At 48.9% G+C, this 57671-nt stretch carries 54 protein-coding genes (1 of these 54 running past the window's edge); 39 read left to right on the top strand and 15 right to left on the bottom strand.

Features of this window, described 5'->3' with window-relative positions; translation table 11 throughout:
- The 5 genes in view from NFR28_RS00970 to NFR28_RS00950 are tightly spaced (at most 48 nt apart) and all read left to right on the top strand, a layout consistent with a single transcriptional unit that may run on beyond the window.
- Window positions 1–259, top strand: partial view of a potassium-transporting ATPase subunit KdpA gene (locus NFR28_RS00970; RefSeq protein ID WP_251177970.1) — the 3' end only. 1574 nt of this gene lie to the left of the window's left edge; 259 of the gene's 1833 nt are visible here — the last part of the coding sequence; its start codon lies beyond the left edge, outside the window; it ends in the stop codon at window positions 257–259.
- 16 nt (window positions 260–275) lie between these two features.
- Window positions 276–2408, top strand: a complete 2133-nt coding sequence (gene kdpB / locus NFR28_RS00965) for a potassium-transporting ATPase subunit KdpB (protein WP_251177969.1) — start codon at window positions 276–278, stop codon at window positions 2406–2408.
- Between the two features lie 23 nt (window positions 2409–2431).
- Window positions 2432–3079, top strand: coding sequence for a potassium-transporting ATPase subunit C (locus tag NFR28_RS00960; protein ID WP_251177968.1), 648 nt, complete (start codon window positions 2432–2434; stop codon window positions 3077–3079).
- 48 nt (window positions 3080–3127) lie between these two features.
- Window positions 3128–5881 (top strand): sensor histidine kinase, encoded by a 2754-nt coding sequence (locus NFR28_RS00955; protein WP_251177967.1) that lies wholly within the window; start codon window positions 3128–3130, stop codon window positions 5879–5881.
- Window positions 5874–6599, top strand: coding sequence for a response regulator (locus NFR28_RS00950; RefSeq protein WP_251177966.1), 726 nt, complete (start codon window positions 5874–5876; stop codon window positions 6597–6599). The genes NFR28_RS00955 and NFR28_RS00950 overlap by 8 nt, the downstream gene beginning before the upstream one ends.
- Here the strand turns inward: NFR28_RS00950 and NFR28_RS00945 are convergent.
- Window positions 6596–7855, bottom strand: a complete 1260-nt coding sequence (locus NFR28_RS00945) for a hypothetical protein (RefSeq protein ID WP_251177965.1) — start codon at window positions 7853–7855, stop codon at window positions 6596–6598. The genes NFR28_RS00950 and NFR28_RS00945 overlap by 4 nt on opposite strands.
- 300 nt (window positions 7856–8155) lie before the next feature.
- Between NFR28_RS00945 and NFR28_RS00940 the strand changes: the two genes are divergently transcribed.
- The gene (locus NFR28_RS00940; protein ID WP_251177964.1) at window positions 8156–8800 is read left to right on the top strand and encodes a cytochrome c3 family protein; all 645 of its coding nucleotides are present in this window, start codon (window positions 8156–8158) and stop codon (window positions 8798–8800) included.
- 80 nt (window positions 8801–8880) lie between these two features.
- A complete protein-coding gene (locus NFR28_RS00935) occupies window positions 8881–10200 on the top strand; it encodes an FAD-dependent oxidoreductase (protein ID WP_251177963.1) in 1320 nt (439 codons plus the stop codon).
- Window positions 10201–10478: 278 nt separating this feature from the next.
- On the opposite strand, the gene ubiE is transcribed toward NFR28_RS00935, so the two are convergent.
- Window positions 10479–11231 (bottom strand): bifunctional demethylmenaquinone methyltransferase/2-methoxy-6-polyprenyl-1,4-benzoquinol methylase UbiE, encoded by a 753-nt coding sequence (gene ubiE / locus NFR28_RS00930; protein ID WP_251177962.1) that lies wholly within the window; start codon window positions 11229–11231, stop codon window positions 10479–10481.
- Window positions 11232–11450: 219 nt separating this feature from the next.
- On the opposite strand from ubiE, the gene NFR28_RS00925 reads away from it, so the two are divergent.
- Together NFR28_RS00925 and NFR28_RS00920 are read left to right on the top strand one after the other, a co-directional pair.
- Window positions 11451–11882, top strand: a complete 432-nt coding sequence (locus NFR28_RS00925; RefSeq protein ID WP_251177961.1) for a universal stress protein — start codon at window positions 11451–11453, stop codon at window positions 11880–11882.
- A gap of 10 nt (window positions 11883–11892) precedes the next feature.
- Window positions 11893–12189, top strand: a complete 297-nt coding sequence (locus NFR28_RS00920; protein ID WP_251177960.1) for a hypothetical protein — start codon at window positions 11893–11895, stop codon at window positions 12187–12189.
- On the opposite strand, the gene NFR28_RS00915 is transcribed toward NFR28_RS00920, so the two are convergent.
- The 3 genes from NFR28_RS00915 to NFR28_RS00905 are packed head-to-tail and all read right to left on the bottom strand — an operon-like array spanning window position 12186 to window position 14229.
- Entirely contained in the window at window positions 12186–13058 is an 873-nt protein-coding gene (locus tag NFR28_RS00915) for a TrmH family RNA methyltransferase (RefSeq protein WP_251177959.1), read from the bottom strand. The genes NFR28_RS00920 and NFR28_RS00915 overlap by 4 nt on opposite strands.
- 8 nt (window positions 13059–13066) lie before the next feature.
- On the bottom strand, window positions 13067–13717 hold the full coding sequence (locus NFR28_RS00910) for a cysteine hydrolase family protein (protein ID WP_251177958.1): 651 nt from the start codon (window positions 13715–13717) through the stop codon (window positions 13067–13069).
- A 38-nt stretch (window positions 13718–13755) separates the two neighbouring features.
- On the bottom strand, window positions 13756–14229 hold the full coding sequence (locus NFR28_RS00905) for a hypothetical protein (protein WP_251177957.1): 474 nt from the start codon (window positions 14227–14229) through the stop codon (window positions 13756–13758).
- Between the two features lie 82 nt (window positions 14230–14311).
- Between NFR28_RS00905 and mazG the strand changes: the two genes are divergently transcribed.
- Window positions 14312–15232 (top strand): nucleoside triphosphate pyrophosphohydrolase, encoded by a 921-nt coding sequence (gene mazG, locus NFR28_RS00900; protein WP_251177956.1) that lies wholly within the window; start codon window positions 14312–14314, stop codon window positions 15230–15232.
- A 78-nt stretch (window positions 15233–15310) separates the two neighbouring features.
- Here mazG and NFR28_RS00895 read toward each other — a convergent pair whose 3' ends face one another.
- Window positions 15311–15754 carry a GatB/YqeY domain-containing protein gene (locus NFR28_RS00895; RefSeq protein ID WP_251177955.1) on the bottom strand — a complete coding sequence of 148 codons (444 nt, stop codon included), beginning with the start codon at window positions 15752–15754 and terminating at the stop codon, window positions 15311–15313.
- 181 nt (window positions 15755–15935) lie between these two features.
- Here NFR28_RS00895 and NFR28_RS00890 point away from each other — a divergent pair, with 181 nt between their 5' ends.
- The 8 genes from NFR28_RS00890 (at window position 15936) to purB (ending at window position 24474) form a co-directional block, all read left to right on the top strand.
- On the top strand, window positions 15936–16427 hold the full coding sequence (locus NFR28_RS00890) for a PH domain-containing protein (protein ID WP_251177954.1): 492 nt from the start codon (window positions 15936–15938) through the stop codon (window positions 16425–16427).
- A 2-nt stretch (window positions 16428–16429) separates the two neighbouring features.
- A complete protein-coding gene (locus NFR28_RS00885; protein ID WP_251177953.1) occupies window positions 16430–18283 on the top strand; it encodes a PH domain-containing protein in 1854 nt (617 codons plus the stop codon).
- A 4-nt stretch (window positions 18284–18287) separates the two neighbouring features.
- Window positions 18288–19052, top strand: a complete 765-nt coding sequence (gene trhA, locus NFR28_RS00880; protein ID WP_251177952.1) for a PAQR family membrane homeostasis protein TrhA — start codon at window positions 18288–18290, stop codon at window positions 19050–19052.
- Window positions 19053–19079: 27 nt separating this feature from the next.
- Window positions 19080–20363, top strand: a complete 1284-nt coding sequence (locus NFR28_RS00875; RefSeq protein ID WP_251177951.1) for a hemolysin family protein — start codon at window positions 19080–19082, stop codon at window positions 20361–20363.
- A 295-nt stretch (window positions 20364–20658) separates the two neighbouring features.
- Window positions 20659–21477, top strand: coding sequence for a CMP-2-keto-3-deoxyoctulosonic acid synthetase (locus NFR28_RS00870; protein WP_251177950.1), 819 nt, complete (start codon window positions 20659–20661; stop codon window positions 21475–21477).
- A gap of 276 nt (window positions 21478–21753) precedes the next feature.
- Window positions 21754–22413, top strand: a complete 660-nt coding sequence (locus tag NFR28_RS00865; RefSeq protein WP_251177949.1) for a potassium channel family protein — start codon at window positions 21754–21756, stop codon at window positions 22411–22413.
- A 12-nt stretch (window positions 22414–22425) separates the two neighbouring features.
- Window positions 22426–23097, top strand: a complete 672-nt coding sequence (locus NFR28_RS00860; RefSeq protein ID WP_251177948.1) for a potassium channel family protein — start codon at window positions 22426–22428, stop codon at window positions 23095–23097.
- 33 nt (window positions 23098–23130) lie between these two features.
- Window positions 23131–24474 carry an adenylosuccinate lyase gene (purB, locus tag NFR28_RS00855; protein ID WP_251177947.1) on the top strand — a complete coding sequence of 448 codons (1344 nt, stop codon included), beginning with the start codon at window positions 23131–23133 and terminating at the stop codon, window positions 24472–24474.
- Between the two features lie 15 nt (window positions 24475–24489).
- Here the strand turns inward: purB and NFR28_RS00850 are convergent, their stop codons facing one another.
- Window positions 24490–25893 carry a Tat pathway signal protein gene (locus NFR28_RS00850; protein WP_251177946.1) on the bottom strand — a complete coding sequence of 468 codons (1404 nt, stop codon included), beginning with the start codon at window positions 25891–25893 and terminating at the stop codon, window positions 24490–24492.
- Between the two features lie 121 nt (window positions 25894–26014).
- On the opposite strand from NFR28_RS00850, the gene NFR28_RS00845 reads away from it, so the two are divergent.
- From NFR28_RS00845 to NFR28_RS00825, 5 genes are all read left to right on the top strand, one after another.
- A complete protein-coding gene (locus NFR28_RS00845) occupies window positions 26015–26725 on the top strand; it encodes a response regulator transcription factor (protein ID WP_251177945.1) in 711 nt (236 codons plus the stop codon).
- A 29-nt stretch (window positions 26726–26754) separates the two neighbouring features.
- The gene (locus tag NFR28_RS00840; RefSeq protein WP_420840391.1) at window positions 26755–28311 is read left to right on the top strand and encodes a sensor histidine kinase; all 1557 of its coding nucleotides are present in this window, start codon (window positions 26755–26757) and stop codon (window positions 28309–28311) included.
- A gap of 108 nt (window positions 28312–28419) precedes the next feature.
- Window positions 28420–29298, top strand: a complete 879-nt coding sequence (locus NFR28_RS00835) for a phosphoribosylaminoimidazolesuccinocarboxamide synthase (RefSeq protein WP_251177944.1) — start codon at window positions 28420–28422, stop codon at window positions 29296–29298.
- 21 nt (window positions 29299–29319) lie between these two features.
- Window positions 29320–29997, top strand: coding sequence for a hypothetical protein (locus NFR28_RS00830; RefSeq protein ID WP_251177943.1), 678 nt, complete (start codon window positions 29320–29322; stop codon window positions 29995–29997).
- A 28-nt stretch (window positions 29998–30025) separates the two neighbouring features.
- Window positions 30026–33766 (top strand): phosphoribosylformylglycinamidine synthase, encoded by a 3741-nt coding sequence (locus NFR28_RS00825; protein ID WP_251177942.1) that lies wholly within the window; start codon window positions 30026–30028, stop codon window positions 33764–33766.
- 10 nt (window positions 33767–33776) lie between these two features.
- Here NFR28_RS00825 and NFR28_RS00820 read toward each other — a convergent pair whose 3' ends face one another.
- From NFR28_RS00820 to NFR28_RS00800, 5 genes are all read right to left on the bottom strand, one after another.
- Window positions 33777–34949 (bottom strand): Mbeg1-like protein, encoded by a 1173-nt coding sequence (locus NFR28_RS00820; protein ID WP_251177941.1) that lies wholly within the window; start codon window positions 34947–34949, stop codon window positions 33777–33779.
- 14 nt (window positions 34950–34963) lie between these two features.
- Window positions 34964–35464: an Asp23/Gls24 family envelope stress response protein gene (locus tag NFR28_RS00815; RefSeq protein ID WP_251177940.1), complete on the bottom strand. Its 501-nt coding sequence runs from the start codon at window positions 35462–35464 to the stop codon at window positions 34964–34966.
- Window positions 35465–35500: 36 nt separating this feature from the next.
- Window positions 35501–35731 (bottom strand): DUF2273 domain-containing protein, encoded by a 231-nt coding sequence (locus tag NFR28_RS00810; protein WP_251177939.1) that lies wholly within the window; start codon window positions 35729–35731, stop codon window positions 35501–35503.
- Window positions 35728–36420, bottom strand: coding sequence for an alkaline shock response membrane anchor protein AmaP (gene amaP, locus NFR28_RS00805; protein ID WP_251177938.1), 693 nt, complete (start codon window positions 36418–36420; stop codon window positions 35728–35730). The genes NFR28_RS00810 and amaP overlap by 4 nt, the downstream gene beginning before the upstream one ends.
- A 233-nt stretch (window positions 36421–36653) precedes the next feature.
- Window positions 36654–37052 (bottom strand): molybdenum cofactor biosynthesis protein MoaE, encoded by a 399-nt coding sequence (locus NFR28_RS00800; protein WP_251177937.1) that lies wholly within the window; start codon window positions 37050–37052, stop codon window positions 36654–36656.
- Window positions 37053–37219: 167 nt separating this feature from the next.
- Between NFR28_RS00800 and lysA the strand changes: the two genes are divergently transcribed.
- The 8 genes from lysA to NFR28_RS00760 all read left to right on the top strand — a co-directional run bounded on the left by lysA (window position 37220) and on the right by NFR28_RS00760 (window position 45532).
- Entirely contained in the window at window positions 37220–38575 is a 1356-nt protein-coding gene (gene lysA / locus NFR28_RS00795; RefSeq protein WP_251177936.1) for a diaminopimelate decarboxylase, read from the top strand.
- Between the two features lie 86 nt (window positions 38576–38661).
- Window positions 38662–39945, top strand: a complete 1284-nt coding sequence (locus tag NFR28_RS00790) for a homoserine dehydrogenase (RefSeq protein ID WP_251177935.1) — start codon at window positions 38662–38664, stop codon at window positions 39943–39945.
- A 207-nt stretch (window positions 39946–40152) separates the two neighbouring features.
- A complete protein-coding gene (locus NFR28_RS00785) occupies window positions 40153–40554 on the top strand; it encodes a hypothetical protein (protein ID WP_251177934.1) in 402 nt (133 codons plus the stop codon).
- 9 nt (window positions 40555–40563) lie between these two features.
- On the top strand, window positions 40564–41004 hold the full coding sequence (locus tag NFR28_RS00780; RefSeq protein ID WP_251177933.1) for a MarR family winged helix-turn-helix transcriptional regulator: 441 nt from the start codon (window positions 40564–40566) through the stop codon (window positions 41002–41004).
- A 3-nt stretch (window positions 41005–41007) separates the two neighbouring features.
- Window positions 41008–41841 carry a DUF5685 family protein gene (locus NFR28_RS00775; RefSeq protein ID WP_251177932.1) on the top strand — a complete coding sequence of 278 codons (834 nt, stop codon included), beginning with the start codon at window positions 41008–41010 and terminating at the stop codon, window positions 41839–41841.
- Window positions 41834–42643, top strand: coding sequence for a DnaJ domain-containing protein (locus NFR28_RS00770; protein ID WP_251177931.1), 810 nt, complete (start codon window positions 41834–41836; stop codon window positions 42641–42643). The genes NFR28_RS00775 and NFR28_RS00770 overlap by 8 nt, the downstream gene beginning before the upstream one ends.
- A gap of 51 nt (window positions 42644–42694) precedes the next feature.
- Complete coding sequence (gene dnaK, locus NFR28_RS00765) at window positions 42695–44482, top strand: molecular chaperone DnaK (protein WP_251177930.1); 1788 nt, start codon at window positions 42695–42697, stop codon at window positions 44480–44482.
- 15 nt (window positions 44483–44497) lie between these two features.
- Window positions 44498–45532 carry a glycosyltransferase family 2 protein gene (locus tag NFR28_RS00760; RefSeq protein ID WP_251177929.1) on the top strand — a complete coding sequence of 345 codons (1035 nt, stop codon included), beginning with the start codon at window positions 44498–44500 and terminating at the stop codon, window positions 45530–45532.
- Between the two features lie 10 nt (window positions 45533–45542).
- Here NFR28_RS00760 and NFR28_RS00755 read toward each other — a convergent pair whose 3' ends face one another.
- Complete coding sequence (locus tag NFR28_RS00755) at window positions 45543–46805, bottom strand: glycosyltransferase (protein WP_251177928.1); 1263 nt, start codon at window positions 46803–46805, stop codon at window positions 45543–45545.
- 71 nt (window positions 46806–46876) lie between these two features.
- On the opposite strand from NFR28_RS00755, the gene pyrE reads away from it, so the two are divergent.
- Window positions 46877–47560, top strand: a complete 684-nt coding sequence (pyrE, locus tag NFR28_RS00750; protein WP_251177927.1) for an orotate phosphoribosyltransferase — start codon at window positions 46877–46879, stop codon at window positions 47558–47560.
- Window positions 47561–47565: 5 nt separating this feature from the next.
- Window positions 47566–48252: an HAD family hydrolase gene (locus tag NFR28_RS00745; protein WP_251177926.1), complete on the top strand. Its 687-nt coding sequence runs from the start codon at window positions 47566–47568 to the stop codon at window positions 48250–48252.
- On the opposite strand, the gene NFR28_RS00740 is transcribed toward NFR28_RS00745, so the two are convergent.
- On the bottom strand, window positions 48227–49516 hold the full coding sequence (locus tag NFR28_RS00740; protein ID WP_251177925.1) for a dicarboxylate/amino acid:cation symporter: 1290 nt from the start codon (window positions 49514–49516) through the stop codon (window positions 48227–48229). The genes NFR28_RS00745 and NFR28_RS00740 overlap by 26 nt on opposite strands.
- A gap of 243 nt (window positions 49517–49759) precedes the next feature.
- Here NFR28_RS00740 and NFR28_RS00735 point away from each other — a divergent pair, with 243 nt between their 5' ends.
- Window positions 49760–51016: a hypothetical protein gene (locus NFR28_RS00735; protein ID WP_251177924.1), complete on the top strand. Its 1257-nt coding sequence runs from the start codon at window positions 49760–49762 to the stop codon at window positions 51014–51016.
- On the opposite strand, the gene metA is transcribed toward NFR28_RS00735, so the two are convergent.
- Complete coding sequence (metA, locus tag NFR28_RS00730; RefSeq protein ID WP_338025890.1) at window positions 51013–52146, bottom strand: homoserine O-acetyltransferase MetA; 1134 nt, start codon at window positions 52144–52146, stop codon at window positions 51013–51015. The two genes, NFR28_RS00735 and metA, sit on opposite strands and share 4 nt — an antisense overlap.
- Window positions 52147–52393: 247 nt before the next feature.
- Between metA and NFR28_RS00725 the strand changes: the two genes are divergently transcribed.
- From NFR28_RS00725 to NFR28_RS00705, 5 genes are all read left to right on the top strand, one after another.
- Window positions 52394–53677 (top strand): O-acetylhomoserine aminocarboxypropyltransferase/cysteine synthase family protein, encoded by a 1284-nt coding sequence (locus tag NFR28_RS00725; RefSeq protein ID WP_251177923.1) that lies wholly within the window; start codon window positions 52394–52396, stop codon window positions 53675–53677.
- A gap of 237 nt (window positions 53678–53914) precedes the next feature.
- Window positions 53915–54349 (top strand): 50S ribosomal protein L13, encoded by a 435-nt coding sequence (gene rplM / locus NFR28_RS00720; RefSeq protein ID WP_120359946.1) that lies wholly within the window; start codon window positions 53915–53917, stop codon window positions 54347–54349.
- Between the two features lie 2 nt (window positions 54350–54351).
- On the top strand, window positions 54352–54744 hold the full coding sequence (rpsI, locus tag NFR28_RS00715) for a 30S ribosomal protein S9 (RefSeq protein ID WP_120359945.1): 393 nt from the start codon (window positions 54352–54354) through the stop codon (window positions 54742–54744).
- Between the two features lie 327 nt (window positions 54745–55071).
- A complete protein-coding gene (locus NFR28_RS00710; protein WP_251177922.1) occupies window positions 55072–55818 on the top strand; it encodes a hypothetical protein in 747 nt (248 codons plus the stop codon).
- Window positions 55819–55893: 75 nt separating this feature from the next.
- A complete protein-coding gene (locus NFR28_RS00705) occupies window positions 55894–57531 on the top strand; it encodes an N-acetylmuramoyl-L-alanine amidase family protein (RefSeq protein ID WP_251177921.1) in 1638 nt (545 codons plus the stop codon).
- The last annotated feature ends 140 nt before the right edge of the window (window positions 57532–57671 follow it).

Below are 57671 nucleotides of genomic sequence, written 5' to 3'. Positions count from 1 at the left end.
GGTTAACACGGAATTTTTGAACACACTGTTGGCGTTTGTCATGCTGGCAAGCCGCTTTATCCCGCTTGCTTGCGTGCTTTTGCTGGCGGGAAGCTTGGCAAAGCGTGCGCACGTGGCAACAAGTGCTGGCACGATGGCAACCGATAGTGTGCTCTTTGGTGCATTGTTGCTGCTGATCATTATTGTCGTTGGTGCTTTGGCGCTCTTCCCCGCGCTAGCGTTAGGTCCTGTTGCAGGTCAGCTGCAGATGTTAGGTTAGATTTGGTGGTATCAAGATGATGTCGAAACAAACAATCTCTGCGCCTGCAGCTCCTGAAGTGGCACCGCGCAGTGCAACATGGGACGCAATTCGTCAGTCGTTTGTTAAGCTCAATCCGCGTTTGCAAACGGCTAACCCGGTCATGTTTATGGTGTATCTGTCTGCCATTATGACCACTATCTTGCTTGTTTGTGCGTTGGTTGGCATAACGGGAACAAATCCAATCTTTGTCGCAAGTGTGTGCGTGGTGCTGTGGTTAAGTGTTCTCTTTGCAAACTTCGCCGAAGCTTTAGCACAAGGGCGCGGTAAAGCTCAGGCGGATTCGCTGCGTGCTGCAAAGCGAGACGTGGTGGCGCATAAAATCACGCAGGCTGACATGGCGCGCGGCATGCACGAGGAAGATCCTGTACGATTTTTTATGGAACAAGCGCAAGAAATTGACTCGTCTACGCTTAAGAAAAAGGACATCTTCTTTGTGGCTGCGGGCGAACAAATACCTGCTGATGGTGAAGTTTTGAAAGGTGCTGCATCAGTTGATGAGAGTGCTATCACCGGCGAGTCGGCACCTGTTATTCGCGAATCAGGTGGAGATCGTTCATCGGTTACCGGTGGCACAACGCTGCTTTCTGATTGGCTGGTTGTTGAGGTTAGCGCTGAAGCGGGCAACAGTTTTCTTGATCAAATGATTGCCATGGTTGAGAGTGCTGCGCGCAAAAAGACTCCTAACGAGGCTGCGTTAGAGGTCTTGCTTGTTGCCTTGACGTTGGTATTTTTGACAGTTGCCATGGCGCTTTATGCGTTTAGCTCTTTCAGCGTGGCAGGAGAGGGTACTCATGCAAATCCTCTGACTCTGACCTCGTTGGTTGCACTGTTTGTATGCTTGGCGCCTACGACCATTGGCGCGTTGCTTTCCGCTATCGGCATTGCTGGTATGAGCCGCTTGAACAAGGCAAACGTGCTGGCAATGAGCGGTAGAGCTGTTGAGGCGGCGGGCGACGTTGATGTGTTGCTTCTTGATAAAACGGGCACCATTACTCTTGGTAACCGCCAAGCCGTTGCTTTTATTGCCGTTGATGGTGCAACCGAGCGTGATGTTGCTGAGGCCGCCCAGCTTTCAAGTCTTACTGATGAGACGCCGGAAGGCCGCAGCGTTGTGGCACTTGCACAAGAGCTCTATGGCTTAGGTGATAAAACGGTTGAAAACGATGGCACCATGGAGTTTATTCCCTTTTCCGCTACGACGCGCATGAGTGGCGTGAACTATCACGATCACGAGATTCGCAAAGGTGCAGCTGATGCAGTATGCGCTTACGTTGAAGCAGCGGGCGGTGTGTATTCGGCAGCTTGCAAGCGCGCGGTTGAAGATATCTCACGTGCAGGTGGAACACCGCTTTTGGTTGCTCGTGATGGTGAAATCATTGGTGTGATTGACCTGCGTGACGTTATCAAGCAAGGCATCAAAGAGAACTTCACCGACCTTCGTCGTATGGGTATCAAGACCGTTATGGTCACCGGTGATAACCCCATGACAGCAGCGGCTATAGCTGCGCAAGCTGGTGTGGATGACTTCATTGCTGAAGCAACGCCCGCTACTAAACTTGCTGCTATTGAGCGCTATCAGCGTGAAGGCCATATGGTTGCTATGACTGGTGATGGCACCAACGATGCCCCTGCGCTTGCCCAAGCTGATGTGGCTGTTGCCATGAATAGCGGCACGCAAGCTGCCAAAGAGGCTGGCAACATGGTGGATCTTGATTCTGACCCCACCAAGCTCATTGAGGTAGTGCGCATTGGCAAGCAACTTCTTATGACGCGCGGGGCCTTAACCACGTTTTCTATTGCCAATGATATGGCAAAATACTTCGCTATTATTCCGGCGCTGTTTGTCCCGCTCTTTCCTGAGATTGAGCTGCTCAACGTCATGCATCTCACCAATCCGCAAACAGCAATTCTGGCGGCAGTTATCTATAACGCGTTTATTATCGTTGCGCTTATTCCGCTTGCATTGCGCGGAGTGAAATATCGCGAAGTTCCTGCTTCAAAGCTCTTGTCGCGCAACTTGGCAGTATATGGCGTAGGTGGTTTGGTTTTGCCATTTGTGTGCATCAAGCTTCTTGATATGCTGCTTGCCGCAGTGGGTCTGTTTTAGATGTGAGAAAGGTTCTGGTTCAAATGCGTGAAGTTAATGTTGCCGTCATTTCTCGCAAGGCAAAAGTATGGGGTCGTGCCGTGGCTTTCTTCGTCATTATGACGATTGTAGTGGGCGGGGTGTACCTGGGAATATCTACGCTTATAGCGCAAGTTGCTCTGCCCTCACAAGCAAATGGAAGTGTGATTGAGGGATCAGATGGCAAGTTATATTCCACTATGATTGGTCAACCGTTCTCTGATGAGCGACATATGTGGGGTCGTCCGATGAATCCCGAAGTATTAACTGATGCTGATGGTCAGCCCATAACGGATGCTCAGGGCAATGAAATGCTTTGGTCGGCTCCTGATTCGCTTTCTGTAGCAAGTGATGAATTTGCTTCGGTGGTAGCTGCCCGCGTGGATGCTGTGCGAGCAGCGCATCCGGAACACGGCGATGAGCCTGTGCCAAGTGATTTGGTGACATGCTCGGGAAGCGGTTACGATCCTGAGATTTCTTTGGCTGCTGCGCGCTATCAAATTGAGCGCTTGGCTCGCACTACCGGACTAAGCGAACAAGAGATTAATGACATTGTGGCAACGTGCACCCAACGTCCTGTTTTCGGTTTGTTTGGAACACCGCGCGTCAACGTGGTGAAGGTCAATTTGATGCTGGACGGTGTGATATTATGACCGCAATTCTAAGAATTTCTAGCCACCCATAAGAGAAGCGGAGATGCCTTGACTGAGCCTATTGTGTCGCCAGGAGCTGAAGTTTCAGGTGAGAATGGCGCACCGCGTCGAGGCATTTTGCGCGTCTTTTTTGGATACGCAGCAGGTGTGGGCAAGACCTACGGGATGCTTGAAGCAGCACGCGCGGCGCGTGAGCGCGGAGTAGATGTTGTTGTTGGCTATCTTGAGCCGCACACTCGCGCTGATACCATGGCACTTGCCACGGGGCTTGAGCAGATTCCCACCAAGCGGGTTCGCCATCGTTCCCTTGAGCTTCATGAGTTGGATGTGGATGCCATTTTGAAACGGCATCCACAAGTAGTGCTTGTTGATGAGCTTGCACATACCAACGCGCCAGGAAGTAGGCATAAAAAGCGCTATCAAGATGTTGAAGAATTGCTGCGTGCAGGCATTAATGTCTATACCACCGTGAATGTGCAGCACCTTGAGGGGCTCAATGATAAAGTTGCTGCAATAACACATGTGCGCGTACATGAGCGTATCCCTGATTTTGTATTTGATCAGGCTGACGAGGTGGAGCTTGTTGATATTGAGCCCGATGATCTGATTGACCGTTTGCGTGCGGGCAAGATTTATACGCCCGAGCGTGCAGATACTGCGCTTGATCACTTCTTCACCAAGCAAAATCTTTCTGCCTTGCGCGAGATATCAATTAGGCGCATGGCGGATCGTATGGCGCATCAAAGTCAAGATCATACGCTTTCACCAACGGCATCTGCAGGAGAATGCGTGCTGGTCTATGTTACCGCAGACGAGGGATCGTTTAAGGTTATACGCGCTGCTGCTAATCTAGCGCAGTCGCTCTATGCCACTTTTATTGCGGTGGCTTTTGAGTATGCAGATGACGAAGATGGTCCAGATGCAAAAGAGCGGCATCGCTTGACTGAGCATCTCAATATGGCTGAAGAGCTTGGGGCGCAAGTAGTCATGCTGCAAGGCGACGACATTGCTCAGCAGCTTATTCAATACGCTCAAATTTGTGGCGCCACCCAATTAGTGGTGGGTAGCGCTGTTGGGCTTCGCCGTTTGCCTGGGGCCTTTTTACAGCGCATTTTTGGAGATGCAGGTAATTTGTCCGAGCGCCTGATCAATGGTGTGAACAACACCGTTGTTACCGTGGTGCCAATGCGAGATTTTCCGGCGCAATTTAGTACGCGCTTAGCGTCTTCGCTCTTTAAACCGACGTTGGCTGATTTTGGTCGCGCCCTTGCAGCGGTTGCGCTTTCTACTCTTGGCGGATTTCTTGTCTTTGAAGTAGGTGTGTCAGGTTATGTGATGCCTATGCTTTACACGTTGGTGGCGTTGCTTTTTGCCACGCGTGCGCAAGGTGTTTTTTATACGATTGTCGTGTCTTTGGGAAGCTTGTTGGCGTACAACTTTTTCTTTATTCAGCCGCGACTTTCGTTTGCTTCGTATGGTTTGAGCAATTCGTTCATTTTTGCCATGATGTTTGCCTCCATTTTGGTGGCTTCGTTGTTGACGTTGCGCATGAAGCGCCAAAATGCCCAGATTGCGCGACGAGTGTATCGCACCGAGGTACTTTTAGGAAGCAACCGAGAGCTGACAAACGCAGCTAATGAGGCTGATTGTTTTCGCGTGATGGCAAGTCAGGTAATTAAGCTGACAAACTGTCCGGTAGTAGTCTATGAAGCAGACAATACGGGGCGTGTGGGAGATCCGCAGGTCTATGATGTGGCAGGTACTGAAAGCGATGGGGAAGCATCTATCCTCGTTTCGCCAGATGAGCGTGCGGTTGCCGGTTGGGTTGCTACCAATAATGAGCCGGCGGGGCGCACAACTGACACGCTACCTCATGCGCGGTGCTGGTATATTCCTGTGCGTGGCAAAGAGCGATTCGGTGGCGTTGTGGGTGTGGTTATGGACGCCGACACCGAAATGGGCTCATTTGAGCGCAACTTGCTGCTTATGCTTGCTGACGAATGCGGTCAAGCGCTTGAGCGCTTGTCTTTTGTGCGAGAGCGTCGCGAAATGGCAGTGCGCGTTGAAAAGGAGTCACTGCGTTCTAATTTATTGCGTACAATCTCGCATGATTTGCGTACGCCATTAACTTCCATTTCGGGTGATGCGGACATGCTGCTTAACGATGATGGTGCATTGACAAAAGCACAAAAGCGCCAGCTATTAAGCGACATGCATGAAGATGCAACATGGCTTGTGACGATGGTAGAAAACCTGCTCTCGGTGACGCGCATTGATGAGGGCAGTGTGCGTATTGAGCAGCAGCCTGAGCTTGCTAGCGAGATTATTGCTGAGGCGCTTTCGCATGTAAGCAGGCATGCGTCAAAGCATACCATTCGCGTTGAAGTCTCTGATGATTTGTTAATGGCAATGATGGATGCGCGTTTGATGATGCAGGTGCTGATCAACTTGGTGAACAACGCAGTTGCCTATACTCCTGAGGGAAGTACAATTGTTGTGGCGGCAACCCAAGTTGATGATCCCACGCGAGCGCCGCGCGTGCGTTTTTCAGTTACTGATGACGGGCCAGGGTTAGGTGCTACATCACCTGCAACAAGCCATGCAATTGGCGATGTTAGACGCGGCATGGGGCTTGGACTTCCTTTGTGCCAATCAATTGTTCGTGCGCATGGCTCTCAGCTGATCAGCCAGGACGTAAAGCCGCATGGTTGCTCTTTTTGGTTTGATCTACCTGCAGTCATAGTGGATCAAGCCGTAATGCAAGATGTACTCAATGATGCAGAGGAGCGCAAAGATGACTAATGCATCAACGGGATATGTGTTAGTAGTAGAAGATGATGCGGCTATTCGCAACCTCGTAACTACCGCATTGAAATTGCATGATCTTGCCTATGACGTGGCAGAGAATGGCTCGCAAGCGCTCCTTAAAGCAGTGTCTCGTACTCCCGATGTGATCGTGCTGGATTTGGGGCTTCCTGATATGGATGGGGTAGAGATAATAAGAAACGTACGCTCGTGGTCAGAGGTGCCCATCATTGTAGTTTCGGCTCGACAAGAAGATACTGACAAGGTGGGAGCTCTTGATGCGGGCGCTGATGACTATTTGACCAAGCCCTTTTCTGTTGACGAATTCTTGGCGCGCATTCGTGTAGCTTTGCGTAGGTCAACTGCGGCAAAAGGAGTTGGTTCATTGGCTTGTGCTGATGAAGCGCCGCGCTATAGGAATGGTGGTTTGACTATAGATTATGCCGCCGGCTGTGTTTGCGTAGACGATAAAGAGATTCATCTTACGCCCATTGAATTTAAACTGCTTTGCTTGCTTGCACGCAACACGGGTAAGGTACTTACGCACACCTACATATTAAAAGAGGTTTGGGGGCAAGCGCTTGCGTCAGATTTGCCATCGCTTCGCGTATTCATGACAACACTGCGCAAAAAAATTGAACCCGATCCAGCACATCCTATCTACATTCAAACTCACGTGGGGGTAGGGTATCGTATGTTGCGCGTGGAGGCTTAGCTGTCGGGGTTGGTGTTAATCCGCGGATCGAATAATCGTGGATTAACGGTGCTCAACAGGGCAATCGTATTTGGTCCCACGCGAAAAACTTGCGCTTGATTTGCCATATCAGGGCAATCGAGCACTAAAAATCCTTGCCTAACCAGGCCCAACAAATCGGTGCGCGCGCTGGAGTATGAGACGCGGCAGTTCTGCGCAGCTTGCTCAATGGTGATGGTGAAAAAGGGATTGTCAATCATTTTGCTAACAATTGCCTTTTGGCGCTCGTTGAGTAGAGGAGAGGCTTCTATTCTCTCGCAAGCTGTGGTGATGTTGGCTTGGGTAGCAGCAATCTTGCGTTGAAGAAGGCGAAGTTCATTTGCGTAAATTAAGACATTGCAATAGGTGAACTCTGTTGCATCAAACCCTTCGTCGCAGTCATGCGGATTGAGCGTATGTTCGTGGCTTGGAATGTCCAGGTTGTAGGCTTTATGCTGCCACTTGGAAAGAGCAGTAAAGATGGCCATGTTCGCCAAGAGCCCAAGATTGCGTCGTTCGTAATAAACCCTTCTCAGCAAAAGTGCAGTTGAGGCGTTGAAGTGTTCATAAGGGCGAAAGCCTGCAAAGAAATAAATGGCCTGCAACTCAGCAATAATGGGGTTGAGTGTCTGGTCATTGAGAATATCGCAAATGGTCTGCTTGGTGATTTCAGGCGTGTAGTAGTCTTGGTTGAGATATTTATCGCGCGCTTTTTCAATTTGAGGAAGCATGATAGAGCTTGCTTCGCTGGGAGTGTCAGCTTGAAATGCGCTGTTGAGTTGATCGAGATACTGAGGCGTGATGGGTTCATCAAGAACAGTTGGCGCTCTAAAAAATGTCTTAATGAGTGTATTGAGTGCTTGATCCTCAGCAGTGCTCGGCGTTCGTTGGGTGAGGTAGCCGGTAAGTCCTTCGTGAAAATCTACTTTATAGCCATCAATGGCTAGTGCGGTTACAAATTCGTTGAGGATGATGCTCAGTTTTCGAGATTCATGTAATGCTTGGTAGGTTTGATATTCAATCGTCTGTGAGCTGCCCTGCGTTTTCAAAAGGACAAGTGCCTGCTCCATGTCATGAGGGGGAGTTATCCAGGTCATTTTGCCGTCTGATTGCGACACAAAGGGACGGAAGGGTAAAAGCACGCCTGCGTGTCGACGAAGAGCGGTAAGCGTCTTCCAAATTTGCTCTTTTGTAGCACCTTTTGGTAGTGCGAATTGGTCAAGATCGTCCCAACTCACATACCTTTGGTTGGCTGTCTCCCAAAGCTCACGGAATTCGTTCGTTAAAACGAAAGGGAGTTCTTTCTGCTCGTCCGTAGTCCCTCCTCTAACGGCCGAATAGGACTCAAAACCCCGTTGTTGCAAAAGAGTTCGATAGCGGGGATTATAGGAGCATTTGTCTTAGTCTACGAGAGAAAAGGCGTCCGTTTTCAAAAATTGAGACTCTGTTGACGATCGCTTTTGTACTTTTGTATAAATTCGCCATCTCGGGTTTTCGAGATTGAATCGTCAAGATGATTCAGAGGGGAAAGGAGAAGGATGGTGAACAAGGTTTCTCGTACAAAGATGTCTTGCATCATTGTCGCGACAGTTGTTCTTGTGGCATGCCTAGCCTTTGTTGGTTGTGCCCCGCAAGAGCGCAGCTTGTCTGAAACGGGTGACAATGCGTCTGCGAACGCTTCGAAGCAAGATGATCAGGGAGACGACGCTTCGCAAGGTGTTGCTTTTACCTGGAGCGCTGAGAGCGACTGCGCAATGTGCCACGACAAAGAGGCAGCAAGCCAACAAGATTCAGCGTGTACTGCTTCGCAGCATGCAGATCTTGCATGTGCAACGTGCCACGCCGACGAGGCTGGTTTGGTTGCCGCTCATGAGGGTGCTCAGATGGGAAGCGACAAAGCCGCTTCTGCGCTCGTGACTACAAGCGTTGACGACGCAGTATGTCAGTCATGCCATGATCAGGCAGAGCTTGCAACGAAGACTGCCGAATGCACCGTTTTGACCGACAGCGAAGGTACAGTTGTTAATCCGCATGCGTTGCCAGAAAACGAAGACCATGCTGCAACTGAGTGCATTAGCTGCCACAAGATGCATTCAACTACCGCAGTTGATAAAACAGCAACGCGTTATTGCAAGTCTTGTCATCACACGGATGTCTATTCGTGCTACACCTGCCACGCATAAAAGCGTGCACAAATCTTGGCTACCACGACAAGGGAAAGTCGTTTGATAGCAGATATTCACCCAAGGAAGGGAGTGGAGAGATGGAGAAGGAATTTTCACGTCGTAGCTTTTTAGCAGGAGCTGGCCTGCTGGGCGCAACTATGGGCTTTGGCCTGGTAGGTTGCTCATCAGCTGACTCTGCTGCACCAGAAGGCGATTCATTGGCAACTACCGGTGAAGACGCTGCTGGTGGTATTGAGTGGGCACGTGAAGCAGACGTAGTTGTGCTTGGTTATGGCGCAGCTGGTGCTGCTACCGCTATTGAGGCTGCTGACAATGGCGCATCAGTTCTCATTGTTGAGAAAGAGGCTTTGCCGGGCGGTTCTATGGCTCGTTGCGGTGGCGCTATCATGGGTGCTGGCACGCGTGTTCAAAAAGAGCTTGGCTACGAAGATGCTGCCGATGATATGTATGATTGGATTATGACTTGCACCGATGGTGCTTGCCCGGACTACATTGCTCGTGCTTACGCTGATCGCTGCGGCGCCAATGTTGACTGGCTGGAGGACTTGAGCAAAGAGCACACCGATCAAGACCTCTTTGAGTATGCTCGCGCTGCAGGCGGCTCGGGTGCAACAAGCGGTTCTTCGGGCGGCGCTGGCTGCTTGGACGCTACTGGTTGCGACTATGAGAAGTTCGGTATTTCTAAAGCAACTGCACTTCCGCGTACTCACTGGGCAAAGGCAATGCCTGACAACACGGCAAACTCTGGTCCTGAGTTGTTCTTGCCGCTCTATGAAGCAATTAACGCTCGCGCTGAGCAGATCGAATCAATTTTTGACACCGCGTTTGTTCGCTTCGTTATGGATGACGAAGGTGCCGTCATTGGCGTTGAGGTAGAAGGCGCAAATGGCACTGAGTACATCAAGGCAAACAAGGGCGTTATGCTCTCTACAGGCGGATTCTGCGCTGGCGAAGAGATGCAGAAGAAGTTCGTTCCTGAGGCAGTGGGCAAGAAGTGCTACATGTCTGACGCTTGCGTAGGCGAGGGCATTAAGGCTGCTATGGCAATTGGTGCTGACTTGACGCAGATGTCTTACTACTATCCGATCGCAAAGGCTCAGCAGTATCACTACAACGTTCAGTACAACGATGTGTTCTATAGCTGGGATATGGACGACGAGGGCTACATGGAAGTTCCTGAGGACAACATGGCTGAGACCCACGGCGGCGTAGTTATCAACGACAAAGCACAAGTACTTGACGTATGGGGCGACGTTATCCCTGGTCTGTACGCTGCAGGCAACGATGTTGGAAGCAACATCTTCGGCAAGCCGGGCAACTATCCGGGATGCGGTTGCTATGTTTCATTCGCAGTATGCTTCGGCCGTATTGCTGGTGAAGAAATGGCAAAAGCATAAGCATAAGCAGCAAAGACGCTTTGTGCAAAATTTGCATTCCTCGATATTGAGCGCGTCCGCATAGTTCACCCCTCCCTCTAACTATTGCAGCAAAGCGCTCAACGGTGGGCATCCCCTGAAAGCAAGCGGTAAACGCAACGCTTTCAGGGGATTTTTGTCCTATAACACGAACTTGTGTCAAAACTCCGCTCTGAACTTGTGTTCTGCATGGATCGTAAGCGTATCAATATGGGCATCCGCTTGGCAGGATGGTCGCGTGGGGGTGATATGGGGTGGCGCTAGTTGATGGCTTCGGGCTTTTTCGCCACATGGACAGCCGCAATACCTCCGGTGTAGTTTTTCCAGGTGACGTCGACAAAACCAGCTTGTTCCATGAGTTTTGCTAAGCCTTCCTGGTCAGGGAACGCCTTGATGGAGCTTGAGAGATAGACAAAGCCTTTTTTGTCCTTCGTGATAAGACCACCCCAAAAGGGAATAAGGTGGTTCAGATAGAAATGATACAACCCACGCCACACCTTGTTGGGCGGCGTTGAGAACTCCAAACAGACGAGTGATCCGCCGGGCTTGAGTACGCGATACATTTCCGATAGTGCTTGCTCGCGCTGCGGCATATTGCGAATACCATACGCAACTGTAACGGTGTCGTATGAGTTGTTTTCATAAGGGATATCTTGGGCATCAACAACCTCAAAATGAACCGGCACTGATCCGGCTGCTCCTGCAGCGTAATGGGCTTTCGCTACTTCGAGCATCTCGGGAACAAGGTCAGTGCATTGGATGTGCGCGGGATGTTTGGTTTTGGCAACTGCAAAAGTAATCTCACCCGTTCCACCTGCAATATCCAATACATCATCATTATTGCTGATAGGAGCTTGTTTCATCATGCCCGCAACCCAGAGTTTATATGCACCAAAACTTGAGATAGCATTAAATTTTTCATACCTATTGGCAATGTGAGAAAAGATATCTTTTACTCGTTTTGATGAAAGCTCAGCTGGTGCTTCGTTGCCAGTAGCGGTGTCGATGCTCACGCGTGCTCCTTATGATGTGCTTGTTGGTTTAATGACTATGGTAGCGCAAAGCTTAGCGTTACAGATATGGCTCGGTAATCTTTCTTGCGAGAAACAGGTCTGACTTCGGCGTATGGAGAGGCGAATACGTTGTCTGATCGCAACCATGGTTGGCGCAATCAGCGGGTATACTGGTATTAACAAAAATGCTCTAGCGAGTTTGTTTGAAAGGAGCACCTCATGGCAGTCGACAAAATTCTGGTAGCTTATGATGAGAGCGAAGGCGGAAAACGTGCTTTAGCGCTTGGCGCCGATCTTGCGAAAGTAAACCCTGACGCACATATGGATCTCGCCTACGTGGTGCCTATCCCGTTGTTGGATGACTCGCAAAAACAGGCGTTTGCGCAGATTTTGGACATGATGATTTCTGATGGCGAATCATTGCTCGAAGAAGCTGAAGGTTCGCTTGATGATGAAGTGGCAAAGCGCACCGATTCACTTCTTTTGACGGGAACGAATCCTGCCACTGAAATTCTCAAACTGACTGATCAGCGTACATATGACCTGATCGTAGTAGGGAATCGTGGGCTTGAAGGCATAAAGGAGTATTTCGGAAGCGTCAGCCACAAGATACTCCAAGGCTCAAAGATTCCGGTATTGGTTGCAAAGTAGAGGTTGTTTGATGAGTGTTTTGGTGGGGAAAAACGCGCGGGCAAAGGTACTTACCGCCACAACGGGCGCATTTGCAAGTGTTCTTTGCTGCCCATTGATGGCATTTGGTGCTACTCCTGAAGGGTCGGCGGCCTATGACAAGGCACCGGTGATCTTGATTGTCACCGCCGCAATTGCAGTGGCTGTTGCGCTCATTTATGAGGGCGTGCACCGTCGTAAAAAGCGTCGCGAGGAAGACGAGAAAGAAGCTGCTCGCAGTGCACGTGCCACACGTGCACAAGATTCACGCGCGCGCAAAAACAATTAGGGTTGTAACGCGCGTACTTGCCAAAACGCAACGGCGCTTGCAGCTGCAACATTGAGCGAGTCAACGCCATGTGACATGGGTATTTTGACCGTATAATCACACCTCATGATGGTGTGATCAGATAAGCCTTCGCCCTCAGTGCCAAGCACGAGAGCAAGCTTATCTGTGGTTTGCAAAATTGGGTTGTTAAGTGCAATAGAGTTATCGCTTAACGCCAAAGCGGCTACTTTAAATCCGTGTTCATGCAGAAGAGGAATGCCTGTTTCGCTCCAACCACCAGCGCGTATAACGTTGCCGTGTTTTCCTGGCCCCTCAACATCTGTGCCAATGTAGGCCCAGGGAATCTGGAAGACGGCACCCATAGAGACGCGCAAGGCTCGTCGATACAGCGGGTCGTAGCACCCAGGCGTTATGAGCACCGCGTCCATGCCAAGGGCGGCAGCACTTCTAAAAATTGCACCGACATTTGTGTGGTTTGTAATATCTTCAAGGATGGCAACACGTGTTGCACGTGCAAGCACCACTGCTGCCGATTCTGGTTGGGGGCGAAAAAACGCCGCAAGGGCGCCACGCGTCAAATTAAAGCCGGTAAGTTTGGCAAGCTCATCGCGTGGTGCAACGTAGATCGGTGTGTCTGGCCAGAGCGTTTCAAATCTCTGGATTAACTCCTTGTGCGTCTCTACGCGGTGAGCTTCAAGTAATAAGGAGCAAGGTTGCAAACCTGCGTCAAGCGCGCGATCTATCACTTTTGCTGATTCGACAATGCAAATACCCTGTTCGGGTTCAAGTTTTGAACGAAGCGCCACGTCGGTAAGACGCGCATATACATCAAGTCGCGCATCGTCTAAAGCATCAAGGTAAGTAAGCATACGGTCCGTTAATCCTCACAAGCAAATTCAATCATTTCTGCACGCACATCGTTGAGCACGTCAGGAACAAGCTCAATGCCATGCGCAATGAATTCCTTGCTGTCAAAAATGTGAGCTCCAATAGCACGCATGTCCTCAATGTTGGCAGCTTGTACTTCGGGTGTGCGCGATGATGTGCAATCGTTCAAGATAGCAACATTGTAATCAAGTGAAAGTGCGTCATAACAGGTGGTGCGAATGCAATTCGGTGTTGTGGTTCCCATAAGGACAACGCACGTTATACCAAGACGTCGCAACACAAGGTCAAGTTTCGTGGCGAAGAATGCCGAGAAGCGTGGTTTGACGATGCAGTACTCGTTTGCGCGCGGAGAAAGAGGCGCAACTTCGTCCCCAGAGTGAGCATCTGCGCATGCCGCAGAAAGAGGTTTGCCCTCTGCTGCCCATGTGGCATAGCGCACTGCTTCAACATCTGATCCGTCCGTGGCATATTCCCTGGTGACATGAACGATTGTCATGCCAAGCTCGCGCGCCTTTGTAAGCGCTTTTTCGCACGTGTTTACGGTTGCAGCAGCGCCAGCAATGCAAAGGGGAGAGGCGGGGTCAATAAAGCCATGCTGCATATCAATGATGATAAGCGCTGCTTGCTTGGGGGAAATCATAGGTACTCCTAACTTACCGAGTAGCTCGTTAATTCACTTTACGCTTTTTCATGATGGCGTATAAAAGAAAACCATATAAATGCCGCACCCATAAGAATGAGTCCGGCGCCGTCAAAAAGCACAAATCGCGCAATGCTGCTGCTGAGTAGCTCAAAGCCAACGCTGGGCAATTGCGACCAAATAAAGCATTCTCCAATAAGGCCAACGAGTTGCTGGATGAGCACTATGACGCCTAAAGAAAAAAACGAGTCAGGCCGAAAAATCACTGCTGGATAGGTAACATTCCACATGAGAAACGCAACCCCTATGCCTGCTACCGCGGCTTGACCGGAAATGCCCTCAAGTTGATATGCTTGAACGAATGCATCAGGCCAGATGATAAAAGATAGCGCGCATTGTACATTAACGACAAACACGAAAAGAAAGCTAATGCGAACCGCCCACCGCGCCGCCCGAAGATGACTTCGTGGCTGCACTATGTTTGAAGTAGAAACTGCGGGATCGTTTGACATTTTTGCTGTCCTTTCGTTCTAAGAAAGCATAGCACTCACGCAAGCCGTTATACTGATGGTTGAGTTGTCGAAAGGAAACATTTTGAATTCATCGCATGCCAAAGAAGCTCTGTATTTAGCAGCAAATCCGCAACCACATCCTTCGTTTGACCAGTTTGTAGCCACAATTTCTGCGCTGCGAGCGCCGGATGGGTGTCCCTGGGATCAAGCGCAAACGCACGCATCTATTGCGAAGAATATGCTGGAAGAGGCATATGAGGCAGTGGATGCTATTGAGCAAAATGATATTGCTCATCTTCGCGAAGAACTGGGCGATGTTTTGTTGCAAGTTGTCCTGCAAAGTCAGATTGCTTCTGATGCTGGGGAATTCAACATCGATGATGTTGCTGCTGATGTCAACGCTAAAATGGTGCGCCGACATCCACACGTGTTTGGAGAAGCTTCTGCTGAGCATGCTTCTGACGTGCTTGATTTATGGGATCAAGTTAAGCTTGCCGAAGGGGCAACCGCCCAGGAGCCATCTGGGCTGTTGGAGGGGGTTCCTTCTTCGTTTCCCGCATTGATGCAAGCGCAAAAAATTTCGCGCAAGGCAGCCTCGGCTGGTTTTGAGTGGGAATGCCTCAGCGATGTATGGGAGAAGGTTGACGAAGAAATAGCGGAGCTGAAAGAAGCATATGAATATGCTCCAAAAACTGCAAAAGGCAAAGTAGATGTTGATGCACCTTTGCCTGAAGCTTTGAAGGCTGCGGGTGTGACACCTAAAAAAGCTGTCGAAGATGTGGAAATGGAGTTCGGAGATGTTCTCTTTTCGCTGGTCAACGTAGCGCGAAAGATGGGCATTGATAGCGAAAGCGCGCTGCGGCAGTGCTGCATGAAGTTTCGTGCACGGTGGGCGGCAATGGAGGCGGCATGTGTCGCACAAGGCAAACGCATAGAGGATCTTTCGCCCGCTGAGCAAAATAGGCTTTGGGACGCGATAAAAGAAAGCGGCGAAGCGCGATAGAATCACGAATCACCGCTTTTGCTGGTTTTAAAACTGATCTCAGACGCTGTGTAGGTTGAACGCGCGGATCAAGAGGCGTTACGCAAGTTTTTCACCGAGAAGTTTTGCGGCAGCTGCTTTATCAAAGTTGCCACCTGTTGCTTGGGTAAGTGCGCCCATGACTTTGCCCATGTCTTTTTTGGTTGAAGCGCCCGTTTCAGCGAGCGTGGCATCAATAAGTGCAACTAATTCGTCGCCTGATACTTGTTTGGGTAAATAGCTCTCAAGAATTGCAACTTGTTCAGTCAGCATGTCAGTGCGCTCTTGGTTGTTGCCTGCTTTAATGGACCCATCCAGCGTTTCTTTGGTCTGCTTGATAGTGCGTTTGAGCATGGCGTCAACATCGGCATCGGTAATGTCGCGACGCTCATTGACCTCAATGTTTTTGAGTTCGCCATGTACTTGGCGAAGAATGGAAAGACGCGTCTTGTCTTTGGCCTTCATGGCATCTTTGATTGCTTGCATCAGCTCGTCATTTGTCATCTGGTTTACTCCTTACCCGTACGTCCTGATACTTGAAAGTACTTTGTCAGGATGCAATGTTCATAAATCATTAATGCATGTGGAATAGCCTTGAGTATAGCGTACCCAAGGCGCTGCGGGATAAAGAGAATAGGGCGGAATCTGCTAAAATGTCTTGGTTTGAATAATTGAGGAGGCATCCATGAAACCACTTCCCCTGAATCAGCTTGATCCGCGCATAAAGTCAGTTTGGCGTCTTAATGATGCAATTAGTGCCACGTTGCTTTTCGTTTGCTGTGCAATAGGGTTTGTTATTGCTGGGCTTGTTGACCCTGATCCCAGTTGGGAATGGGTTGTCGTAGGCATTATGACCCTTATCTATGTACTCACGATGATTTTGTGCGTTGTTGTTTTGCCTCCTATTCGCTATATGCGCTGGCGCTACGAGGTGAGTGAAGACTATTTGGATATCGCACGTGGAATTGTCTGGCGCAAGCGTTTTGTGATTCCGTTTATTCGTGTGCAGAACACCGATACTCGCCAAGGACCAATTCTGCGTTTATTTGGTCTTTCAAGTGTGACGGTTGCTACGGCTGCTGGTGAACATGAAATTCCAGGTTTGAGGAGCGAAGAAGCCGAGCAGCTTCGCGATCGTGCTGCTGAGTTGGCGCGTCTTGCTCAAGAGGATGTGTAATCATGGAGACGCAGAATCAGATGCCGCCCACATCACAGCCGCAGGTGCAACAACAGCCTGAAAAAATCCATGTCCACCATAGCTATATTTGGCTGGGAAGCGTGCGTATAGCGTTTTATGTTATTGTTGCGTCAGGAATCTCTCTTGCGTCGTCGCTTGCTGGTGTGATCTCTGAGCTTTCTTTTGGACGAAGCGGCGAAGTCTTCTTGATCTTTGGTGTCCTTTTGCTTGTTTTGGTGCTATTTGTTGGTGCCCTAGGTATTAGTGCGCTCGTGCGTTGGTGGTCATACAAGCATTTGTATTATGAGCTTACGCCTGAGGAATTCAGTCTCCATTCAGGAATTTTCAACAAGCAACGTATTCATGTACCTTATCAGCGTGTGCAATCAGTTGATCAGCGAGCTACGTTATTCCAGCGCATTTTTGGCGTTTGCACAGTGAGCATTGATACTGCAGGTGGTTCAAATAACAAAGCTATCACCATTCCTTATGTGAGCAAAACTCAGGCAGAGCAACTTCGCTATGAGCTGTTCGCTCGCAAGCAGTATGTAATGACAGGTTCTGGTGCGCAGGCTTCGGTCGCATCTTTTCAGGTACCAGCACAGGAGTATGCTGCACCGTCACCCGCGCAGTATGCGCCAGGTGCTCCTGCGCAGACACAGCAATCAGGAAATATTTTGGATGCACCAGCAGAGATTTGGCAAAGCGTTGGTGGAGTATTTGGTGGCATGGGTGCAGATATCGCACCTGTGTCATATGAATATGGCATGTCCAATAAAGAGCTTATTCTGACAGGCCTTTCCAACAATACGACGTTTGTCGTAATTGTGTTTGGTATTATCGGTGTAGTTACGCAGCTCTTTGAACTGATGGATGGTCTTTTTTCTCCAGCTTCTGGGAGTTGGGAGGATGCCGCTTTTGATGCTGCGTTTGCAGCACCCCCACAGTTTCTTGTCGTATTTGCATTCGCTTTTGTAGCGATAATGTTGGTTATTTGGGTGCTCTCTGCTGTTGGCTCATGCATTTCATATGGCGGATTTAAAGCTCGTAGGCGCGGCAATCGTATTGAAGTGGAATATGGTCTATTACAACATCAGTTCCAAGGCGTTGATGTTGACCGCGTGCAAAGCGTTGTGATTAAGCAGTCATTTATTCGTAAGATCTTTGGGTACTGTGAGGTTTCGCTTGGCAAAATTGATGCGGCTACAGCAGATGACGACACGAATAAAGGTACTCTTGCGCAACAGGGTTTGATTATTCATCCCTTTGTAAAAGTGAGCCGAGTTCCTGAGATTCTAGCAGGCATCATTCCGGAATTTGCCGGAGTACCTACCGAGATAACCCCTGTTGCACCTGTTGCTCTTCGTCGTGCGCTTATTCGCAGAGGCATAATTCAAGGAAGTGGTTTTTGGCTTGCTGTTGTAGTTGCGCTTTGTATGGGTGCCGTTGAAATGTTTATAGCCCCCAAGGCTCCCTATGATCCTGACTTAGCGCTATTTATGACCTTCGCGGATCCAGCATGCATTATTGGGTTTGCATTAGCGTTTACGCTCTTTGTGCTTGACCTTATTGGTGCCGTTTTGTGGGCAAAAAGCTCAGGCTTTGCGTTTAATCGTTCTTTTATGCAGGTGAGCAATGGCGGTTTTTCGCGCGAAGTTGTCAGTTTTCCGCGCAAAAAAATCCAGTTTGGTTACACCAAAACCAACCCGTTTCAGCGTTCGGCTCATACTGCCACAATCACAGCTGTAACGGCTGCTGGTGTGGGTGGTACACACGTGAAGCTGGTTGATGCTCGAGAAGAAGATGCCCAAGCGTGGCTTACCTGGGTACAACCGCAGCGGAATATGGTAGGGTAGTGACATGAGCGATCAACCTTCAACATTGCCAACTTCGTGGACGCCTTCGCAATTTAAGCCGAAGAACGCACACGCGCTGCGCGAGCACCGTCACGAAACGTCTGCAACCACTGCAAGCACTGAGAATAAGAAGCGCAATATTCGCGAATATACCTTAGGCGAAGAGATTTTTAATTCGGTCACGCATGGTATTGGTGCTCTGTTGGCAATTGCTGCTATTCCTATTTTGGTGGTGCACGCTGTAGAGCGTGGTGGCGGGGTGTATCTTTTTGCAGCACTGGTATATACGCTGACTATGCTTTTGGAATATGTCATGTCTACCTTGTATCATGCGCTTGCTGCCGAGAAAGCAAAACGCGTTTTTAAGGTGCTTGACCATAGTTGCATTTATCTTTTTATTGCGGGCACCTACACTCCGTTTTGTCTCATAACGCTTGGCAGTGTGGGCGGTGTCTATCTTTGCATTTTTGTATGGGCAGTTGCTTTAGCTGGCGTGGCGTGCGAGGCTTTTTGGGTGTTTCGCCCACGCTGGATTTCAGCAGTTCTGTATTTGCTTTTAGGTTGGTCGGTAGTAGCCTTTTTGCCGCAGCTCATTGCGCAAATGAATTCAGCCGCGCTTTGGCTTTTGGCGCTTGGTGGTCTCAGCTATACCATTGGCTGTATCTTCTATGTGCTCAAACGCATTCCTTATATGCATTCGATCTTTCATATTTGGGTATTGCTTGGCAGCGTTTTGCAGTTTTTAGCAATTGCCCTATATGTCATATAAGCTTCACAAGGAGTTGAACAAATCAGTATGGAAATTGGTATAAGTATTGTCGTGACGTTGGCGCTCATTTTCGTCAACGGATACTTTTCTATGTCTGAGATGGCACTGGTAAATGTGCGTATGATTACGTTGGCGCATGAAGCTGAAGAAGGGGACAAAAAAGCTCAGCGCGCTTACGATCTTGCCAGCAACTCAGGGCAGTTTCTTGCAACCATTCAGGTAGCTATCACGCTTGTTGGTTTTTTTGCATCAGCTGCAGCGGCAACAAATCTTTCTGATCCGCTTGCGCAATGGATGTCAAGCTTTGGGGTTGAGTGGCTTTCAGCCATTGCTCCTGGTTTAGCGCCCGTACTCATTACCCTGATTGTTTCTTATCTCAGCATTGTTATCGGTGAGCTAGTGCCTAAGCGCATGGCTCTTGCAGATGCTGAGAAAATCTCCAAATCAGTTGCGGGACCTCTGAAGGTGTTTCAGAAAATTGCTTCACCGTTAGTATGGTTAACCTCGGCGTCTGCAAATGGTATTTCGCGTCTTCTTGGCATCAAAGGCGCTGATGAGCGTCAGACGGTTTCTGAAGAGGAAATCAAATATATGGTGACCGACAACGAAGAACTTCTTGATGACGAGAAGCGCATGATTCACGAGATTTTGGATCTTGGTGATATGTCGGTGCATGAGATTATGACACCACGCGTAGACATGATTTTCGCCGAAGACACGATGACGGTACGTCAAACACTTGAACGCATGCAAGGCACTGGCTATTCGCGTTTGCCAATTTTCCACGAAGATATTGATCACATCATTGGCATTGTGCACTACAAAGATCTTATGGCTGCGCTTATGGATGGCGACGAGGACGTGCCTGCGGTTGATTTTGCCTTCGAGGCACTTTTTGTCCCTGAGACAAAAGACGCCTATCCGCTGCTTGCTGAGATGCAAACGAATCGCCAACAGATGGCAATTGTGGTTGACGAATATGGCGGAACTGACGGTTTGATTACCGTTGAAGATATCGTGGAAGAAATTGTTGGCGAAATTGTTGATGAAACCGACAAAGAAAATCCGTTTATTGAAACCTATAGTGAAACAAGTTGGAAAATTGATGGGCGTTTCCCGGTAGAAGATGCTGAGATTTTAGGGTGGCCTGTTGAAGAATCCCCTGATTATGAGACTATGGCAGGGTGGCTTATGAGCAACTTTGATTCTGTTCCAGAAGTGGGAGACACCTTTGAATACCAAGGTTATGTGTTCAAGATTTTGTCTATGCGCCGCCGTCGTATTCTAAGTATGAAGGTAGAACGTTTGTAGCTTATAAGCTTAAAACGACCGTTAACCAAACGTTCATGGTTCGTTCGATAAGGTGGCGCTTGTGAAGCTATGAGCGCCACCTGCAACTACGCAAAAGATGTGTTTGTCAAGCGAACAAAACATGAAGCGCCCTCCACATTTCTTTGCCTTAAAAGCTTCATTTCGATACAATAGGTACCACTAATTGACATATCAGCCCATCACGGCAGCAATCCCACTCAACAATTTACTACGCTGTCTACCGCTTCGGCGGTATTGTGTTGTGCACTTTTTTGCCAACTGGAAAGGTTCGATCGTGGCGCACAAGCGTTACAAACAACAAAAAACCAACGTCGCAGCACGCGTTGCTATTGTCGGCGTTGCTGCATGTGCGCTTGTTGCAAGCATTGGCATGGGCGTAGCATCTGGTGTTGCTGGCGCGCCCGAAGGCGTCGATTCTTTTGGTATCGCTGAAACCCGCACTGCATCTTCTGAACCATCATCGCTTGCAATTTCGGCATCTGATACTGCTGTGGTAGAAACTTCTTCATTGCAATCTGCTGCACCGCGCGACATTTCTGCTGGTATTGCAGAGATCGAAGCTGAGGAAGAAGCTGCGCGTATTGCGGCGGAAGAAGCTGCGCGTGCAGAAGAAGAGGCTCGCATTGCTGCAGCAGAGGAAGCACGTGCTGCTCAAGCTGAAGTTGTTGTGCAAGAGCAAGAAGTGGTCGCCGAAGATACCACCTCTTTGAGCGAGGTAGATTGGTCGGTTGGCAAAGATGCCTTCGTTGCTGAATGGACTGCTCGTATTGATGCTTATCTGGCTGGATCTGCATTGGCTGGTCAAGGCGCCACATTTGCATTGGCTGCTTGGGAAAATGGCGTTGACCCGCGCTTCTCTCCTGCAATTTCCAATACGGAAAGCTCAAAGGGTGGCAGCTGCTTTTTACCCTATAACGCATGGGGCTGGGGTGAGAGCAGTTGGTCAAACTGGTCTGACGCAATCAACGCTCATGTTGCTGGCTTAGGTGCAAGCTACGGATATTCTCTCACGCTTGAAAACGCTGCGAAGTATTGCCCGCCGCATGCAACCGAGTGGTACAACAAAACGCTCGCTCAGATGCAGCTCATCTAATCTTCTTTCTAATGCAATTATTTTCATAGCTGTATATGTGTGGCTGTTGGCGCACTTCGTGACGCCTGCTTTCGCGCGCTGTATGCCGCGTGGCGTGTGGTGCATTGCATGCTTCATGCTGCGTGTTTGGTGCTCTTGAGGTGTGAAGAAGCAGTCGTAGAAGAAAGACTGTGCAGTAACATTGAGCAAGCCCTTCTTTTGGAAGCTAAGTTCTATAATAGTCAAACAGAATGAAACGCTAAGTGCCCAGTGGTAAGAGCCCGTGAAAGGAGCACTATGAGCAATGTTATTGTTGTCGGATGTGGTCGTGTAGGATCGCGCTTGGCAAACATGCTCTCGGACAATGGCAGCAACGTTTGCGTTATAGACAAACGAGTAGAAGCATTTGCTAATCTCGGAAGGAACTTTAACGGTTCTACAGTACAAGGCGTTGGCTTTGATGAAGATACCTTGGTTAAGTCAGGTATTGAAGACTGTGACGTTGTGGCGGCGGTTACTCAATTTGACAACACCAATCTCATGGTGGCAGAAGTAGCCAGCCGTTTATTTGGCGTACCGCATGTTATTGCGCGCCTGTACAATCCTGATCACGAACGCGCATATATGCAACTTGGTATTGACTATGTGTGTGGAACGTCGCTGGTGGCTGAAGACGTGTTTTCAAAGATTGTTTCAGGCCACGGTGCCCATATTGAAACGTTTGGAGAGTTTGAGGTTCTGCGTTTCTCGCTGAATCTTTCAAGCACTGATAAAAAGACAATTCGTGTGGGCGAACTTGAGCGCGACCATGATATACGCATCATTGCATTTGAGCGAGGTGACGGTTCGGCAAGTTCCATTCCGAATCGTGATTCTATCTTGTATAACGGAGACTCGGTTTTGGCATGTGTGCGTCATGAGCTTATTGAGTCATTCTCGAAATACATCCAAGATTAGGAGTTTTAGCCAATGTATATTGTGATTGCTGGTGGCGGAAAAATTGGCGAATACTTGGCTGGCGTTCTTTTGCAAAGTGGCAACGTAGTTGCCATCATTGAAGAGGACTTGGCAACTGCCGACAGGCTATCTGAAGTGTTAGAAGGGCGCTATATTGTCATCCATGGAGACGGATGCGACTCTAAATACCAAGAAGATGCTGGTATTAGGCGAGCTGATGTGTTTGTTGCTACCACAGGCCAAGACGACGATAACTTGGTGTCGTGCGAAATTGCGCAACGCGTATTCAATGTTCCTCGTTGCATTGCGCGTGTGAATAGCCCTAAAAACCAACGCATCTTTAAAGAGGTTGGCATTGAATGCGTTTCTTCAACGTCGTTGATTGCAAACCTTATTGAAGAAGAGACGCTTTTGGGTTCTATGAGTGTTGCGGGTCTATTGACGCATGGTAACGTTATGCTTGCTGAGGTGGTGGTGCCCAAAATGAAGCATCATCCAAATGATGAGGGCATAGAGGTAAGTCAGATAGCCATGCCAGAGGGCAGCATTATCGTTGCTGTTTCAACGCGCGATGATGTATTTGTGGTTGCTCCCGACACAGCGCTCTACAGTGGTGACAAAGCGGTAGTTGCTGCCGATTCTGATGTGCTTGATGAGGTGCGCGCAGTTTTTCGCGCTCTATAATAGTGTGCGCAGATTGAGAGAAAGGATGAAGTCGTGATTGATAGGTATACGCGACCTGCAATGGGGGAAATCTGGGAACTTCAAAATAAGTTTTCCATTTGGAAAGAGATCGAAGTGCTTGCTTGCGAAGCCCAAGCCGAATTGGGCAAATCCGGCATCACCAAAGAAGAAGCTCAGTGGATTCGCGATCACGCAGATTTTACCGTCGAGCGCATTGATGAGATTGAGAAAGTTACCAATCACGACGTAATCGCTTTTACAACCAATATGGCTGAATACATTGATGCCGATATCGAAGAAGGTCAAGAGCCACCAAGTCGTTGGGTTCACTATGGTATGACCTCGTCAGATTTAGGTGACACGGCGCTGTCGTATCAAATCGTACAGGCTATTGACATCATTCTTGAAGACATTGCTGCTCTTGGCGAAACATGCAAGCGTCGTGCTTTTGAGTTGAAAGATGTGTTGTGCGTGGGTCGCACGCATGGAATCCATGCTGAGCCAATGACGTTTGGTATGAAATTTGGCAGCTGGGCATGGGCACTCAAACGTGCACAAAAGCGCATGCTTGAGGCGCGCGAAGTTGCTGCTACGGGTGCAATTTCTGGTGCGGTAGGCACCTATTCAAGCATTGATCCTTTCGTTGAGGAATATGTCTGTGAGCGCTTAGGTCTCACGCCTGACCCGCTTTCTACACAGGTTTTGGCACGCGATCGTCATGCGCAGGTCATGGCGGCACTTGCTGTAACCGCTTCAACGCTTGAGTCTATTGCTATGCAGGTGCGTCTGTTGCAGCAATCTGATGTTATTGAGGCGGAAGAACCCTTTACGAAGGGGCAAAAAGGCTCTTCAGCTATGCCTCACAAGCGTAATCCTATTACCGCAGAGCGCGTGTGTGGTTTAGCGCGCGTGGTAAAGGCAAATGCACAAGTTGCTTTCGACGATGTTGCTTTGTGGTATGAACGAGATATCTCTCATTCGGGTGCAGAGCGCGTGGCTTTGGCGGATAGCTTCATTGCGCTTGACTACATGTTCGGAAAGATGCAGTGGATGCTTGATGGCCTGCAAGTTTATCCTGCAAAGATGGAGCATAACCTGTGGCGTACCAAGGGTCTCATTTTCTCCTCGAAAGTTCTGCTTGCGCTGGTAGATACGGGTATCAGCCGCGAAGATGCTTATGTTATCGTGCAACGTAATGCTATGAAGGTGTGGGAAGACATCCAAAACGCGGTAGATGGCCCAAGTTATCGTGAGCGCCTTGAGGCAGATCCCGATGCACATCTCACGCAAGAAGTTCTCGATGAAATCTTTGATCCTTGGGATTTCTTAACGCGCGTTGACGTGGTATTTGAGCGCCTGGAAACACTTGAGTTTTAAAGCGCGCGTTACCTTTTAAGCAAGAGGCGTCCACACGCGAACATTGCAACTATGTATGGGGTCACCTTCAAGCGGCGTATCATCTACGTTGGCGAAGGTGACCACATTTGTATGTGTGCCTGAAGTGGCTAAATAGTCACCGTAGGTGTCTGATCCGCTTTCAACATCAAATGCAAAATACTCGCCACTGTCCAGGTTGACGCCGCAAACAGCTGTTGTTGACTTCACCATAAAATACGAACCACACCACGCTGGGGCAGCGGTTGGCGTGCGGTCGAAGCAAAACCACAGTTGATTTTCGTAATTGCTGTCAAGGACGGGGTTTGCAGGCACGTAGGTGCCAATCCCGGATATGCCATCACCGTAGGTGTACCACGCATCGAAAGAGAAGGAGAATCCTGTTGGTCCATATGCTGCTTCGAGGGGCTTCATGTTGAGAGGCAGTACGAGCGAATCTCGCGTTTCGCCAGATTCAGCATCCAGACAGGTGAGTTGGTAGTAAACACCCGCAGCTTCTGCACGGGGCGCAATGACAACAGCATCGGTTTGCGCATAGACCGGAGTGGACATGCGTCCGTGTGAGGTGTAGACAACCTGGGTGTCGTCTTGTCCGAATGCTGCTCGCCACAACAAGGAATCTTCGGAGCGTGCGTTGCCCTCGGCAGTAGGCATGACCTGCCAAAATGCCCACGTATCAACAGCGGCAATAGAAGGCGTTTCCCAGTCAACGGTGTCGCCTTCTGCTACACAAACAATGTGCTCAAGCGAAGGGGCTTCACTCCCGCCCACAAGAGAGGCAGTATAGACGCGCCATAGGTTATCCATGATGTCGGCTTCAACCCAAATAACACCTGATGAGGAAGCTCGTACGTCGAAAATATCGAAGCCCTCTCCATGACCCTGTGCTTTTTCTAGCACCGTTGTAAGGGTTCCTGAGGCAAGCGACAAAATAGCCACCTGGGTGAGGGGGTTTGCCTGCTCTGTTGGAATGAGGCAAACGGCAAGATCATCACTGTTGGACCAGACGAGCGACCCATACGGCAGCTTGTAGGTGCCCGTGCAGCTCATGAGCGTGTTGGCATCTTCAACTAAGGTTAAAGCATCTGAATTCATGACATTATCAGCGCTTACTTCAAGCACGGTAATATCATCAGCAGGAGCTTCATTTCTTTTTGCGGCAGCTAAAGCTACGCCGCCTCCAACGGCACCCAACGCACCTATGCCTACTGCTCCGAAAACGAAGTGCCTGCGCGTAATGCCGCCCGCAGTTATAGCGGAGGTGCGTGTTTGAGCACTTGGTCGGATATGTGCTGAGCGCTTGCGAGGTGTGGTTTGGGTAGTCGTATTCCGTGCGGTGTGCTTTGCTTGTGTGCTATGAGGAGACGCGTGGTTTGCACGCGTAGTTCTTTTCGTTGTCATGGTGGTTATTGTGTCATTTCCTGCACAGGTTTTGGAGGTCTGCACACAAATTGATACAATAAACGCAAACAAGACTCAGTTGCTTTTAATTACTGTGCTTATACCGAACAAGGAGTTTCCTATGAGTAATGAAACACGTCGCATCTTGCTTGTTGAAGATGAAAAAGCCATTCGTGATGCGGTTACGGCTTATCTTGAGCGTGAGAACTATTGGGTAACTGCTGTAGGTGACGGTCATGAAGCTCTTGAAGAGTTTTCTAAACATCACTTTGACCTCGTAATCTTGGACCTTATGTTGCCGCGCGTACCTGGTGAGGCTGTGTGCCGCGCAATTCGCGACAATTCCGATGTGCCCATCATCATGCTGACTGCAAAAGGTGAAGTAGAAGATCGTATTATCGGTCTTGAGCTGGGCGCAGATGACTATCTTGTCAAGCCTTTTAGTCCGCGCGAGTTGGTTGCACGTTCACGTGCGCTGCTTCGTCGTGTTCATGCTGATTCGGAGCCGCAGCGTGAGGTACTTGAATTTGGCGAATTAACCATTGACGTTTCTGGTCACAAAGTGTTGGTTTCGGGTGAAGAGATTGATCTCACTGCGTCTGAGTTTAAACTGCTCACCACATTGTCTCGCTATCCGGGCCGCGTCTATTCTCGCATGGAGCTGGTGGAAAAAGTTCTCGGCTATGATTTTGAAGGCTACGAGCGCACTATTGACTCGCACGTGAAAAATCTTCGTGCCAAGATTGGCGACAATCCTCGTAATCCTAAGTGGCTGCATACCGTGCATGGTGTGGGATACCGCTTTGAAGATCCTACCAAAGCTGGCCAATAGTTTGCGTCGTACGCTAAGAAACGATCGTTGTGACCTCGCAAATAGAAACTGAAACAAAAACGGTACCGTCTTCTGAGTCATCAGGAGCTTCCGATATACATCATGAGCCCACAGGAGCTAAGCATTCTCGCTGGCCGTGGGCTCGTTTGACGTATACCACACGCGTAACGGCAACTTTTGCGCTTATTGCTGCTATGACCGCCCTTATTGCTTTGGGCGTTCTTTCGTTTGTATGGGAACAGCATTTTCAGACATACACACAAGAGAACATGTCGTCTCTGGCGCAGAGTTTGGCGGGAAGCATAGAAAAGGTATATAAAGGGGAAGGGACGCTGTACTGTCCTGAAGTTATTCAAATTGCCCAATATGCTGAAAGCACCTCTTCGGGCGTTGGTATTTTGGTTTCTGACAACCTTGATCATCGCATTGTGTATGATTCAGCGGCGGTCAAAGTTGAAGATGACATGGCAGGCTCTGGAAGAACGCTGGCACCTCCTGCAAACGCTGAAGGTATTGAGACGTGTCCCATTGTTGTAGATGGCGTAGCGGTTGGCTCAGTGCGTGTATGGGTATATGGTTCGGACATGCTTCTTACACGCTCTGACGAGGAATTTCGTGAGAATTCTTACCAAGCAATGATCTTTGCCGCAGGTCTTGCTATTGTTTTGGCCTCATGTATTGGCTTTTTGTTCGCACGCGCCCTGGTAAGCCCGATCAATCGTATGACTACAACAGCGAAGGCTATCAAAGAAGGCGATCTGTCTGCGCGCACTAAACTACACGGTGATGATGAGATTGCGCGTTTAGGTGAAACCTTTGACGAAATGGCCGATTCGGTTGAAAAGGACCGCGACCTAGAGCGACGTTTGACGACCGACGTAGCGCATGAGCTGCGTACACCGCTTATGGCTATTCAGTCTACGGTAGAGGCCATGGTCGATGGTGTTTTTGAAGCAGACGAAGAGCGTCTGGAGACGGTCAATTCTGAGGTGCAACGCTTGAGCCGACTTGTGGATGCAATTTTGAAGTTGTCGCGCCTTGAGAATCGTTCAACTCCTATCAAGATGGAAGTTGTTGATGTTGGGCAGCTTCTTGAATCAATTGTTGCTACCCATGAGGCATTTGTAGCAGACTCAGGGCTGACGCTTACCTATGAGATGGAACCGGGCGTTCGGGTACGTGGTGACGCAGATATGATTCGTCAGGCTGCCGCAAATCTTATATCGAATGCTGTTCGTTATACGCCAGAAGGTGGCAGGATCTTTGTGCGTGTGTATGCAACTGATACCATGGCCGCCATTCAAGTAGCTGATACTGGTATTGGTCTTTCACCCGAGGAAGCAAAGATGGTATTTTCGCGCTTCTGGAGAGCTGATGCGGGACGCACGCGAGAAAGCGGCGGTCTTGGAATTGGCTTGTCGGTGGTAAAAGAGATTGTGGATCGTCATAATGGATGGGTGCAGGTTGAGGGTGTCAAGAACAAGGGGGCATGTTTCACCATTCACATCCCGCTTTACCAAGATGATGCTTCCCGAAACCTCAAACCACATAAATCGCGGGGGAAGTCGCGAAAAGATATGAAATAGTTGATAATAGCGAAAGCTATAAGGGAGTAAACAGAGAAATGCTTGGCATTTTCGCATGGCTGCGGGTTTGTCTGGCAGAAAACTGATCACATGGAGAAAGGGAAGCGTATGTCTGGCATTGATATCAAGCCTGATGCACAAGGAAAAGTTCGCGATTTGTATGATCTGGGTGACTCGCTATTGCTTGTTGCAACTGATCGTATTTCTGCTTTTGACTATATTCTTGAAGACGAGATTCCCTATAAGGGACAGGTGCTCACCCAGATTTCGCGCTTCTGGTTTGAGCTGTTGGATGGCGTGGTGGAAAACCATCTCATCTCTTGTGATGTTGAGGATCTTCCTGAGCAGTTCAAGCCTTATGCTGATTATCTGGCGGGTCGGTTCATGTTGGTCAAGAAGGCTGATATGTTCCCCACCGAGTGCATTGTACGCGGTTATTTGGCAGGCAGCGGCCTGAAGGAGTACGAGAAAGAAGGTACCGTTTGTGGTATCGAATTGCCTGAGGGCTTGATCAACTCTTCTCAGCTGCCGGCTCCTATCTTTACGCCATCAACGAAAGCTGAAATTGGCGATCATGATGAGAACATCAGCTTTGAGCGCTGCGCAGAAATCATTGGCGAAGAAAATGCCACCAAACTGCGCGATCTTTCCATTCGCGTATACGAAACCGCGCGCGACCATGCGGAGAAGCAGGGCATCATTATTGCGGATACCAAGTTTGAATTTGGCGTATTAGATGGTCAAGTTATTCTAGCTGATGAAGTTTTGACGCCCGACTCTTCACGCTTTTGGCCGGGTGATGAGTATGAGCCTGGCTGCGATCAGCCCTCTTTCGACAAGCAGTTTGTGCGCGATTGGCTTAATGCCAACTGGGATCGTACGGGCAATCCGCCGCGTCTTCCGCAAGAGATTATTGATAAAACGAGCGAAAAGTATATTCAAGCATATGAAAAAATCACCGGCAAACCGTTTGAGCCGGTGCGCTAGAGAGGTATCTAGAGGAGCATCATGAGTCAACGCAACCCCCTAAACGATCGTTATAACACTGATGAAAAGCTTGGTCAGACGCGAAAAAGCGCCGCTTCCATGAAGCCTAAAACAAAGGCGGCATCATCAGTTCGTTTAGAGCCTACTACCAAGTCAAAGAAGGAAAAGAAACAAGAGCGTAAAGCCCGTGAACGTGCTGAGCGTGCTAAGCAAGCGCAGCTTGATCGTAAATACTACAATCCACCAACAGAAGAGTTTAAGCGCACGAAGCGTTTGTGGTGGGGTCTTTTGATTGCTGCTGTGGTCTTTACCGCTTTGTCATGGCTCATTCAAGGACATGTGCCCGATGCGGTTGCCTTTGGCATGCTGATCACGGCTTATCTGTGCATCTTCGGCGCCCTTTACGTGGATCTTCGCAAGGTTCGCAAGCTTCGCCGTGAATATCAAGCGGAAATGGAATCAAAGAAGAGCAAAGAGGCGCACGCTGCAGAAAAGCAAGCACGCGCTGCGCAGAAGAAGGCGCAGGCTGCAGCTGCTGAAGCAAAAGAGGCAGAGCCTGCAGCTAAGCCGCGCGGTTTGTTTGGAAGCGGGTTTAGGCTTTCAAAGGCAGAAGAGACGCGCGCTCAGAAAAAGGCTCAGAAAGAAGCGGCAAAAGCAGAGAATGCCGCTAATGAGGATAGTACTACCGCATCAAAATAGCGTTTAGATTACACCTAAAGGGGGATCAATGGTCTCACGCGTTTACGTTGAGAAGAAGCCAGGATTTGATGTTGAGGCTCGTGCGCTCACGCATGAGCTGCAAGATATTTTGGGTATAAAAGGCCTTGAGTCGGTGCGTATTTTGAATCGCTACGACGTTGAGGGCATAGGCGAAGAGCTCTTTGCTCAGTGTGTCCCGACGGTTTTTAGTGAACCGCAAAGTGATGTGGCAAGCGATGGGTTTGTCGTGCCTGTTGATGATATCGTCTTTGCCGTTGAGCCATTGCCTGGTCAGTTTGATCAGCGTGCAGATTCTGCAAGTGAATGCATTCAGCTAATCAGTCAAGGTGAGCGCCCGCTGGTGCGTAACGCACGCGTATATATCTTGTCAGGTTCTCTCAGCGAAGCTGACGTTGATGCCATTAAGCGCTATGTCATCAATCCTATTGAAGCGCGCGAGGCAAGCCTTGCGCTTCCTTCTACCTTGCTTCTTGATCAGCCACAACCTGAAATGGTTGAAAGCGTTGAGGGCTTTTTGGACTTTTCCGACGCTGATTTGGAGAACTTCTTGTCCGAAAGAGGCCTGGCTATGGATCTTGCTGATCTGCAGTTTTGCCAGGAGTATTTCCGCCAGGAAGGTCGTATTCCGACCATTACTGAAATCAAGATGATTGATACCTATTGGTCGGATCATTGTCGTCATACCACCTTTGGTACCGTGCTCGAAAACATCGAGATTGAGGATGCCGCGGTCAAGGCAGCGTTTGAGAACTATCTTGCTTTGCGTCATGAGCTCGGTCGTGACGAAAAGCCACTTTGCCTGATGGATATGGGCACAATTGGTGCACGTTGGTTGAAAGCTCAAGGTATTTTGACCGGACTTGATGAGTCGGAGGAGATCAACGCTTGCACGGTTAAGGTGAAAGTTGATGTGGATGGCGAAGAGCAAGATTGGCTCTACTTGTTCAAAAATGAAACCCACAATCATCCTACCGAGATTGAGCCATTTGGTGGAGCAGCTACCTGTGTTGGTGGCGCTATTCGCGACCCGCTTTCAGGTCGTAGCTATGTCTATCAAGCTATGCGTGTTACTGGTGCTGCTGATCCAACCGTTCCAGTTGAACAAACGCTGGCGCACAAGTTACCGCAGCGTAAGTTGGTGACTACAGCCGCTGCAGGGTATTCGTCATATGGTAACCAGATTGGTCTTGCAACAGGCCAGGTAAACGAACTGTATCACCCTGGTTATGCTGCTAAGCGTATGGAGATTGGCGCAGTTGTTGGTGCTACACCTGCAGATCACGTTCGTCGCGAAACGCCAGTTGCTGGGGATGTTATTGTGCTTTTGGGTGGCCGCACCGGTCGCGATGGCATCGGCGGCGCAACCGGTTCTTCAAAAGCGCACAATACCGAATCACTTGAGAGCTGTGGTGCCGAGGTTCAAAAGGGTAATGCGCCTGTTGAGCGCAAAATTCAACGCTTGTTTAGACGTAAAGATGCTTGTCAGATGATTAAGCGCTGCAATGACTTTGGCGCAGGTGGCGTTTCAGTTGCGGTTGGCGAATTAGCTGACGGTCTCTTCATTGATTTGAATCGCGTGCCGAAAAAATATGAAGGTCTTGATGGCACTGAGCTTGCTATCTCTGAGTCTCAAGAGCGTATGGCGGTTGCCCTTGCTGCTGAAGACGTTGATGCCTTTATTGCACTTGCACACGAAGAAAACCTTGAAGCTACCCCTATTGCAACGGTTACGGAACAACCGCGTGTTCGCATGGTGTGGAACGACCAAACCATCGTTGATGTAAGTCGTGATTTCTTGGCATCAAATGGTGCTCCTAAGCATCAGTCTGTGCGTGTTGTTGCTGGTGGAGAGTACCCAGTGACATGGGGTGATGATTCGCAAACGCTTGAAGAGCGCATGAAAGCGGTGGTGGGCGACCTCAACATTGCTTCCAATAAGGGCCTCTCAGAGCGTTTCGACTCAACCATTGGTGCTGCTACGGTTCTTATGCCCTTTGGTGGCAAGACGCAACTTACGCCTTCGCAGGCTATGGTGGCAAAGCTGCCTGTGCTGGGGGAGACAACTACCTGTTCGGGTATGGCATGGGGCTTTAATCCTTACTTGAGCGAAGCCAATCAGTATGTTGGTGCATATTTAGCTGTTGTCGAGAGCGTTGCACGTTTGGTGGCTACTGGCTTTTCGCGCAGTGATATGTATCTGACGTTCCAAGAGTATTTTGAGCGCCTTCGCACTGATCCCGAGCGTTGGGGTAAACCTATGGCATCGGTATTGGGCGCTTTGCAAGCCCAGATTGATTTACAGGTGGGCGCTATTGGCGGCAAGGATTCCATGTCTGGTTCGTTTGAATCTCTGGATGTACCGCCGACGCTTGTGTCGTTTGCAACTGCGGTTACCTCGGTTGACACCATTGTTTCGCCTGAATTTAAAGGCGCAGGTCATGTGGTAGTTCGTATTACGCCTGCTGCGTCTGAGGAGCAGCCGCTTATTGCGCAGGCTGATGCGCAAAATGCTGCTATGGATCTTGTGACGTCGCTTATTAAAGAGGGCGCGGTGCTGGCAAGCGCTACGCCGGGCTATGGCGCAGTGGCTGAAACATTGTTCAAGATGTGCGTGGGCAATACCTATGGCATTATCTGCGAAGATGAGATTTCCGTTGCATCGCTTTTCAAGCCCGCTTATGGCAGCTTTGTTGTGGAGCTGGCAGAAGGTGCGGATATGCCGGAGTCAGTACCGGGTGTTTCAGTTGAGCGCTTGGGTGTTACCACTGAAGCCTATGAATTTGTTTGCGCTGGTCAACATGTAGATTTGACAGCACTGCAAGAGCTTTGGGAAGGATCTATTGAGTCGGTATTCCCGTATCGCAGCGCTGATGCAGACACCCTTGAAGCTGTGCCAACGCAAACCTTTGAAGGTGGTATGCCGCTTACGTATAACGGCGTCATTGCAAAACCGCGCGTTATCATTCCGGTTTTCCCAGGCACAAACTGTGAGTTTGATACCGCACAAGCTTTTGAGCGTGCTGGTGCAGTTGCGCAAACGCTTGTCATCAATAACTTAGAGCCCGCTGCAGTTGCAGAGAGTACTAAGGCGCTTGTTGAGGCAATTCGCAATTCGCAAATCATTATGCTGCCAGGTGGTTTTTCTGGTGGCGATGAGCCTGATGGTTCGGCGAAATTCATCACTGCCTTCTTCCGTTCGCCTGAAGTAACTGAAGCAGTTCGTGACTTGCTGCAAAATCGTGATGGTCTCATGCTTGGTATCTGCAATGGTTTCCAGGCGTTGGTAAAGCTTGGATTGGTGCCTTATGGTGATATTCGTCCTATGGATGAAGATTGCCCGACGTTAACCTTTAATGAGATTGGTCGCCATCAAAGCCGACTTGTACATACGCGCGTTGCATCTAATCTCTCCCCGTGGCTTGCACGATGCCAAGTAGGGGATATTCATACGGTGGCAATTAGTCATGGCGAAGGACGCTTTGTTGCATCGCCTAAACTTTTGGCGCAGATGGCGGCTCAAGGACAAATTGCAACGCAATATGTTGATGAGGCTGGTGTACCATCTTTGGATTTGTCAGTGAACCCGAACGGATCAGTTTGGGCAATTGAGGGCATCACCAGCCCTGATGGTCGTGTCTTTGGCAAGATGGGACATTCCGAGCGTGCAGGATATGGTCTCTACAAGAATGTTCCCGGTGAAACTTATCAGCCCATTTTCCAAGCTGGCGTTGATTATTTCGCAGGCTAGGCTGTTTAACTTAAGCGTTTTTGAAGGTGTGGGTAATGCGACCGGCAAGCTCCGGTCCAATGCCCACACCTGCTATATTTGCGAGCGAGCCGAGCGCGTTGAGCAGTGTGTTGCGCGAGGTAGGATCAAGATGTCGTGCTGCTGAAGCGATAAGACCAATACTGTGTGGACCCGCAAACAAAATTTCAGTAGCATTTTGAGCGCCAGAAGCCTCAATTGCTTCAAAGAGCGCATCGGTAATTTGAGCTGCTTCTTGATTTGAGTATTGGCTCATCCAAACGTCAAATACTGATGCGTTATAAAGCGCTCTATCTTGGAGGGCGTCCAGATATACAAAGTCATTGGTCTTTTCATCAACTTCCCAGGTATAGGTGCTGTGTTGCATAATGCCTACGCCATCGCTTTCTACAACGCGATATGCTACGGGCGTGTTCATGAGCATGCCAACAAACGATTCACGGGGTACGCTGCGATGCACGCGTCCTTCAAGCTGATCCCATAGTTTTGGATCAAGGGTGTCGGCGGTAAAACCAGGAGCATCGTGCAAAAACACACCAGCAATTCGATCTTGTATTTCGCGCGGAGCGTTGAGTGCTGCATAGGCAGCTAGATTTCCCCCTTTGGAGTGGCCGCCAATATAAAGTTTGTCAGGAAGGTCGGGAGCAATTGTTTCAAGGTAGCGAAGCGCTTGTAATTGGGATGGGACTACCTCAGAGAAAACCATATTGAAGTTTTCGCGCCAGCCCGTAAAGGAAACGTCAGTTCCGCGGAAACCTACATAAGCAAACGATTCAGGCTGTATATAGGTCACCGCAAAGAACTGCGTTTGTCGCTCTACATTAAAGAGGTCAAGGGCATCTTGTACGAGCATGTCTCTATATCGTGGGCTTGCTGCAAGTGCAAGCATGAGTGCTTTAGACTTTGAAGGTTCTAGCCCAACAAACAGACGCGGATACAACTCGGCGCGTACAAAATCCAAAAAGTGTGCAGGCTTTGTCGTGTGCGCCTCAACATTTTTGACAAGCGTGCCTTCGTTGGCAAAGGCTAGACGACTTTGAAGCGGTGGAACTAAAAGATCAGAACGCACCATACAAAAAAGTGCGAGAGCCGCCGAATCAAGTGGAGTAAATGGCAACTCGTCAAAGGTTGCAAGGTTTTGGTCAATGTACTCCAAAAGTTTCATGGTGGCTATCCGTTCTAAGCGTCTTCGTTCTCGTCCTCTTCGTCATCGGTTTTCTTGCGCTTCTTGTTGTATTCTTCTTGACTCATGACATCAACAACATTGACAACCAGTTCAGATACGCGCAAACCTGTCATTGATTCAACATCTTCAACAACTATACCCTTGATGCTTTCGAAGATGTCTACAGCTGACTTGCCATATTCTAAGATGACATCTAAATCTACACTGACAGAGTTGTCGTCAAGGAGGTCGGCGCTGACGCCTTTGGTTTCAGAGCTACCACCAAGGCCTTCTTGGATAGTGGAGAAAAGACCACCTTTCATAGCAACAATGCCATCAACCTTTTGAACGGCTTTTGCTGAGATTTTTTCAACAACATTTTCGGAGATAGTGAGCTTGTAAACAGGCTCATTGGCTTCAGTGGGTTCCTCGTCAATGCTTACAGCTTGCACCTCTTCGACCTCGGTAGCTTGTTTAGTTGTTTTGCTTTCGGCGGTTTCATGTTTGGTTGTCATTGCATCCTCCTTACAGGAATTCTTACGTGGACTCTGTCATCGAACATTTCTCATAAGACGTGCCAAGAGGCGCCTTAAGTGAACGCTGCCATCTTGGTAGGTGCCAATAATCACGCCAATAGCAGCAAAAACGCTTAGGAGTAATGTTGGCCAAAACCCTATGGTGAGAATCAAGAGCGCAATGAGAAATCCCAACAGCCCGTAAGCAAGAGCATGACCATGTTTTTCGAGAAACAGGAGAAGGGCATCACGTGTGTTAGCGCTCATTGCTGATCACCTTCTGGTTGTGTGTCAATTTCATTCTCTGTCGCAACCTGCGAAGTCTTTTTGCCTTTGTCAACAGCTACAACAGCAACCTTTTCACCTGTTGATAACTGTTCGGGCGTGTGTTCAGCATGTGCCAGTGCGTTTTGAGTAAACGAAGGCGTTACTGCTTCGGCATTGCCGGAGAATATTATCTTGACATGGTTTACTGGTGCGCCACTGAAAGCTTCCAGTGCGGCGGTGATTTCTTGTTGGAGTCTTTCGCCAAGTTGTGCAAGTTGGCTATGCGTGCCAGGATCAACGCGAACTTCCACGTTAATGGAGGGATTGCGTGGTTTGAGAATTTGAATCCGAACACGATCTACGCTCAGACCGGTGTGGGCATCAACAACATGGGTGACCGTAGACGCCAATGCTTCACGTGTGATAGAAACACTGCCCTGATCTCGCACAATAGTAAGATTACGTCCAATGCCAGGAGTGAAGAGCGCTTTGCCAAGAAGATATATAACGCCAATTGCAACAATGATAAGCAGAACTGCTTCAAGGGTAAAAAACCAAGGCATGGCGGCAAAAAAGCTATAGGTAGGCATTAATGCATCAAAGGAAAACCATTGAATTGCAAGCATGCCAATGCCAATGACAGCGGCAATAAGAAAGACGATGAGACAAAGTCGTTTAAGTTTGCCCATAATAACTCCTCCTCAGGGTTTGTGTGCAACATGCATATGGCAATGTAAGCACCAATGCGCCGGATGCACGGTGTTCAGGTGAGCGGAGTAACACCGAGAGTTTATGACGCTTTCACTAAACAATACGGGTGTAATGTGCTCAAGAAAACCCCGAGGAGGAAGTTGCGACAACACGTTTAACGTGCTGTTACGAATCTGACAGAATTAAACAGACAACAGTCTTTGTCATGAAACTAAGAGGCGTAAATTTCTTTTTCTGTTACCAATTCATTTTTAATTTTGCCAACCAATTTCTGTAAAGCATCAATGCAGTGTGGGCGAATGTCGGCACCAATAAGAACATACATAATGGAGTCTCCTACGTTGAGGATGCCTTCATTGAGCCATACGCGAACAAAATAAACGCCATCCCAGGTGAGCGCTTCGACAACAGCTGCCTCTACACCCGCTTCGTCATAGGAGAATTCAATTTGTGCTACTTCACCTAAACCTTCAACTCCTTCGCGTACGAGTTGTTTAGGGGTAATGCGCACAACGCCATTGTGGGTAAGATACATGCCACATTGCGCGGCGGAAGGGTCAAGCTTAGCCTCTTTGAGCCACTGATCAAGTGATGGTTCGGTTTTAGCCATGGGTATCCTTTCTGCTGTAAGCGTGCGCCCAATTATACTTGAATCTTGGTTCCGCCTGCCTAGACTTACCGCGCCTTTTGCGAATAAGCGCCTTGTTGCAAACGCTCGCTGGTAAGATGTGACGCAATCGATGAGAGAATTAGCATTGGTGATAAGGAGGATAAGCTATGGCTTTACCTGCGTCTGACTTGTCAAAACAACCAGATAATCGCACGACCACAGATTTAGGTGCAGTGCTGCCTATGACAGCCGAAGTAAAAGATGGTCATCTGTTTGTGGGTGGCGTTGATATGGTTGAGCTTGCGCATGAACAAGGTACTGCGCTTTATGTTATGGATGAAGCGGATCTTCGTCACCGCATGAGCACCTATCTTCAGGCGTTTCGTTCGCGTTATGAGAATTCCGATGTCATTTATGCTTCAAAAGCGTTTTTGAATAAAGAAGTTGTTCGTATTGTAGAGCAAGAAGGACTTTGCTTAGACGTGTCGGGCGGGGGCGAGCTTGCTTGTGCTCGTTCGGTTGACTTTCCGGCGCAGCGCGTTTTTGTGCATGGTAACAACAAAACGCCGCAAGAGTTGCGCGAAGCTATTTCTGCGGGCGTAGGTCGCATTGTGGTTGATAGTCGCATTGAGCTTGCACGCGTGTCAGAAATTGCAGGCGAACTTGGCGTAGTACAGCCCATCTACATGCGTATAACCCCTGGTGTAGAGGCTGATACGCATGAGTATATTCGCACGGGATGCGAAGATTCAAAGTTTGGTTTTACCATGCTCAATGACTTCGCCTTTACGTGCGTTGCAGATGTTTTAGCAACGCCTCATGTTCGTCTGGCGGGACTTCACTGTCATATTGGTTCGCAGATATTTGCCTTGCATTCTTTCCGTGAAGCAGTGCAGGTTATGATTGAGCTGATGGCACGCATCAAGCAAGAGTATGACTATGAAATTGAAGAGCTTGATATGGGAGGCGGTTTAGGGGTTGCCTATATTGCAGAGCACACTCCCTCATCAATTGACGAATTTGCGGCATGCACTGTAGATGCAGTGAAAGATTATTGCGCTGAATATAAAGTTGCGCTTCCGCGGCTTTTAGTGGAGCCTGGTCGCTCTTTGGTGGCTAACGCGGGGTTAACGTTGTATACGGTGGGCATCTTAAAGACGCTTCCAAATGTTCGTAAGTATGTTGCTATTGATGGTGGAATGTCTGACAACATCCGCACGGCACTTTACCATGCAGACTATGAACCCACTATTGCTAACAAGGCTGATCAGCCGCGTACTGAGATCGTGACGCTCTGTGGAAAACATTGCGAAAGCGGAGATGCGGTAGTGGTGGATATGCCACTTCAACATCCTGATCTTGGTGATATTGTTGCGGTGTTTGGAACAGGTGCGTATTGCCAGACGATGGCAAGTAACTATAACGGGCAACCGCGCCCGGCTATCGTATTTGTAAAAGATGGACAGGCGCGCGTGACAACGCGAAGAGAAACCTACGACGATATTTATTCGCGCGACGTATAATAGCAGGATAGCTTTCAAGCAGAGAGTGGTTTGAACCGTAATGAGTTGGCTGATAGAGGCTGACCTATCGCTTAAGGAGAGCGTGCATGACAATTAAACTTGGTTTGGTAGGAACGGGCACCGTCGGAGGCGGCTGCATTGATATTCTGAAGAAACACGCCGATGACTTCGCTCGTCATTATGGCATTGAGATGGAATTGGTGCGTGTCTGCTCTCGCAATCCTGAGCAAGCAGAAGAACATGGGGTTGCCGACATCTTTACCGATGATTACCAAGAGATTCTCTCTGATCCTGAAATTGATATTGTTATTGAGCTGATTGGTGGCACCACCGTTGCGCGCAATGTGGTGTTAGGTGCCTTGGCCGCAGGGAAAAATGTCGTAACTGCCAACAAAGCGCTCATGGCAACCCACGGACAAGAAATCATGGAGGCTGCAGAGGCTGCTGGTCGCGAAATTGCTTTTGAGGCAAGCGTCGGAGGCGGTATTCCTATTATTGATCCGCTTAAGCACTGTCTTATCTCCAATGAGATCTTGACGGTCATGGGCATTGTGAACGGTACAACCAACTATATGCTGACTAGCATGGCTGAGCAGGGAAGTGATTACAGCGAAGTGCTGCGCGAGGCGCAGATGAAGGGCTTTGCTGAAGCCGATCCAACAGCTGATGTCGGGGGCTTTGATGCCGCTGCTAAAATTGCCATTTTGGCTTCCATTGCATTTAACTCACGCGTTACGCTTGATGAGGTCTTCACTGAGGGTATTACTCATATCTCACCTGTTGATCTTGAGGCAGCGCGCGATATGGGCTACTGCGTGAAGCTTTTGGCTATTGCACATCGCACGCCAGACGGCATAGATGTGCGCGTGCATCCTACTATGTTGCCGCTCAATCATCAGCTGGCAACCGTAAATGGCGTAATGAACGCAATTTATGTGGTAGGAGATGCGGTAGGCGAGACCATGTTCTTTGGCCCTGGTGCTGGTGCTGGTCCTGCTGCAAGTGCTGTCATGGGCGACGTGATGGATATGGCGCGTCGTCTTCAGGCGAATGTTGCGCCGCTCGTGGGTTGTACGTGCACAGATGATCTGCCCATTGTGCCTATGTCTGATTTGAAGACAAAATACTACATTCGCTTCACCGTTGCCGACAGACCAGGTGTTTTGTCAGCAACGGCGGGCGTGTTTGCTAAACATGATGTTTCAGTTCGTTCGGTTATTCAACGCGGTCAGAAATCTGGCGGTATTGTGAACTTGGCATATGTAACGCACACGGCACGTGAATCTAACGTTCGAGCTGTGTTGGACGAGATTGCTCAGCTTGAAGATGTGCTGCGCGATGAGCCGAGTGTTATTCGCGTTGAAGACTAACACGGGCAAGCGTCCAGCCGTATTTGGTACAAACTGAGCAATCTGTCACCTGAGGTCAATCGGTCTCATTTGGGTGTCACACATAAAAGCGCTCCTTTGTCTAAGCAAGGTATGCGGTGTGCTATATTAGGTATATTCTTATAACTAGCCGCAACCCAAATGCTTTTGACAGGGAGCGTTTTTGTTGCCCTGACAAGGAGGTTTGCAATGTCTAACATGAAAGATCGGCTCGCTCAGATTATGCAGGGTCGCCATGGTATTGATGCACTTTCAAATTTTTTGGTTATTCTGGGCGTCATTTTAATGTTCGTTTCGTTTATTCCAGGTTTGGCATTATTGCAATGGCTTTCGCTTGTACTGCTTATCGTTGCCATTATTCGTGCGTATTCTCGCAATACCGCTGCTCGAGAGCGCGAAAATGCTGCTTTTGTGCGTTTGTTTGAAAAGCCAATGGGGGCAATTTCGCTTGCAAAGACCAAGCGCGAGCATCCTGATACTGATTATTTTCGCTGTAAAGGGTGCGGGCAAATACTGTCGGTGCCGAAGGGCAAGGGCATGATGCGCGTTGTTTGCCCGAAGTGCAAAACTGAAGACATGCACAAATCCTAAGGCGCGTTTATGTATGTTGACGAATTCGAGCGCGAGCTGGTCATATTAGCTTATGATCTCAAAAACTTACTGCGTGAGTGCGTGGCACCTGTTTGTTTGGAGTACGGAATTACGCTTCAGCAGCTTCACGTGCTGGTCATGTTGCAGCAGCAGCCCGGCGTGACGTTGTCGGAGCTCTCGCAGCGCGCAGGAATCTTGCGCACGAATTTTTCTGCCATCTGTCGTAAATTAGAAAATTCCGGTCTGATTGAACGGAAGCGCAATAATCAAGATCGGCGTGCGTGTGAGTTGTTTGTCACCAAGCAGGGACGCGAGCTTTTGGGAGTTATCGCACAAACAGTTCGCCAGAAAAACAAGCAACTGTTTGCAGGTGAGACCCCTGAGACATTCGCCACCATTATGGAGGGCTTTCACGCGTTGGAGTCTCTTATTGCAAAGGCGCGCGTCTGAGTCATGTTTGGGTATGTGACACCTCATCTTGATCAGCTTGAAGAGCATGAACGGCAACGCTATCTTTCGCTGTATTGCGGGCTTTGCCATGCGCTTGGTGACAATCAAAGCCAGCTAGCGCGCTTTGGGCTTACCTATGACATGGCATTTTTGGCAATGCTGCTGGGTTCGCTCTATGAACTTGATGAAGAAACAACGCAAAAGCGCTGCGCACCGCATCCGTTTAAAGCACGTGTGTGTGTTAATACGTTAGCAGTAGATTATGCCGCCGCTATGACAGTGGCACTGATTTATCACAAATGTCTTGACGATTGGAAAGACGATCGATCGTTTACTCAGCGCGCTTATGCACAAGCGCTATCAAAACGCTATCAAGAAGTGAGCAAGCGCTATCCGCGTCAGTGTGAGACGCTTGAGCAGGCTCTTTTAGATATTGACGCCATTGAGAGAGCGTCTGATGCCCAAAAGGAGATGGATCGGGCAGCTACGGCATTTGGGCGAGCACTTGCTGAAATCTTTGCATGGCGAGATGATTTTTGGGCTGACGAGTTGCGCTTTTTTGGCATGAAGCTTGGACGGCTTGTGTACATGATGGATGCTTTGTTGGATATGGACAAAGATCGGGTTTCGGGCAACTATAATCCTTTTGTATTGCATGATAGTGACGCGCAAGACGCTTTTGAAGACGTGGTAATGCTTGCTCATGAGACGGCGCAAGCATTTGAAAAGTTCCCGCTTGAGCGCGATGCGCATGTTTTGCAAAGTGTGGTATATGCGGGCGTTTGGCACGACTATAACGCCCAACAGATAGAAGCGAAGGAGCAGTCTGGTGATTAAAGATCCCTATGAGATTTTGGGAGTAAGCCGCAATGCTTCGCTGGATGAAGTGAAGAAGGCTTATCGCAAAAAAGCTCGTGAAAATCACCCCGACCTCAATCCCAATGATCCTGCTGCTGAAGAGCGCATGAACCAAATTAATGAAGCGTATGATCGTATTATCAATCCGGATAAATACGCTGCTCAAGATCGTCGTCAAGCGGCACAGCAGCAAGCGCGTCAGGCTCAGAGTGGGTATACCCAACCAGGAGCAGATCCTCGTGGGCATGATAATCCCTTTGCCTATGGCTATAGGGGAGATGATTATCAAGACCCCAATCAAGCAGGTCCTTATGGGTGGACAACAATAAATTTTGATGATTTGTTCGGCTTTGGGGGCGCAGGCACAGCTGCACGTGGTGTGAAAAAACCCACGCCAGAGGTTCATGATCTGCCGTTGGTTCGCCAGGCTATTGAACATATAAACACAGGTCAGTACAAGCTTGCAATTGATGAACTGAATGCGGTTACCAGTGATGGTCGCAACGCGCGATGGTATTTTGTGAGCGCATGGGCGCACCATTTAGCAGGTAATTCCATGATGGCGCTTGAGCAGATACGTCGCGCGGCGCGCATGGATCCTGACAATCCTGAGTATATGCAGATGCTGGAATATATTCGCTTTGGTTCGCAAACCTATCAAGAAACCGGACAGGCGCGTGGCTTTAACATGGGTGTCATTGATCCAATGCGCCTCTGTTGTATTTGCTGTTGTGCGCAGTACGGATGCGTAATGCTTCCCCGACTCTGCATTGGGTTTTAATAGATGATCCAGCTAGGCGGGAAGGCTTAGCTGATATGAAAGGAAACGGCTATGGCTGCAACGATTGGAATTGACCTGGGAACAACAAATAGTTGTGTAGCAACGGTAGAAGGCGGCAGACCTACGGTTATAGCGAATGCCGAGGGAGAGCGCACTACACCTTCTGTGCTGGCGTTTTCCAAAGATGGCGAGCGCTTGGTGGGCGCGGTTGCTCAGCGTCAAGCAGCAGTCAATCCTGAGCGCACCATTACCTCAGTGAAACGTCATATGGGAAGTGATTGGCGTGCAGCAGTTGATGGTAAGCGCTACACTCCTCAAGAGCTTTCAGCCATGATTGTTCGCAAGCTGCGCCGTGATGCTGAGGCATTTTTGGGACAAGAGGTGACGCAAGCCGTTATTACCGTTCCCGCTTATTTTGACGATGCTCAGCGTCAGGCCACAAAAGATGCTGGCAGAATTGCTGGCTTGGACGTTATGCGTATCATTAATGAACCAACGGCAGCCGCTCTTGCTTATGGCTTGGATAATGGAGAGCCGCAAAAGGTTATGGTGTATGACTTAGGTGGTGGCACCTTTGACGTTTCCATTATTGAAATTGGTGGTGACGTTATTGAGGTTTTAGCAACTTCGGGCGACAACCATTTGGGTGGCGATGATTTTGATGAACGTTTGACAAACTATTTAGTTGACGAGTTTAAGCGCCAAACGGGCGAGAATATCACGCGTAATTTGGCTGCAATGCAACGCGTTCGCGAAGCTGCTGAGCAGGCGAAAAAAGAATTGTCCTCCGTTGAGTCTACCGTGGTTAACCTGCCATTTTTGGCGCAAAATGCAACAGGTCCGCTCCATTTTGAAACAACGGTGACGCGTGCAACATTTGATTCGCTTACCAAAGATTTAGTAGAGCGCACCACTCATCCAGTGGAATCTGCGCTCAATGATGCTGGCATTGCTGCCTCAGAGCTGGGATGCGTGCTACTGGTTGGCGGCTCGACGCGTATACCTGCGGTTCAAGCGCATGTCCGCGCGCTGACGGGCAAAGAGCCAGCATCTTCTATAAACCCTGATGAGTGCGTTGCCTGTGGTGCAGCCATGCAAGCGGCTACGCTTGCAGAGGCATGCACGGGTATCGTGCGCGCAGATAGCTTGCTTCTTTTGGATGTAACGCCGTTGAGTCTATCCATTGAAACCGTAGGCGGCGTTGCCACACGCATTGTTGAGCGCAACACCACACTGCCTGTGCATTATTCGCAGATCTTCTCTACTGCAACGTCGTATCAGACAAGCGTTGACGTTAAGGTGCTGCAGGGCGAGCGTCCGATGGCTAAAGATAACAAGTTGGTTGGTACCTTCCGCTTAAAGGGCATCAAGCGCGCTCGCGCTGGCGTTCCGCAAATTGAGGTTACCTTTGACATTGATGCCAACGGAATCTTAACCGTTTCGGCAAAAGATTTGGATACGGGCAAAGAGCAGTCCATTACTATTGATGACTCAAAACGCATGTCTGATGATGAGATTGAGCAGGCTATGCGTGAGGCTGATGAATATGCGGCACAGGATAATGCGCGAAGGAATCTGTTGGAGTTGTGCTATGATGCACAGCGCATGGCATCAGCCGCACAGGCTGCCGTATCTCAGCTGGGCAAAGATATGGACAAGGAAGAGAAAAAGACCATTCGCAAAAACTACGCCGAAGTGCAGCGGCTTTTGGATAAGCGTCTTGATAAGATCAAGGATGAAGATGTGGAAAAGCTGCGCCGTGCCCATGAGGAGTTAACAAAATCAAGCGAGCATGCGCGCAAGCAAGCTGGTATTGATGTTGATGCCGATAACAACTAGGCGGGGGAGTTGTGCGTGAAGTTCTCCATTATTGTCGCAGCCTACAACGTTGAGGACTATATTGAAGCGTGCCTTGAAGCGCTCAAGCGGCAAACGTATGCTGATTTTGAAGTGCTGGTAATTGATGATGCGTCTACTGATGCAACGCGAGAGCGTATTGAGACATGTATTGGCGACGACGAGCGTTTTTCGCTGTACGCGCAAGAAGACAATGCCGGATTGTCGGCGGTACGCAATGTGGGGCTTGAGCATGCACGCGGTGACTATGTCTTATTTTTGGACTCCGATGACTACTACGTAGATGATGCGCTTGAACGTCTTGCTGCACGTATTGATGCTGATCAGTTGGATGTGCTGTTTTTTGGCGCTGAAACATTTTATGAAAATGCACGCTTGCGCCGCGAGCGCTTTGAAGACCAAGCAACGCGCGAAAACATTGATGAAGTTTTGAGTGGACCTGAGTTTTACGTGCGGTTTGAAGAAACGAAATCGTTTCGACCTTCAGCTTGCTTGTTTGCGGTGCAACGAGCCTTGCTTGAGCAAGCGAATTTACGCTTTCTGGAAGGCATCATTCATGAGGACTTACTCTTTTTGCTCCAGATGATTGTGCTGCCAAAGCGTGTAAGCTTTTTGAATGAGCCCTTGTATATGCGTCGTATGCGCGAAGGGTCAATCATGACGCAGCATTTTAGTATGCGTAATGTTGATGGGCTGTTTCGTGTGGCGCAAGCACTGCGCGGGTGGCTCTATGAGCAGGGTGGCAATTATTCGCAAGAATTCTGCGATGCATTCGGGGCGCGCGTATTTGACACCTATCACGTGGCAGCGCGTTATTTGTTTGACATTGATGAGACTGACGTTAGCGCGTATCGCGATACACTTGAGTTGCGTGATCGTTTGGACTTCGACATGTTTATCTGGGATGTCTTTGAGCGCATTCGCGATGTATATGACGAGATTACAGGCTCGCGAACGTATAAACTGGGTCGCGTATTCATGGCGGGTCCGAGTTGGCTGAAGTCTCGGTTGGTATCACCGGATAAATGGTAGCTTGTGCGCACTACCATTCGCTCGGGATATTTTGGCGCATGCGGTGTTTGATCTGCAATTTCTCAAAGATATTTGCTTGTGACCACGGTTTAAATGCTCCATAAGGAAGCGCATTGAGCGCACCAAGAGGGCCGGCATTAGGGTTAAATCCTGGCGTGCGCGCTGCTTCGTCGTCTAAAAGCGAGGCATAGCGTGCCAGCGAACGCGGATACTCGCTGAAATATGCCGGATCATGTTCGGTTAACTCAAGAAGGTCAAAGGCGTTGTCGTGAAGCAGGTGGATAAGACGCGATTGTGCATCGCTTTCACCCAGGGTTTCAATATTCCACAGCGTCCAGTCAAAAGCCCAGTTGAGAAATGGTTTTTGCAATCTTTTCCACGCATTTTGCGGACGATTTTTTAAGAAGGATTTCATCCGGCTGAGCGCCACGTAAAAAGCAAGCGGATCGGAAGTTCGCGAATTTGACACTGAACCACCACGCTCAATGCGGTGGTCTATCAGCACTTCATCAACCACGGCAATACGAGATGCCAAAACAAGCGCCTCATAGGTAAAGAGCATGTCTTCGCTATTGGTGAGATCTTCTGGGAAACTCAGGCCATGTTGGCGAACAAAAGAAGTCTTGTAGAGCTTGTCCCAAGGCCAGCCCATGAAGGCGGCGAAGAGGTTGCCCGGGATGGTTCTCTCGTTAACCCAGGGGTGCGCCAACCAGTCCGCGGAACCGAAATGAGGAAGCTGGCTTTTTTTGAGCGACCACGGCGCTCTAACGCGCTCACGGTGAGCATGAGGGCGCGTGGTATCGTGAACAAATTGCACCATATCGCAGACAACAACGTCAGCATCGGTGCTGTTCATTGCCGATAAGAGCCGGGACAACATGGTGGGATGAAAAATGTCGTCGCCATCAAGGAGCATAAATGCAGGGGCTTCAACGAGTGCAAGCCCATGGTTGCGGGCACCGGCAGCGCCTAATCCTGGAGTAGAGATAACATGGAAGCGCTGATCGTGTTCAGCGAAGTTCTGTGCTCTGATTGCTGTTTGATCTGTCGAGCCGTCTTCAATAATGAAGACGCGAAAGTCGGAATGAGTTTGTGCGGCAAGCGAGGTGAGGCATTCATCCAGGCAATCTTGCATATTATGTGCGGTTACAATGATGTCAATTGAAGCGTTGATGGTGATCCCTGCAATTCTTTGTGAGCCCGTTGATACGCTGCGTTCATTATAAGGCAAGCTTCGCCCTCGTTTTGCAGGCTCTTTAGGGATTGTTGTCATGTATTTGGTAGTTTTGAAGTACTCTAATACGCAACAGATTTAAAGTGAAATGCGCTATGAAAGGTGGCGGTATGGAGCGTTACAAGCAAGAATTCATTGAATTTATGGTTGAAAGCGACGTGCTGAAGTTTGGCGATTTTACGCTGAAAAGTGGCAGGAAATCACCGTTTTTTATGAATGCAGGCGCTTACGTTACCGGAGAGCAGCTCCATCGTTTGGGTCTCTATTACGCGCAAGCCATTAACGAGGCTTTTGGTCTTGATTTTGATGTCGTGTTTGGCCCGGCCTATAAAGGAATTCCGCTTGCGGTTATTACCGCAATGGCACTTCAAGAGCTCTACGGTAAAGAGGTTCGCTACTGCGCAAATCGCAAAGAAGTAAAAGACCACGGTGCCGATGCGGGCAACATGCTTGGTAGTCAACTCCATGACGGAGACCGTGTGATCATGGTTGAAGATGTCACCACATCAGGTAAATCTATTGACGAGACCTATCCATTGCTTCGCGCTGCTGCCGATGTGGATGTTGTGGGATTGGTGGTATCGCTTAATCGCATGGAAGTTGGCAAAGGTGGTCAAGTGACCGCGCAGCAAGAAGTGCAAGAAAAGTACGGCTTCCCGGTGACCTCCATCGTGTCAATGGCGGAGGTTGTTGAATATTTGCACAATCGTGAAGTAGCTGGTCGCGTGGTTATCAATAACGACACGCTGGCGGCTATTAATGCGTATTATGAGCAGTATGGCGTGAAGGAATAGCGTATATGTTGCAGGAATCCACAGATCAGATAGGAGTCATCTTTGACTGCGATGGCACGCTGATTGATTCAATGGGCGTGTGGCGTGAGGTTGAAGATGACCTGGCGAAACGCGCGGGCGTAATCCTGACGGTTGCTGATATTGATGAGATTGCTGCAAGCTCAATTCCTGAGGTGGGGCACATATTTTTTGAGCGGTTTGGTCTGGGTGAATCAGCGGAAGACGTAGTTGGCATGATTCATCAAGCTATGATGGATTTTTATACCACGCGTGCTACTGCGCTACCAGGTGCACGAGAACTAGTGCGTGAACTGAGCGAACGCGGTATGCCAGTTTCGGTGGCGTCATCTACACCAAAACCGCTTTTGGTTGCCGCCCTTGAGCATTGTGGTTTTGCGCCGTATCTTTGCGCAATTGTTTCAGTTGATGACGTTGGTGAATCAAAGCGCTCAGCTGCGGTATATGAACATGCGCGTGCTCTTATGGGTACATCACTTGCAAATACCTGGGGTGTTGAAGACGCGGCATATGCACTTGCCACACTTCGCCATGCAGAATATCGCACGCTTGGTGTCTACGATGATGACTTGGCTGGTACCTATGCCGAGCTTGCCGAACTTGCAGATTATGCGGTGTATTCGCTTGAGGACGTGAGCGCCGATAAGCTTATAAGCTGGACGCACTGCGCTTAGTAAGACGGGCAGTCTTGCGCTTCTGCATGGCATCAACTGAGGTTGCAACGGCGGCGTCGCCGGTGACGTTAACGACAGTGCGCATCATGTCTAAGATGCGGTCGACACCTGCAACAAGTGCGACGCCCTCTACGGGCAACCCTACCGAAGTCAACACCATGGCAAGCATGATCATACCGCTGCCAGGAACGCCTGCTGTACCAATAGAGGCCAAAAGGCAGGTCATTACAACGGTGAGTTGCTGGCCCAAGCTCAGGTCAAACCCAAAAACCTGTGCGATAAAGATAGCGCATACGCCCTGATAAATTGCAGTGCCATCCATGTTGATAGTGGCTCCTAGCGGCAGTACAAACGACGTAACTTCTTTTGATGCGCCAAGCTTTTCGGTGCATTCCATGTTGATGGGAAGGGTGCCAACTGAAGAGGCAGATGCAAAAGCAAAACCCATAACGGGTAGCTCGCCCTTTAAGAATTTGAGCGGATTCATGCGCGCAAACAGCTTAATAATCCCTGAATACACAAAGACAATCTGGCAGATCATAGCCACATAGGCCACTACGATGAGCCATAAAAGTGGACGAAGCACCTCAATACCATTGTTTGCAATAACAGGGCATATGAGACCAAAAACACCAAAAGGCGCCACTAAAATGATGCCACGCATAATGGCTATGCAAACATCTGATAGTGAATTGCAAACTGCTATAACAGGCTTTGCTTTTTCGCCCGCTGCAATCATGCCAAACCCAAACACCACTGCAATGACGATGACTTGCAGCATGGTTGCATCAGCCATTGGTTGAACAAAGTTACTCGGAAACATGTTGACAAGCGTGTCAATAAGCGATGGTGGGGTGGTGGCTTCGTATGAAAGATCGTTGGTGGGCATCGTATAACCTGCCCCAACGTTCATAATGTTGGCAAAAACCAAGCCTAATGTGACGGCACAAGCAGTTGTAGCTAAATAAAAGAGCACGGTTTTGCCGCCAATTGCGCCGACTTTTTTGACGTCATCAAGCGAAACAACACCTGCAATGATTGAAAAAAGCACCAGGGGAACAACAATCATCTTGATGAGGTTTAAGAAAATAGTTCCGAAAGGCTTTATGTAGGTGTCAGCAATTTCGGGGGAGCCTTGTAGTGCAATGCCCACAAGTACACCACCTATTAGTGCAATGAAAATCCAAGTCGTTAAAGACAATCGTTTGAACCACGGTTGAGAAGGCGGAGTGGTTTGATCGGTTGATGCAGTGGATTTGTTCATATGCAGCCTTTCAAAAGCGGCTTTTCAGACAACGCCGCATATTATAAGACAATTCGGAGTGGTTATTCGTTAAGGCTTTTGTACGTAAGATCTCTACGTTTGAACGCTTTGTTTGCGGCGTCAGAGATATTTCTCGTCCTTAAAAATAGAAGCTATTGTAGGGAATAAGGGCGAAATGACCTATACTGAATTTGGTTTGAATACAACAAGAAACCACTGTTTCGACCATAGAGGAGTTTTACCATGTCAGACGAAACGTCGAACACCCCACAGACCCCCGACGTGCCCGAGCAGCCAACTGTGCCTCAGCCTGTACAGCCTGAGCAGCCCGCACAACCCGCTGTTCCGCAGACGCCGCAACCAGTGATGCCTGAGCAACCGGCTCAGCCTGCAGTTCCACAGGCGCCACAATCTGCTGTTCCGCAAACGCCGCAACCTGCAATGCCTGAACAGCCCGCACAGCCCGTTCAGCCTGCGCAACCAGTGATGCCTGAGCAACCGGCGCAGCCTGTGCAGCCTACACAACCAATGCCTGATCCCTATGCGCAGCAGCCCGCACAACCTTATGGTGGCGCATATGGCGCTGCACCAGGTGTACCTGTTTACGGACAGCCTGTTGTGCAACAGCCTCAAAACAACGGTAAGGCCGTGGGGGCGCTTGTATGCGGTATCTGCTCAATCCTGTTCTCGGGAACAATCATCATCAGTATCATCTTGGGTATTGTTGCTATTGTTTTGGCTGGTCAATATATACGCGATTGCGGAAAAGACGGCAAGGCTACTGGTGGCAAGATCTGCGGTATTGTAGGCATCATCTTCTCAGTTGTCTGCCTCGTTGCTTATATTGCCATGTTTGCAATTGGCATTGCTGCTCTTGACTATGCTTACAACAATTATGACTACGATGACTTATACGAGTATACCTACTCAAGCTCAACGTATGATTCTGACTCAAATTCAAGCTCATCAAGCTCATCAAGTGCAACCGATGCCGATCTTGACGATGATGAGCAGGCGGTATTGGATGCTGCCGAAGCCGCACTTTTGAGCATCGATGACGATAGTGCGCTGGTAGACACGTGGGCATCTCAGGCTGATGACTTGTTTACCGAAGCTACTAAAGGCGTTTCGCTTTCTGATATTGGTATTGAGCCAACTGAGTTCATCCATTGGATGGCTGAAAGCGTTAAGGTGGATAGCTCTGATCCCGTAGTTACAGTTTTTGGCGATTCGGCCATGGTTCTTATTGATGTTGAGAGCTACGATGTACCTCGTTTCGCAATGGCGCTCATTGAGGCTATTCCTGAAGATGTCTCTGCTTCTTCGGAAGAGGAGGCATATGAGTATCTGAGCCAATATGCTCAAGAGGCTCTTGATACGACCGAATTGGCAGAATGTACCGTTTCACTTGATCTCGTCAAAGAAGATGATCGCTGGGTAGTGGAGGAGGATTCTCTTAATACTGCTGCTGACCTTATGTTTTATCTGACTGAAGATTAAGCCCACGGATCACGCTCAAAGAGCGGTTCCGCTAAAGGAGGGCGGTCGCTGAATGGATCATAGCCGTCATCGTCTTCCTTTTCAGGACGAATAAACTCACTCGTGCGTTTGGTTGCTGGCGATGGCGCCGCACCAGGCGCACGTTTTGTTGTTGGGACAACCGTGTAGGAAGCACGCTTGTGTTCGCTCTGATCTTCATGAGACTGTGGCACTTCACCAACTTGATTGAGATCGTAGGGCGTTGTCTGATAGACGTAGTAGTTCAGCCAATTCGTATAGAGGAGCTGAGCGTGCGATCTCCACGTGGAGTTGGGTTGTTGGGTTGGGTCGTCATTGGGAAAGTAGTGAGCCGGCGGCGCAATATCCAGCCCGCGCGCAAGGTCGCGTTCGTATTCTAAGCGCAGGGTCTCGGTGTCATATTCGGGATGCCCAAACACAAAGAAGTGGCGTGAATCACGGCTTTTTGCTGCATAAACACCAGCTTCGTCAGAGACTGCTAAGAGCTCCAGTGCGTCGTGGTCTTCAATGTCTTGTGCATCTACTTCGGTGTAGCGTGAGTGCGGGGCGAAAAAGACATCATCAAATCCGCGCAATAAAGGTGACGATGTTTTGAGCACCTGATGAGGGAAAACACCAAAGCACTTTGCATCAAGGGCATGCTTGTTTACTCCGTAGTGGTAATAAATTGCCGCTTGCGCACCCCAGCAAATATGAAGCGTTGAGTGTACGTTGGTCTTGGACCATTCCATGATTTCGCACAGCTCTTCCCAGTAATCAACGTCTTCAAAATCAAGCAATTCAACCGGTGCTCCCGTTATGATCATACCGTCAAAGCGCTCGTCTTTGATCTGGTCAAATGATCGATAAAATGCTGCCAGATGTTCAACGGAAACATTTTTTGCATCGTGACTTACTGTTTGTAAAAGCTCCACTTCAACTTGAAGAGGCGTGTTGGAGAGCTTCCTCAAAATCTGGGTTTCCGTAACAATTTTTGTGGGCATAAGGTTGAGGAGCAACAAACGCAATGTACGAATATCCTGATGCATAGCGCGATTCTCGGTCATAACGAAGATATTTTCGTTTTCGAGTGTTTCGGTTGCTGGAAGCGCATCAGGAATACGTATTGGCACAAAAACTCCTTTGTCGTGGTTTAAAAAAGAGGGTGGCAAAGCTGTTTCTCTAGAGATGTTTGCCACTGCGACTGTTGTAATAATAGCGAAAAACAGAAAGCCTGGTTATATGATTACTAAATAACAAGCTATTGAAAACTTATCTCTACCGATACGGTAAGGCGCCTGATTATAATAGGCGGCGTGCAAAAATAACCAAAATGCTTTGTTTGATCAGGCGCGTTACGAAAGGCTTAAAGGACCTGTTATGAGTGAATCAATCAATACTGTTTGCGTGCAGGGTGGTTATCGCCCCGGAGATGGCGAGCCTCGCCAGATTCCCATTTATCAATCTACAACGTGGAAGTATGACACTTCAGAACACATGGGAAAGCTTTTTGATTTAGAGGAATCCGGTTACTTTTACACGCGTCTGCAAAACCCCACCAATGATTTTGTTGCCGCGAAGATTGCTGAACTTGAAGGTGGAACTGCGGCAATGTTGACCTCTTCAGGTCAAGCTGCGAATTTCTTCGCCATCTTTAATATTGCAGGTGCCGGAGATCATGCGGTGGCTTCTTCGGCAATATATGGTGGCACCTATAATCTGTTGGCACATACGATGCATCGTATGGGTTTGGAGTGCACCTTTGTTTCGCCTGATTGTTCCGATGAGGAACTTGAAGCCGCATTTCAACCCAACACCAAAGCGGTTTTTGGTGAAACTATTGCTAACCCCGCGCTAACCGTGCTAGATATTGAACGTTTTGCTTGCGCGGCGCATGCACATGGAGTGCCGCTTATTGTGGACAACACATTTCCTACGCCTATTAATTGCCGACCCATTGAGTGGGGCGCCGACATCGTGACGCATTCAACCACCAAATACATTGACGGTCATGGTGCAAGCGTTGGCGGTGTGATTGTGGACTCGGGAAAATTTGATTGGACGGCATACCCCGATAAGTTTCCTGGTCTCACGCAAGCAGATGAAACCTATCACGGCGTGGTATATACGGAGCGTTTTGGTCTTGAAGGTGCCTATATCACTAAGGCGACTGCTCAGTTAATGCGTGATTTGGGTTCAATCCAATCTCCGCAAAACGCCTTTCTTATTAACCTTGGTTTGGAAAGCTTGCACCTGCGTATGGTGCAGCACAACAAAAATGGCTTAGAGGTAGCGAAGTTTCTGCGGGATCATCCTCGTGTGGCATGGGTTCGCTATCCAGGTTTGGAAGAAGATAGCGAATTTGCCCGTGCACAGAAGTACCTCACACCAGGTGCAAGCGGCGTTGTAAGTTTTGGCGTTGCTGGTGGTAGGGAAGCGGCTGAGAGTTTCATGAAGCATCTCAAGATTGCACAGATTGCTACGCATGTTGCAGATGCGCGTACGTGCGTGCTTCACCCTGCAAATGCTACGCATCGCCAGATGAACGACGAAGAGTTGGCTGCTGCAGGTATTTCTCCTGATTTGATTCGACTGTCATGTGGCATTGAGGATACGCAAGATTTGATTGCTGACATTGCGCAGGCACTTGAAGCTGAGAACTAGCTTGAATTTGTGCAAATCACGCGTAAATCAATCCATTGCATCGGGTTTTTCGTTGACTTTTATCCTCAAGACGAACTACACTTCTAAAGTTGCTTTCAAAAGCCCCGTAATCGCAATCTCTGCGAAGGAGCGTTCAAGGAGGGAGTCCAGGCCCACACCGAGCGCGCTGGCGTAGGAAACCAGCACCAACGCACGTTGCACTTTTGAAAACAAACAAGCACTTATTGGAGGAATACAGTGAAGACGTATTACGCAAAGCCCAACGAAGTTGAGCGCGAATGGGTCTTGATCGACGCTGAGGACCAGGTTCTCGGTCGCGTCGCAGCAAAGGCCGCGCAGATTTTGAAGGGTAAGCACAAGCCGCAATACACGCCGCATGTAGACACGGGTGACTTCGTGGTTATCATCAACGCAGACAAGATCCGCGTTACTGGTACCAAAGCAGCTACTAAGAGCTACTATCGCCACAGCGGTTATCCGGGTGGCCTGAAGTCAGAGACCTTTGATGAGGCAATGGCAAAGCATCCTGAGCGCGTTATTGAACACGCAGTAAAGGGTATGTTGCCAAAGAACACGTTGGGTCGCGCCATGGGCAAGAAGCTCAAGGTATACGCTGGTGCAGAGCATCCGCATATGGCTCAGCAGCCTCGCAAGATCGAGATGGAGGGTTAGTCATGACAGGTGAAGCAATGTATTACGGCACCGGTCGTCGCAAGGACGCAGTTGCTCGCGTTCGCCTTGTTCCGGGCACGGGCAAGATCATCGTCAACAAGCGCGATGCTCTGCAGTATTTCGGCCGTCAGGCTCTCGTTGATATCGCGAAGGCACCGTTTAAGGTAACCGACACGCAAGATCACTTCGACGTAATTGCCAACATCAACGGTGGTGGCATTTCTGGTCAAGCTGGTGCTCTGCGTCACGGCATTTCTCGCGCACTGCTTGAGGCTGGCGATTATCGTGCTGAGCTCAAGAAGGCCGGTTTCCTCACGCGTGACGCCCGTATGGTTGAACGCAAGAAGTATGGTCTGAAGAAAGCTCGCAAGCGCCCGCAGTTCTCAAAGCGCTAAGTTTTACTTCGCCAACAAGCGGCAACTGGCATTTGCTGGTTGCTTTGTGCAAAGCCCGTCTGGAATCAGGCGGGCTTTGTTGTGCGTGAGGCTTGCCGGCGTGTATGCCGAAAGATGAAGATGGGTTTGCTGAGCGCATCCTGAACGAGCGAAGTCAGGGATTTTAACAAAAAGGTGCTAGAAAGACAACCAACCCAATCAATCTTGTTAGCTATTTCTAGCACAAACTTGATAGATTTAGTTATATTTCTTGTTATTTGTTGTCCTTGGCATTACAATTCGACTAAGGAGTATCCAGCGTCCCAAATAGTGATGAGGTGTATGGATATGAGGTCTCTCAGCGTTGTGCATGTTCGTCGATTATGTTCGGTGTTGCCTTGGGTAATTTTGCTGCTTTGTGCACTTGCTTTCTTTGGCTGCTCTGGCAGCGCTGAGCAAAAAAATCCGAATTCTTCAAATGATAACCCTGGGGTCAATGAGGTGTCTTCGACAAGCGAGGATAGCCGAACTGACGACTTGACCGTGATAAGCTTGCAGGCAGCCGAGCTGCTCAGTACCTATCGTGAGCAGGGGTTTGAGAATTTTGCTGGTATGAGAAACCAATCAGGGGAGCGTTTGAGCGATGCCTTTGAATTGGGCGAAAAGATCCCAAGTTACCTTTATGAAAATGGGGTCTTCCGCGAGGATGAAAACGCATGCTATCCCATCTATAACAATAACATGGCGGTGGGTTTGTTTTTCCCTTATGATCATCATGAAGATGATGAAGATATTGATGGAGAAATCAAGCCAACGTTTGCCTATTACGGAAATGACGCATCTTTCGTTGAGTTTTTTCAAAACAATACATCGGGTATCTATCTTCGAGTGATTGATTCCATTGATGGGTCTGATGAGCGAACTTTCTGGCTGGTAGGAGATGGAACGAATTGGTTGTGTATGAGCAATCTTATGTTCCAGCAAAAGCTCTCAGAAGAAATGCAGCAGACTATCGAAGACTACCTGACCAGCGATGTTTCTCAACTGTCTGCGGGTAACATGACCAACAGGGTTCCGTTCGAGCTATCACAATAATCATTTCGTATTCTATCTAACGTTATAGCCAAGGAAAGTACTCATATCGTCAATCGCCTTTGAGAGGAGGCAATTATGAGTAAGAGAGCCTTATTTAAGTCTTGGATTGTTCTTGGGGTTTTAGTTTGCGCGTTGTTTTCGCAGACTGCATATGCAGATGAAAACTCACCAGCGCCAAGGCAACTCGCAGTAGATCATATTTCAGCAATGGTTGAAGGTATGGCTACTGTTGAAGGTTATAACTATTACTATGGTTTTCCAGATGTTTCGATCGACACGCTAGAACTGGGAGACCCGATACCAGTTTATTCTCAGCAGGAGGATTCAATAGTAAAAACAAGCTATTTGTGGCCAGTTTACTCGGGGCAAAGTGTTGTTGCTGTTTGTTATGAAAGTACAGATGAGCTTGGTGATATTGTGTTTCATATGACTACACAGTATTGCGATGCCATTAATAAAGGTTTAGAAGAAAACGAAAAATGTGCGGTTTATGGTATAGAGGGAGATGATGAAATTACAGTAATTGCGGAACAAGGCGAGCATGCTTCTGTTCCTTATACAATTCAATGCCAACTTGACACGCAGGCTGACTATGATTTCGAATTTACGAAACAGAATCAACGTACTGCCTTACCATTAGCGCCGAGAGAGTCCTATGTTGAAACAGGCGATCCTCTATCGGAGTCCTATGACGATGCTGCTGAAGAAAATATATCGACATATTCATCCGGTTCGTTGGCTCTCGGTAAATACTCCAACCTTGTAGTCCCAAAAGTCAACCAATTTAGCGCTCCAATTTGTTGGGCAGCTTGTGTTGAAAGTATTGGGCGCTATATGACTGGAACATTACCTTATGATCATCGCAATATTGCGATTAAAGCTGCGGGAGGCTTGGTGGCTGGTAATGCTCAGAACATTGTAAATGGATTCGCCTTATTTAAATACAAGAATAGTGATACACAAATTGGAGCAGTCCATTATAGTGGCGGGTTAACGGATCAAAGAATGAAGAATTGGATTGGAAATGGTGTACCTATTTATGCAGGGCTTCAGTCGTCTGGCGGAGCTGGTCATGGCGTTGTTATATGTGGGTGGTCAACCAATAGTAGTGGTGTACTAGTCGCGCAAGTTATGAACCCTGGTCATGGTGCATATGAATCAATGACAAAAACGGGTTCAGGGACGCTTGCGCTTTATTACAACAATGGATGGTGGAGTTGGACTGGTCGTAGTGTTGTGCTCGAGAATTGGCAGCGACCCCTAGGTGGAGATTCTTGGGCATTTATGCTAAATACGGGACTGCGGAGGACAGGCTGGCAGAGTTGGAAGGGCAGTTGGTACTTCTTTGACAAATCGAATGGATTTATGCGTTCAAACTGTTGGGTTCAGGATGAGGGGAAATGGTATCGCTTAGATAGTTCGGGCGCAATGTTGACCTGGTGGCAGAAAATTGGTTATTACTGGTATTTCCTTGGAACAGACGGTGTCATGGTTACTGGTTGGCAGAAAATTGATGGCAAGTGGTTTTCTTTTGACAGCGAAGGAGCAATGCGTACGGGATGGTTTAAGGAAAACGGTAATTGGTATTACTTGCGACCTGCTGCAAATACTCCAGGGACAGGTCCAGAAGGCTCAATGCTCCATAGTGGCACCTGGACAATTAATGGCAAAGCTTACACCTTTAATAGTAGTGGTGTTTGCTTGAATCCCTAATCGCTAATCTTTGGTAATTTGAATCCGAACATCAAACAAAAGTGGCGCCTTTAGGTGTCACTTTTGTTTGAGCTGTAAGCCATTTCAATACATAGAGAAGCCCATCTACCGTGTATGACTTTGCTATAGTATCAATGCAA

Source organism: Adlercreutzia agrestimuris (genome assembly GCF_943193125.1).
In the GTDB taxonomy this organism is placed as follows: domain Bacteria; phylum Actinomycetota; class Coriobacteriia; order Coriobacteriales; family Eggerthellaceae; genus Xiamenia; species Xiamenia agrestimuris.
This window is presented reverse-complemented; position numbering and strand designations above follow the sequence as displayed.

Excerpts from the sequence above, each read along its gene's own strand:
- kdpB (WP_251177969.1), top strand. The coding sequence starts at position 276 with ATGATGTCGAAACAAACAATCTCTGCGCCTGCAGCTCCTGAAGTGGCA.
- NFR28_RS00960 (WP_251177968.1), top strand. The coding sequence starts at position 2,432 with ATGCGTGAAGTTAATGTTGCCGTCATTTCTCGCAAGGCAAAAGTATGG.
- NFR28_RS00950 (WP_251177966.1), top strand. The coding sequence starts at position 5,874 with ATGACTAATGCATCAACGGGATATGTGTTAGTAGTAGAAGATGATGCG.
- NFR28_RS00940 (WP_251177964.1), top strand. The coding sequence starts at position 8,156 with ATGGTGAACAAGGTTTCTCGTACAAAGATGTCTTGCATCATTGTCGCG.
- NFR28_RS00935 (WP_251177963.1), top strand. The coding sequence starts at position 8,881 with ATGGAGAAGGAATTTTCACGTCGTAGCTTTTTAGCAGGAGCTGGCCTG.
- NFR28_RS00925 (WP_251177961.1), top strand. The coding sequence starts at position 11,451 with ATGGCAGTCGACAAAATTCTGGTAGCTTATGATGAGAGCGAAGGCGGA.
- NFR28_RS00920 (WP_251177960.1), top strand. The coding sequence starts at position 11,893 with ATGAGTGTTTTGGTGGGGAAAAACGCGCGGGCAAAGGTACTTACCGCC.
- NFR28_RS00915 (WP_251177959.1), bottom strand. The coding sequence starts at position 13,058 with ATGCTTACTTACCTTGATGCTTTAGACGATGCGCGACTTGATGTATAT.
- NFR28_RS00910 (WP_251177958.1), bottom strand. The coding sequence starts at position 13,717 with ATGATTTCCCCCAAGCAAGCAGCGCTTATCATCATTGATATGCAGCAT.
- NFR28_RS00905 (WP_251177957.1), bottom strand. The coding sequence starts at position 14,229 with ATGTCAAACGATCCCGCAGTTTCTACTTCAAACATAGTGCAGCCACGA.
- NFR28_RS00895 (WP_251177955.1), bottom strand. The coding sequence starts at position 15,754 with ATGACAAATGACGAGCTGATGCAAGCAATCAAAGATGCCATGAAGGCC.
- NFR28_RS00890 (WP_251177954.1), top strand. The coding sequence starts at position 15,936 with ATGAAACCACTTCCCCTGAATCAGCTTGATCCGCGCATAAAGTCAGTT.
- NFR28_RS00885 (WP_251177953.1), top strand. The coding sequence starts at position 16,430 with ATGGAGACGCAGAATCAGATGCCGCCCACATCACAGCCGCAGGTGCAA.
- trhA (WP_251177952.1), top strand. The coding sequence starts at position 18,288 with ATGAGCGATCAACCTTCAACATTGCCAACTTCGTGGACGCCTTCGCAA.
- NFR28_RS00875 (WP_251177951.1), top strand. The coding sequence starts at position 19,080 with ATGGAAATTGGTATAAGTATTGTCGTGACGTTGGCGCTCATTTTCGTC.
- NFR28_RS00865 (WP_251177949.1), top strand. The coding sequence starts at position 21,754 with ATGAGCAATGTTATTGTTGTCGGATGTGGTCGTGTAGGATCGCGCTTG.
- NFR28_RS00860 (WP_251177948.1), top strand. The coding sequence starts at position 22,426 with ATGTATATTGTGATTGCTGGTGGCGGAAAAATTGGCGAATACTTGGCT.
- NFR28_RS00850 (WP_251177946.1), bottom strand. The coding sequence starts at position 25,893 with ATGACAACGAAAAGAACTACGCGTGCAAACCACGCGTCTCCTCATAGC.
- NFR28_RS00845 (WP_251177945.1), top strand. The coding sequence starts at position 26,015 with ATGAGTAATGAAACACGTCGCATCTTGCTTGTTGAAGATGAAAAAGCC.
- NFR28_RS00835 (WP_251177944.1), top strand. The coding sequence starts at position 28,420 with ATGTCTGGCATTGATATCAAGCCTGATGCACAAGGAAAAGTTCGCGAT.
- NFR28_RS00830 (WP_251177943.1), top strand. The coding sequence starts at position 29,320 with ATGAGTCAACGCAACCCCCTAAACGATCGTTATAACACTGATGAAAAG.
- NFR28_RS00825 (WP_251177942.1), top strand. The coding sequence starts at position 30,026 with ATGGTCTCACGCGTTTACGTTGAGAAGAAGCCAGGATTTGATGTTGAG.
- NFR28_RS00820 (WP_251177941.1), bottom strand. The coding sequence starts at position 34,949 with ATGAAACTTTTGGAGTACATTGACCAAAACCTTGCAACCTTTGACGAG.
- NFR28_RS00815 (WP_251177940.1), bottom strand. The coding sequence starts at position 35,464 with ATGACAACCAAACATGAAACCGCCGAAAGCAAAACAACTAAACAAGCT.
- NFR28_RS00810 (WP_251177939.1), bottom strand. The coding sequence starts at position 35,731 with ATGAGCGCTAACACACGTGATGCCCTTCTCCTGTTTCTCGAAAAACAT.
- amaP (WP_251177938.1), bottom strand. The coding sequence starts at position 36,420 with ATGGGCAAACTTAAACGACTTTGTCTCATCGTCTTTCTTATTGCCGCT.
- NFR28_RS00800 (WP_251177937.1), bottom strand. The coding sequence starts at position 37,052 with ATGGCTAAAACCGAACCATCACTTGATCAGTGGCTCAAAGAGGCTAAG.
- lysA (WP_251177936.1), top strand. The coding sequence starts at position 37,220 with ATGGCTTTACCTGCGTCTGACTTGTCAAAACAACCAGATAATCGCACG.
- NFR28_RS00790 (WP_251177935.1), top strand. The coding sequence starts at position 38,662 with ATGACAATTAAACTTGGTTTGGTAGGAACGGGCACCGTCGGAGGCGGC.
- NFR28_RS00785 (WP_251177934.1), top strand. The coding sequence starts at position 40,153 with ATGTCTAACATGAAAGATCGGCTCGCTCAGATTATGCAGGGTCGCCAT.
- NFR28_RS00780 (WP_251177933.1), top strand. The coding sequence starts at position 40,564 with ATGTATGTTGACGAATTCGAGCGCGAGCTGGTCATATTAGCTTATGAT.
- NFR28_RS00775 (WP_251177932.1), top strand. The coding sequence starts at position 41,008 with ATGTTTGGGTATGTGACACCTCATCTTGATCAGCTTGAAGAGCATGAA.
- dnaK (WP_251177930.1), top strand. The coding sequence starts at position 42,695 with ATGGCTGCAACGATTGGAATTGACCTGGGAACAACAAATAGTTGTGTA.
- NFR28_RS00755 (WP_251177928.1), bottom strand. The coding sequence starts at position 46,805 with ATGACAACAATCCCTAAAGAGCCTGCAAAACGAGGGCGAAGCTTGCCT.
- pyrE (WP_251177927.1), top strand. The coding sequence starts at position 46,877 with ATGGAGCGTTACAAGCAAGAATTCATTGAATTTATGGTTGAAAGCGAC.
- NFR28_RS00745 (WP_251177926.1), top strand. The coding sequence starts at position 47,566 with ATGTTGCAGGAATCCACAGATCAGATAGGAGTCATCTTTGACTGCGAT.
- NFR28_RS00740 (WP_251177925.1), bottom strand. The coding sequence starts at position 49,516 with ATGAACAAATCCACTGCATCAACCGATCAAACCACTCCGCCTTCTCAA.
- NFR28_RS00735 (WP_251177924.1), top strand. The coding sequence starts at position 49,760 with ATGTCAGACGAAACGTCGAACACCCCACAGACCCCCGACGTGCCCGAG.
- NFR28_RS00725 (WP_251177923.1), top strand. The coding sequence starts at position 52,394 with ATGAGTGAATCAATCAATACTGTTTGCGTGCAGGGTGGTTATCGCCCC.
- rpsI (WP_120359945.1), top strand. The coding sequence starts at position 54,352 with ATGACAGGTGAAGCAATGTATTACGGCACCGGTCGTCGCAAGGACGCA.
- NFR28_RS00710 (WP_251177922.1), top strand. The coding sequence starts at position 55,072 with ATGAGGTCTCTCAGCGTTGTGCATGTTCGTCGATTATGTTCGGTGTTG.
- NFR28_RS00705 (WP_251177921.1), top strand. The coding sequence starts at position 55,894 with ATGAGTAAGAGAGCCTTATTTAAGTCTTGGATTGTTCTTGGGGTTTTA.